Source organism: Halarchaeum rubridurum (assembly GCF_014647115.1).
GTDB lineage: Archaea > Halobacteriota > Halobacteria > Halobacteriales > Halobacteriaceae > Halarchaeum > Halarchaeum rubridurum.
This window is the reverse complement of sequence record NZ_BMOO01000003.1, coordinates 49,959-104,928: the sequence shown is the minus strand read 5'-3', so window position 1 is coordinate 104,928 and position 54,970 is coordinate 49,959. Positions and strand designations below refer to the sequence as shown.

At 68.8% G+C, this 54,970-nt stretch carries 60 protein-coding genes and 2 tRNA genes (2 of these 62 only partly in view); 46 read left to right on the top strand and 16 right to left on the bottom strand.

Going from position 1 to position 54,970, the window contains the following annotated elements:
* Positions 1–263: the 5' portion of a DUF5796 family protein gene (locus tag IEX84_RS06775; protein WP_188871191.1), read on the bottom strand. It extends 196 nt beyond the left edge of the window; the window shows 263 of its 459 coding nt (coding positions 1–263); its start codon is at positions 261–263; the stop codon falls past the left edge of the window.
* Between the two features lie 122 nt (positions 264–385).
* Between IEX84_RS06775 and IEX84_RS06770 the strand changes: the two genes are divergently transcribed.
* Positions 386–1,240, top strand: coding sequence for a shikimate kinase (locus tag IEX84_RS06770; RefSeq protein ID WP_188871190.1), 855 nt, complete (start codon positions 386–388; stop codon positions 1,238–1,240).
* A complete protein-coding gene (locus IEX84_RS06765) occupies positions 1,237–1,512 on the top strand; it encodes a chorismate mutase (RefSeq protein WP_209590253.1) in 276 nt (91 codons plus the stop codon). The genes IEX84_RS06770 and IEX84_RS06765 overlap by 4 nt, the downstream gene beginning before the upstream one ends.
* 148 nt (positions 1,513–1,660) lie before the next feature.
* On the opposite strand, the gene IEX84_RS14565 is transcribed toward IEX84_RS06765, so the two are convergent.
* Entirely contained in the window at positions 1,661–3,067 is a 1,407-nt protein-coding gene (locus IEX84_RS14565; protein WP_209590255.1) for a hypothetical protein, read from the bottom strand.
* Positions 3,068–3,285: 218 nt separating this feature from the next.
* Between IEX84_RS14565 and IEX84_RS06755 the strand changes: the two genes are divergently transcribed.
* On the top strand, positions 3,286–5,415 hold the full coding sequence (locus IEX84_RS06755; RefSeq protein WP_188871186.1) for a hypothetical protein: 2,130 nt from the start codon (positions 3,286–3,288) through the stop codon (positions 5,413–5,415).
* Positions 5,412–8,918, top strand: coding sequence for a UvrD-helicase domain-containing protein (locus IEX84_RS06750; RefSeq protein ID WP_188871184.1), 3,507 nt, complete (start codon positions 5,412–5,414; stop codon positions 8,916–8,918). Before IEX84_RS06755 ends, IEX84_RS06750 begins: the two co-directional genes overlap by 4 nt.
* On the opposite strand, the gene IEX84_RS06745 is transcribed toward IEX84_RS06750, so the two are convergent.
* The 3 genes from IEX84_RS06745 to IEX84_RS06735 all read right to left on the bottom strand — a co-directional run bounded on the left by IEX84_RS06745 (position 8,915) and on the right by IEX84_RS06735 (position 13,505).
* Entirely contained in the window at positions 8,915–11,395 is a 2,481-nt protein-coding gene (locus IEX84_RS06745) for a DUF2309 domain-containing protein (RefSeq protein ID WP_407647601.1), read from the bottom strand. The genes IEX84_RS06750 and IEX84_RS06745 overlap by 4 nt on opposite strands.
* 19 nt (positions 11,396–11,414) lie before the next feature.
* Positions 11,415–12,905, bottom strand: coding sequence for a proton-conducting transporter transmembrane domain-containing protein (locus tag IEX84_RS06740; protein WP_188871180.1), 1,491 nt, complete (start codon positions 12,903–12,905; stop codon positions 11,415–11,417).
* Between the two features lie 135 nt (positions 12,906–13,040).
* Entirely contained in the window at positions 13,041–13,505 is a 465-nt protein-coding gene (locus IEX84_RS06735) for an Lrp/AsnC family transcriptional regulator (RefSeq protein WP_188871178.1), read from the bottom strand.
* Positions 13,506–13,723: 218 nt separating this feature from the next.
* On the opposite strand from IEX84_RS06735, the gene IEX84_RS06730 reads away from it, so the two are divergent.
* The 3 genes from IEX84_RS06730 to IEX84_RS06720 all read left to right on the top strand — a co-directional run bounded on the left by IEX84_RS06730 (position 13,724) and on the right by IEX84_RS06720 (position 15,694).
* Complete coding sequence (locus IEX84_RS06730) at positions 13,724–14,125, top strand: ArsR/SmtB family transcription factor (protein WP_188871176.1); 402 nt, start codon at positions 13,724–13,726, stop codon at positions 14,123–14,125.
* The gene (arsB, locus tag IEX84_RS06725; RefSeq protein WP_188871174.1) at positions 14,122–15,177 is read left to right on the top strand and encodes an ACR3 family arsenite efflux transporter; all 1,056 of its coding nucleotides are present in this window, start codon (positions 14,122–14,124) and stop codon (positions 15,175–15,177) included. The genes IEX84_RS06730 and arsB overlap by 4 nt, the downstream gene beginning before the upstream one ends.
* Before the next feature lie 100 nt (positions 15,178–15,277).
* Complete coding sequence (locus tag IEX84_RS06720; RefSeq protein WP_188871172.1) at positions 15,278–15,694, top strand: arsenate-mycothiol transferase ArsC; 417 nt, start codon at positions 15,278–15,280, stop codon at positions 15,692–15,694.
* A gap of 27 nt (positions 15,695–15,721) precedes the next feature.
* Here the strand turns inward: IEX84_RS06720 and surE are convergent, their stop codons facing one another.
* The 6 genes from surE to IEX84_RS06690 form a co-directional block, all read right to left on the bottom strand.
* Entirely contained in the window at positions 15,722–16,486 is a 765-nt protein-coding gene (gene surE / locus IEX84_RS06715) for a 5'/3'-nucleotidase SurE (RefSeq protein WP_188871170.1), read from the bottom strand.
* 48 nt (positions 16,487–16,534) lie between these two features.
* Positions 16,535–17,077 (bottom strand): DUF7342 family protein, encoded by a 543-nt coding sequence (locus IEX84_RS06710; RefSeq protein WP_188871168.1) that lies wholly within the window; start codon positions 17,075–17,077, stop codon positions 16,535–16,537.
* 70 nt (positions 17,078–17,147) lie between these two features.
* On the bottom strand, positions 17,148–17,639 hold the full coding sequence (locus tag IEX84_RS06705) for a hypothetical protein (RefSeq protein WP_188871166.1): 492 nt from the start codon (positions 17,637–17,639) through the stop codon (positions 17,148–17,150).
* Position 17,640: 1 nt separating this feature from the next.
* The gene (locus tag IEX84_RS06700; RefSeq protein WP_188871164.1) at positions 17,641–18,402 is read right to left on the bottom strand and encodes a hypothetical protein; all 762 of its coding nucleotides are present in this window, start codon (positions 18,400–18,402) and stop codon (positions 17,641–17,643) included.
* Positions 18,403–18,638: 236 nt separating this feature from the next.
* Positions 18,639–20,045 carry a small ribosomal subunit Rsm22 family protein gene (locus IEX84_RS06695; RefSeq protein WP_188871161.1) on the bottom strand — a complete coding sequence of 469 codons (1,407 nt, stop codon included), beginning with the start codon at positions 20,043–20,045 and terminating at the stop codon, positions 18,639–18,641.
* Positions 20,032–20,775: a prephenate dehydrogenase/arogenate dehydrogenase family protein gene (locus tag IEX84_RS06690; protein WP_188871159.1), complete on the bottom strand. Its 744-nt coding sequence runs from the start codon at positions 20,773–20,775 to the stop codon at positions 20,032–20,034. Before IEX84_RS06690 ends, IEX84_RS06695 begins: the two co-directional genes overlap by 14 nt.
* Positions 20,776–20,868: 93 nt before the next feature.
* Between IEX84_RS06690 and IEX84_RS06685 the strand changes: the two genes are divergently transcribed.
* Together IEX84_RS06685 and IEX84_RS06680 are read left to right on the top strand one after the other, a co-directional pair.
* On the top strand, positions 20,869–21,444 hold the full coding sequence (locus tag IEX84_RS06685) for a HalX domain-containing protein (RefSeq protein ID WP_188871157.1): 576 nt from the start codon (positions 20,869–20,871) through the stop codon (positions 21,442–21,444).
* A 47-nt stretch (positions 21,445–21,491) separates the two neighbouring features.
* A complete protein-coding gene (locus tag IEX84_RS06680) occupies positions 21,492–22,445 on the top strand; it encodes a PAS domain-containing protein (RefSeq protein WP_188871155.1) in 954 nt (317 codons plus the stop codon).
* On the opposite strand, the gene IEX84_RS06675 is transcribed toward IEX84_RS06680, so the two are convergent.
* Positions 22,418–23,602, bottom strand: coding sequence for a M24 family metallopeptidase (locus IEX84_RS06675; RefSeq protein WP_188871153.1), 1,185 nt, complete (start codon positions 23,600–23,602; stop codon positions 22,418–22,420). The two genes, IEX84_RS06680 and IEX84_RS06675, sit on opposite strands and share 28 nt — an antisense overlap.
* 93 nt (positions 23,603–23,695) lie before the next feature.
* Between IEX84_RS06675 and aroA the strand changes: the two genes are divergently transcribed.
* The 35 genes from aroA (at position 23,696) to IEX84_RS06500 (ending at position 51,928) form a co-directional block, all read left to right on the top strand.
* Positions 23,696–24,982, top strand: a complete 1,287-nt coding sequence (gene aroA, locus IEX84_RS06670) for a 3-phosphoshikimate 1-carboxyvinyltransferase (protein ID WP_188871150.1) — start codon at positions 23,696–23,698, stop codon at positions 24,980–24,982.
* A gap of 258 nt (positions 24,983–25,240) precedes the next feature.
* Positions 25,241–26,419, top strand: a complete 1,179-nt coding sequence (gene aroC, locus IEX84_RS06665; RefSeq protein WP_188871148.1) for a chorismate synthase — start codon at positions 25,241–25,243, stop codon at positions 26,417–26,419.
* A 52-nt stretch (positions 26,420–26,471) separates the two neighbouring features.
* Positions 26,472–27,104, top strand: coding sequence for a uracil-DNA glycosylase (locus IEX84_RS06660; RefSeq protein WP_188871146.1), 633 nt, complete (start codon positions 26,472–26,474; stop codon positions 27,102–27,104).
* An 81-nt stretch (positions 27,105–27,185) separates the two neighbouring features.
* Positions 27,186–27,947: a glycosyltransferase family protein gene (locus IEX84_RS06655; RefSeq protein WP_188871144.1), complete on the top strand. Its 762-nt coding sequence runs from the start codon at positions 27,186–27,188 to the stop codon at positions 27,945–27,947.
* A 45-nt stretch (positions 27,948–27,992) separates the two neighbouring features.
* Positions 27,993–28,133 carry a rubrerythrin-like domain-containing protein gene (locus tag IEX84_RS06650; protein ID WP_188871142.1) on the top strand — a complete coding sequence of 47 codons (141 nt, stop codon included), beginning with the start codon at positions 27,993–27,995 and terminating at the stop codon, positions 28,131–28,133.
* A gap of 128 nt (positions 28,134–28,261) precedes the next feature.
* Complete coding sequence (locus tag IEX84_RS06645) at positions 28,262–28,786, top strand: response regulator (RefSeq protein ID WP_188871140.1); 525 nt, start codon at positions 28,262–28,264, stop codon at positions 28,784–28,786.
* A gap of 71 nt (positions 28,787–28,857) precedes the next feature.
* Positions 28,858–28,940, top strand: a tRNA-Ser gene (locus IEX84_RS06640).
* A gap of 226 nt (positions 28,941–29,166) precedes the next feature.
* On the top strand, positions 29,167–29,493 hold the full coding sequence (locus IEX84_RS06635; protein WP_188871138.1) for a DUF5785 family protein: 327 nt from the start codon (positions 29,167–29,169) through the stop codon (positions 29,491–29,493).
* A gap of 42 nt (positions 29,494–29,535) precedes the next feature.
* A complete protein-coding gene (locus IEX84_RS06630) occupies positions 29,536–30,054 on the top strand; it encodes a GNAT family N-acetyltransferase (protein WP_209590257.1) in 519 nt (172 codons plus the stop codon).
* A gap of 5 nt (positions 30,055–30,059) precedes the next feature.
* Positions 30,060–30,133, top strand: a tRNA-Thr gene (locus tag IEX84_RS06625).
* Positions 30,134–30,223: 90 nt separating this feature from the next.
* Complete coding sequence (locus tag IEX84_RS06620; RefSeq protein WP_188871136.1) at positions 30,224–35,107, top strand: hypothetical protein; 4,884 nt, start codon at positions 30,224–30,226, stop codon at positions 35,105–35,107.
* Positions 35,108–35,191: 84 nt separating this feature from the next.
* Positions 35,192–35,419 (top strand): MarR family transcriptional regulator, encoded by a 228-nt coding sequence (locus tag IEX84_RS06615; protein ID WP_188871134.1) that lies wholly within the window; start codon positions 35,192–35,194, stop codon positions 35,417–35,419.
* 124 nt (positions 35,420–35,543) lie between these two features.
* Positions 35,544–36,233: a hypothetical protein gene (locus IEX84_RS06610; RefSeq protein WP_188871132.1), complete on the top strand. Its 690-nt coding sequence runs from the start codon at positions 35,544–35,546 to the stop codon at positions 36,231–36,233.
* Positions 36,230–36,406 carry a hypothetical protein gene (locus tag IEX84_RS06605; protein ID WP_188871130.1) on the top strand — a complete coding sequence of 59 codons (177 nt, stop codon included), beginning with the start codon at positions 36,230–36,232 and terminating at the stop codon, positions 36,404–36,406. Before IEX84_RS06610 ends, IEX84_RS06605 begins: the two co-directional genes overlap by 4 nt.
* 144 nt (positions 36,407–36,550) lie before the next feature.
* Positions 36,551–36,976, top strand: coding sequence for a hypothetical protein (locus tag IEX84_RS06600; protein WP_188871128.1), 426 nt, complete (start codon positions 36,551–36,553; stop codon positions 36,974–36,976).
* The gene (locus IEX84_RS06595) at positions 36,969–37,337 is read left to right on the top strand and encodes a hypothetical protein (RefSeq protein WP_188871126.1); all 369 of its coding nucleotides are present in this window, start codon (positions 36,969–36,971) and stop codon (positions 37,335–37,337) included. The genes IEX84_RS06600 and IEX84_RS06595 overlap by 8 nt, the downstream gene beginning before the upstream one ends.
* A gap of 2 nt (positions 37,338–37,339) precedes the next feature.
* Complete coding sequence (locus IEX84_RS06590; RefSeq protein ID WP_188871125.1) at positions 37,340–37,738, top strand: hypothetical protein; 399 nt, start codon at positions 37,340–37,342, stop codon at positions 37,736–37,738.
* Positions 37,739–37,837: 99 nt separating this feature from the next.
* Positions 37,838–38,029, top strand: coding sequence for a hypothetical protein (locus IEX84_RS06585; protein WP_188871123.1), 192 nt, complete (start codon positions 37,838–37,840; stop codon positions 38,027–38,029).
* On the top strand, positions 38,022–38,318 hold the full coding sequence (locus IEX84_RS06580; protein WP_188871121.1) for an HNH endonuclease signature motif containing protein: 297 nt from the start codon (positions 38,022–38,024) through the stop codon (positions 38,316–38,318). Before IEX84_RS06585 ends, IEX84_RS06580 begins: the two co-directional genes overlap by 8 nt.
* A gap of 9 nt (positions 38,319–38,327) precedes the next feature.
* The gene (locus IEX84_RS06575) at positions 38,328–38,876 is read left to right on the top strand and encodes a hypothetical protein (RefSeq protein WP_188871118.1); all 549 of its coding nucleotides are present in this window, start codon (positions 38,328–38,330) and stop codon (positions 38,874–38,876) included.
* The gene (locus IEX84_RS06570; RefSeq protein WP_188871116.1) at positions 38,869–40,449 is read left to right on the top strand and encodes a hypothetical protein; all 1,581 of its coding nucleotides are present in this window, start codon (positions 38,869–38,871) and stop codon (positions 40,447–40,449) included. The genes IEX84_RS06575 and IEX84_RS06570 overlap by 8 nt, the downstream gene beginning before the upstream one ends.
* The gene (locus IEX84_RS06565; protein WP_188871114.1) at positions 40,449–41,873 is read left to right on the top strand and encodes an anti-CBASS protein Acb1 family protein; all 1,425 of its coding nucleotides are present in this window, start codon (positions 40,449–40,451) and stop codon (positions 41,871–41,873) included. Before IEX84_RS06570 ends, IEX84_RS06565 begins: the two co-directional genes overlap by 1 nt.
* Positions 41,873–42,706 carry a structural protein gene (locus IEX84_RS06560; protein WP_188871112.1) on the top strand — a complete coding sequence of 278 codons (834 nt, stop codon included), beginning with the start codon at positions 41,873–41,875 and terminating at the stop codon, positions 42,704–42,706. Before IEX84_RS06565 ends, IEX84_RS06560 begins: the two co-directional genes overlap by 1 nt.
* 205 nt (positions 42,707–42,911) lie before the next feature.
* Positions 42,912–44,024 carry a hypothetical protein gene (locus tag IEX84_RS06555; RefSeq protein ID WP_188871110.1) on the top strand — a complete coding sequence of 371 codons (1,113 nt, stop codon included), beginning with the start codon at positions 42,912–42,914 and terminating at the stop codon, positions 44,022–44,024.
* Positions 44,024–44,524 (top strand): hypothetical protein, encoded by a 501-nt coding sequence (locus tag IEX84_RS06550; RefSeq protein ID WP_188871107.1) that lies wholly within the window; start codon positions 44,024–44,026, stop codon positions 44,522–44,524. Before IEX84_RS06555 ends, IEX84_RS06550 begins: the two co-directional genes overlap by 1 nt.
* Before the next feature lie 3 nt (positions 44,525–44,527).
* Complete coding sequence (locus tag IEX84_RS06545; RefSeq protein ID WP_188871105.1) at positions 44,528–45,568, top strand: hypothetical protein; 1,041 nt, start codon at positions 44,528–44,530, stop codon at positions 45,566–45,568.
* Between the two features lie 6 nt (positions 45,569–45,574).
* On the top strand, positions 45,575–45,916 hold the full coding sequence (locus tag IEX84_RS06540) for a hypothetical protein (RefSeq protein ID WP_188871103.1): 342 nt from the start codon (positions 45,575–45,577) through the stop codon (positions 45,914–45,916).
* A 3-nt stretch (positions 45,917–45,919) separates the two neighbouring features.
* A complete protein-coding gene (locus IEX84_RS06535) occupies positions 45,920–46,321 on the top strand; it encodes a hypothetical protein (RefSeq protein WP_188871101.1) in 402 nt (133 codons plus the stop codon).
* A 3-nt stretch (positions 46,322–46,324) separates the two neighbouring features.
* Entirely contained in the window at positions 46,325–46,789 is a 465-nt protein-coding gene (locus IEX84_RS06530) for an HK97 gp10 family phage protein (protein ID WP_188871099.1), read from the top strand.
* Positions 46,786–47,391 (top strand): hypothetical protein, encoded by a 606-nt coding sequence (locus IEX84_RS06525; RefSeq protein ID WP_188871097.1) that lies wholly within the window; start codon positions 46,786–46,788, stop codon positions 47,389–47,391. The genes IEX84_RS06530 and IEX84_RS06525 overlap by 4 nt, the downstream gene beginning before the upstream one ends.
* 17 nt (positions 47,392–47,408) lie before the next feature.
* Positions 47,409–48,749: a hypothetical protein gene (locus IEX84_RS06520; RefSeq protein WP_188871095.1), complete on the top strand. Its 1,341-nt coding sequence runs from the start codon at positions 47,409–47,411 to the stop codon at positions 48,747–48,749.
* A gap of 6 nt (positions 48,750–48,755) precedes the next feature.
* Positions 48,756–49,130 (top strand): hypothetical protein, encoded by a 375-nt coding sequence (locus tag IEX84_RS06515; RefSeq protein WP_188871093.1) that lies wholly within the window; start codon positions 48,756–48,758, stop codon positions 49,128–49,130.
* Between the two features lie 10 nt (positions 49,131–49,140).
* Complete coding sequence (locus IEX84_RS06510; RefSeq protein WP_188871091.1) at positions 49,141–49,572, top strand: hypothetical protein; 432 nt, start codon at positions 49,141–49,143, stop codon at positions 49,570–49,572.
* Positions 49,573–49,711: 139 nt separating this feature from the next.
* A complete protein-coding gene (locus tag IEX84_RS06505) occupies positions 49,712–51,526 on the top strand; it encodes a hypothetical protein (protein WP_188871089.1) in 1,815 nt (604 codons plus the stop codon).
* A 36-nt stretch (positions 51,527–51,562) separates the two neighbouring features.
* The gene (locus tag IEX84_RS06500) at positions 51,563–51,928 is read left to right on the top strand and encodes a hypothetical protein (RefSeq protein ID WP_188871087.1); all 366 of its coding nucleotides are present in this window, start codon (positions 51,563–51,565) and stop codon (positions 51,926–51,928) included.
* Between the two features lie 581 nt (positions 51,929–52,509).
* Here IEX84_RS06500 and IEX84_RS06495 read toward each other — a convergent pair.
* The 4 genes from IEX84_RS06495 to IEX84_RS06485 all read right to left on the bottom strand — a co-directional run bounded on the left by IEX84_RS06495 (position 52,510) and on the right by IEX84_RS06485 (position 53,542).
* Positions 52,510–52,779 carry a hypothetical protein gene (locus IEX84_RS06495; RefSeq protein ID WP_188871085.1) on the bottom strand — a complete coding sequence of 90 codons (270 nt, stop codon included), beginning with the start codon at positions 52,777–52,779 and terminating at the stop codon, positions 52,510–52,512.
* Positions 52,772–53,149 carry a hypothetical protein gene (locus tag IEX84_RS06490; RefSeq protein ID WP_188871083.1) on the bottom strand — a complete coding sequence of 126 codons (378 nt, stop codon included), beginning with the start codon at positions 53,147–53,149 and terminating at the stop codon, positions 52,772–52,774. Before IEX84_RS06490 ends, IEX84_RS06495 begins: the two co-directional genes overlap by 8 nt.
* Positions 53,146–53,271, bottom strand: coding sequence for a hypothetical protein (locus tag IEX84_RS14705; RefSeq protein ID WP_268237636.1), 126 nt, complete (start codon positions 53,269–53,271; stop codon positions 53,146–53,148). Before IEX84_RS14705 ends, IEX84_RS06490 begins: the two co-directional genes overlap by 4 nt.
* A gap of 76 nt (positions 53,272–53,347) precedes the next feature.
* Entirely contained in the window at positions 53,348–53,542 is a 195-nt protein-coding gene (locus tag IEX84_RS06485; protein WP_188871082.1) for a hypothetical protein, read from the bottom strand.
* A 212-nt stretch (positions 53,543–53,754) separates the two neighbouring features.
* Between IEX84_RS06485 and IEX84_RS06480 the strand changes: the two genes are divergently transcribed.
* Both IEX84_RS06480 and IEX84_RS14885 read left to right on the top strand, forming a co-directional pair.
* A complete protein-coding gene (locus IEX84_RS06480; protein ID WP_188871938.1) occupies positions 53,755–53,973 on the top strand; it encodes a hypothetical protein in 219 nt (72 codons plus the stop codon).
* A protein-coding gene (locus IEX84_RS14885) for an HNH endonuclease (protein WP_188871080.1) crosses the window boundary here: on the top strand, positions 53,960–54,970 show its 5' portion. Its footprint extends 36 nt past the window's final position; the window shows 1,011 of its 1,047 coding nt (coding positions 1–1,011); its start codon is at positions 53,960–53,962; its stop codon lies off the right edge, out of view. Before IEX84_RS06480 ends, IEX84_RS14885 begins: the two co-directional genes overlap by 14 nt.

Genomic DNA, 54,970 nt, shown 5'->3' with positions numbered 1-54,970 from the left:
ATGACGCGCCCGACGCCGGTCGTCTCCAGCACCTCGTCGTGCGTGTCCCGGTCGTTCACGTAGCACATCACGCCCTCCGTCTCCGTCGGCGCGAGGACGAGCACCTGCACGTGCATCCCGGGGTTCGTCCGCAGCGTCCCCTCGTGGCGCTCCGGGACGCCGTTGTAGAACGTCTCGCGGCCGTCAGCGTACGTGAGCACGACGCCGTCCGACGTGAGTTCGACGGGGAGGGTTTCCGGGGCGACGTCGTTCCGGTAGCTCATGTCCCACCCTACGTCTCCGCGCGCAAAAGCGCCGCGTTCGACGCGCTCGGGCTCGCCCGCGCTCGCGCTCGTCCGCTCGCGCGGACCGCCACCGCTAAGTGGTGCGTCGGCAACCCTCAGGCATGGACGGCAGCGCCGAGGCCCCCGCGGCCGGCACCGTGTTGAACGCGCTCGCGACCGGCCACGGCGCGGCCTTCGCCATCGACCGCTACACCCGCGCCGACGTCGAAGTCGGCGGCGGCGGGCCGGTCACGGGTGCCGTCGCCGGCGAGCCGGACGCGGACACCCGCCTCGTCGAGCGCTGCGTCGAACTCGCCTGCGAGGCCTACGGCGACGGCGTGACGGGCGGGCACGTCGAGACCGACTCGGAGGTGTCGATGGCCGCGGGCCTCAAGTCGTCGAGCGCGGCCGCGAACGCGACCGTGCTCGCCACGCTCGACGCGCTCGGCGTCGCGGACGACGTCCCGCGCGAGGACGCGGCGCTCCTCGGGGTGCGCGCGGCCCGCGACGTCGGCGTCACCGTCACCGGCGCGTACGACGACGCGAGCGCGAGCATGCTCGGCGGCCTCACCGTCACGGACAACGACCGCGACGTCCTGCTCGCCCGGGACGACCCGGACTGGGACGTCCTCGTCTGGACGCCCGACGAGAAGGCGTTCAGCGCGGACGCGGACGCAGAGCGCTGCGCGCGGATCGCGCCGCTCGCGGAGCACGTCGAAGAACTGACGTTCGCGGGGCGCTACGGCCTCGCGATGACCATCAACGGCTTCGCGTTCTGCGGGGCGCTCGACTTTCCGATCACCCCGCTCGTCGAGGCCATGCCCGCCGTCGACGGCGTCTCGCTCTCCGGGACCGGCCCGAGCTACGTCGCCGTCGGCGAGGCGGACAATCTGGAGGATTTACAGGACACATGGGAGACGAAACCGGGAACGACGTTCCGCACGACGACGCAGCACGACGGCGCACGGACGAGATGAGCCTCGACGAGCTCCGCGCGGAGATCGAAGGGATCGACCGCGACATCGTGGAGCTCATCGCGCGACGCACCTACGTCGCGGACGCCGTCGCCGACGTCAAAGCACAGCAGGGCCTCTCGACCACCGACGAGGCCCAGGAGGAGGCCGTGATGAAGCGCGCCGGCGCGAACGCCGAGGCCTTCGACCTCGACTCGAACCTCGTCAAGGCCGTCTTCCGGCTCCTCATCGAGTTGAACAAGATTCAACAGCGCACCGAGCGCGAGGAGAACTGACGCCTCGCCGTCGGTCGTTCGGCCGGTTCGAGCGGGCGGGCGACGTCGACGTCTGCGTCGGCATCGTCGTCAGCGTCGTCGTCAGCGTCGTGTCCGACCACGGAACGACGCGGTGCTCGTGGTCGAGCGACGGGGGTCACCGAGCGCGTCAGTTCACGGCCTTCGACAGCTCGGCCCCGGCTTTGAACTTCACCGACGCCGAGGCGGCCCCGGCGTTCACCAGGTGGAGCACCGGCGCGTCCACCGCCAGATGCAGGACGGAGAACCCACTCCCGCTATCGCCACCGTCGGCCGACCGCCTGCCCGGTTTCTTCCGGACGAGGACGTCGTTCCCCGCTTTCGACAGCACGCCGCGCGCCACCAGTGTCTCGGCATCCCCGACGTCGAGCCGCGCGCCCCGGCCGGCACGCCCGCCGGAGAGCGACCGTGCCACCCCGTCACCGAGTCCATCGCCGTCCGCATTCACGTCTAAATCGTCGAGACCGACGCCGACCACGCGCGACGCCCCCGCCATCGACAGCACCGTAACCGAATCCCCGTAGAGCGCGGCGTCGTCGATCACCCACCCGCCCGTGTAGATGAGCTGGCCGTCGCTCTCACAGCGCTGGACGTACAGCAGCGCCGGGAACGGACGTGGACACGCGGGCGGCTGGACCAGCACCTGATAGACCGACACGCCGGTCGACGGGCTCGACCCCGTCGTCCGCGCCCACACCCCCGGGCCACACGGGTCGTCGTCGACGGTCGCACAGACCGCCTCGGAGCCGCCGTCCGTCGTCGAGGCCGAGCTCACGACCAGCACCGACCCGTCCGCCACCCGCACGACCTCCAAGCCCGTATCCGTCGCCGTCGGTCCCGTGACGTCGGCCACGAGGTGCGGCGACGTCCCGCATACCGCACCCGGGTACACGCTCGGGTCGCCATCGTCACAGTCGCCCGACGTATCGGGGTCTCCCGGGCCGCCCTCCGGCGTCCCCCACGAGTACACCCGCCCCTCGCCGTCGAGACGGCCCGTCATGTAGTCGACGAGTCGCTGGGGCGTCACCGCCTCCCGGATGCTCCCGTTCCCGCCCGGAACCGCCGCGTCGGGCAGACAGACCGCGAACCGCTCGGCGACGACCGCGTCACCGTCCAGATACGCGAGAACCGCTGCGGTGTCCTCGGTCGCGTCGTCCACCCCGTCCCCATCGGCGTCCCCGTCGGCGTCCGCATCGACCGCCCGCGTCCGCGGCCGGTTGCTCCGCGACGAGTTGTAGTCGGTCGCCGTCACCGCGGACGACGTGACCCACCCCTCCAACTCGACGGCACCGGACAGCGCCCCCGATCCAGCGGACACCGTCGGCGTCAACCGACTCACGTGCGGCCCGCCGCGAGCCATCTCGAACGGGGCGTCCGTCCCGTCGTCCCGGTTCGTGCCCGCGAACACCGCCGCGGGCGACGCGCCCGTGTTCGTCACCGACGACGCGGCGCGATTCAGACACCCCGCGAGCGACCCGACTGCGACGGCGCCGCCGAGCGCCAGGAAGCGACGGCGACTGACGGTCCCGGGTGCCACAGCGCGCGGAGTACCGGCAGGTGTTCGTACGTCCATGTTAAATACTGACGGTCGAGACGACGATAAGCATAGCCGTCCCTCGAAGGGGATTTCCCACCGGATATCGGCTCTCGACGGGAAAAACGGAGTCACCACGCGTCGCCCGCTCGCCGGTCCCGCCGCCTCGCCGTCGAACCGCCGTCGTTTAGGTCGCCCGCGGCGAACCGGCGGGGCGTTCGATGACGGACGCCGACTCGGGGTTTCCGGGGTCCCGCGACGACCGCACGGCGTCGCTGACCGTCCACGTCGGGGAGCCCGAAGAACTCCTCGACCGGGCGACGCGACGCGCGGGCGCGACGGACCTCGTTCTCACGCCCGAACGCCTCCACCGACGCAACCTGAAGCGCGCGCTCGCCGAGCGGTCGCGACCGCGGAGTTCGCTCCGCCTCGTCTCGCCGGGCGACGTGGCGGGCGCCGTCGCGCCGCGCGCGGCCGACCGGGGCGCGCTCGACCGCGCGGACCGCCTCCGACTCCTCGAACGGGTTCTCGACGACGAGAGCGTGGCGAGCGACCCGCTCCGGACGATCTTCGGCGGGGAGCTCGCCGCCCACGTCGAGCGGGTCGAGGCCGCGCGCGAGGAGCTGACGACCGTGGCGGGCGGGACGAGCGCGCGACGCGACGCGCTGGAGGCCGTCGCCGACGCGCTCCCGCCGACGGCGGCGCGCGAGACGCGGGCGTTGCTGGACGGACTCGACGGAATCGACGCGGCGCTCGCCGAACGGGCGAGTCGGGCCGTCTCGACGGCGGCGGCGCTGCACGCGGCGCGTGAGGCGGTCACGCGGAGCGACGGGGCGGCGTGGACGGACGCGTATTCCGGCATCGAGCGCGTCTCGCTCGCGGGCGTGAGCACGGTCGGGAGCCCGCTCCTCGACCTCCTCGGCGCCGTCGCGGCGCACACCGACACCGACGTTCGACTCTTCTTGCGCGCGGGGACGGGCCCGCGGGTCGCGGAGCGGCTCGCGTCCCGGCTCACGGCGGGGCCGGCCGTCGACGCCGCGGACGTGACCGTCGCGGAGACGACCACTGGTAGACTGGAGCCGGACGTTCCCGTCGCCGAGATCGTCGCGCCAACGCGCCGCGAGGAGGCGCGCGCGGCGATGGCGGCCGTGGACGCGCTCCTCGAACGCGGCGTCGCGCTCGCCGACGTCGCGGTCGTCGCCCGGGACGTGGACCGCTACGAGCGCGCCCTGACGCGGGCGGCGGGGGAGTACGGTCGTCACCTCTCCGTCTGGACGCAGCTCGCGGTCGGGGAGACGCGGCCGTACCGGGTGCTCGATGCGTGCGCGACGCTCCTCGCCGCCGCCGAGAACGGGGATGATGGCGAGCGCGGAACGGCTGGCGACATCGCGCCGGCGGCGCTGTTCGCGCCGTTCGACGCCGAGTGGGTGCCGCCGGACGCCGACCCGGGCGGCGTCTGGCCGCTGGACCACGGCGACGTCGCGGCGGTGCGCCGCGCGCTCGCGGACGAGGCGGGCACCGTCGAGGCGTGGCGGCGGCGACTCGACGCGTTCGAGCCGGGCGGCGACGGCGAGGCGGTGGCGCGCGCCGGCGTCAGGCGGCTGCTCGCGTGGGTCGAGACGCACGCGAGTACGCCGCGGCCCGCGGACGTCGAGGCGACGCTCCGACCGTTGCTCGACGCGCACGAGCGCGTCGTCCTCCCGGCCGTGCTCGACGCCGACGGCCCCGGTCTGGGTGCGACGTCGCGGAACGCGCGGGCGCTCTCGCGCTCGCGCAAACTGCTCGACGAGGCCCCCGCGAAGTACGGCGACTGGCGCGAGCGCGGGCACGTCGAGGCGTCGTGGGAGGCCGTGGCGGACGTCCTCGACGCGGTCGTGACGACCCGACCGGGGCGACGCGAGCACGACAACGCGGAGCGGATCGACGTCTTGGACGCGACGGACGCGTGGCTGCGCTCGATGCCGTACGTCGTCGCGGTGGGGTTCGTCGACGGCGAGTGGCCCGAGCGACCGCGGGGCGCGTTCCCGCCGGCGTTCCGCGACGCGGTCGTGGCGGGCGACGGCGGCCCCCGCGGCGGCGCGGCGCTCGGGGTTCGGGGAGCGTGGACGGAGGCCCGGGAGCGCGACCACCTCGCGGACGCCGTCGGCGCGGCGAGCGCGGGGCTCGTCTGCACGCGCTTCACGACGGACGCGGGCGGGGTCACCGCACACCGGTCGCCGTTCCTCGACGCGGTCGCGCCCGACGCGCCGACTATCGAGGGGGACGACCTCGCGGCGCTGCTCGCGGCCGACCGTCGCGTGCCGGACGCGCTCGCGGACGTGCTCGGCGGGAGTGCGGAGGGCGAGCGATGACCGCGTCAGGGGTGGACGAGGTCCCCGAGCTCCGGGGCGCACAGCGTCGCCTCCGCGACGCCTTCCTCGCGCACGACGCCGGGCTGTTCGTCCTCGACTGCAACCCCGGGGCGGGGAAGTCGACGGTCGCGGACCGGCTCGCCGCCGCGGTACTCGCCCGGGGCCGCGCGGCGGGGGAGCGCGCGCCCGAGCGCGGCCTCTGCGTCACCTCGTTCGCGCGCGACGACGCCGCGGCGGTCGGGCCCGGCGTCGCGGCCGCGCTCGACTCGCTCGCCGCGCGCGAGGACGTCGGCATCGACGCCGAGGACGCGAGCGACCTCGCCCGTCGCCTCCGGCGGAGCGACACGCTCGGCACGGTCGACAGCGTGTTGCACACGGTCTTCGCGGACGTCGCCCACGAAGTTGGGTTCGACGGCGTGCCGACGGTCGGCGACGCGACGCGGCTCGCGGCGCTCGAATCGGACTGCCTCGACGCCCTCCGCGACGACCCCGAGCACGCGGCGCGCGTCGAGCGCCTCGAGGCCGCCTATCCGGGCGGGGAGCACACCGCGGGGCTCGACGACCTCCTCCCGGCGATGCTCCGGGCCGCCCGCCAGCGCCGCCTCTCCGTCGACGCCTTCGCGGACCGCCTCCGCGACGCCGTCGACGGCGCGTATCCCGAGGGGGCGCCCGAGGACTTCGCGGACGTCCTGCGCGACGTCGAACGCTTCGTGGACCGGCGGACGGCCGACGAGACGGCGGCGGGCTTCGACGCCGACGCGCGCGCGGCGTTCGTCGCGGCGGACCGGGCGTGTCACGAGTCGTGGCGCGACGCCGTCGACGACCTTCAGACGTTCCTCGCGGCCTACGAAGAGGCGTACGACGCGCTGACGCGCGAGCGCGGGCTCCTCACGCACCTCGACGTCGCTCACTGGACTGCGGCGTACTTCGAGGCGGAGCGGTACGCGAGCGATTACCGCGCGCACGTCCGCGAGCGGTACACGGCCCGCCTCGACACGGTGATCGTGGACGAGGCGCAGGACGTCTCCGTCGTCCAGCACGACGCGCTCGCGCCGTTCGTGGATAGCGACACGCGCGTCCTGCTCGTCGGCGACCGCAAGCAGTGCATCTACACGTGGCGGAACGCCAGCCCGGAGCGCTTCGCGCGCGCCGCCGCCGACGGCGACTACTTCGGCGTCGATTGGGACGTGCACGTCCGCGAGCGTGCCGCGCGCACCTACCGCTCGCGGCCGGACGTCGCGGCGGCCGTGGACGCCGTGTTCGCCGACGCCTTCGCCGACCCCGCGCGCGCCGGCGGGGGCGCCGTCGGCGTCGACTACCCGCACCTCGTCGCGGACCGCGAGGCGACGGCCGAGCCGAGCGTCCACGTCGCCGCGCACGGCGCGAGCGCGTCCCCGGGGTCGCGCGACTGGGCGGCGAAGGAGGCGCGCGCGCTCGCCAGCTACCTGGCGGGCGCGTTCGCGGGTGGGACGTTCGACGACGAAAACGACGGCGACGACGGCGACGAGCGCCCGAGCGTGACCGTCCTCTTCCCGCGGCGGACGCGGATGGGGACGTTCGCCGAGGCGCTGACGGCGCGGGGGTTCGCGGTCGCGGACGCGAGCGAGCGACTCTTCGCCCGGCTGCTCGTTCGTCTCGCCGCGGCGGTCGCCCGGTGGCTCGTCGACCCGTCGGATACGGCGCGGACGCGCGCGCTCCTCGACGCCGACCTCGACGGCGACGGCACGACGCTCCCGACGGCGCTCCGCGACGCCGTCGCCGACGCCGACTGGTCGGTCCGCGCGGCCGCGTCAGGGGACGAATCGGGGCTCGACGACCCTCTGGAGCGCGTCCTCGACGCGCTCGCGGCGCTCGCGGGGCGGCGCGCGCGCCACGTCGGTGCACCCGTCGCCACCGTCGACGACGTGCTCGATACGCTCGACCTCGCGGCCGACCCCCTCGACCTCGCGGGGGACGACCCGTCGCGGCGCGTGGCGGCGCTCGACGCGCTCCGCGACGGCGCGGCGGAGTGGGCGGGCGAGGACGGCACCCTCGACGACCTCGCGGCCGCGCTCGGGCGCTTCCTCGCGTCCCCCGGCGGCGGCCCGGAGGTCCCCGTCCCCGATACCGAATCCCACGACGTCGTCTTCCGCACCGTCCACGGCATGAAGGGCGACGAGGCCGACGTCGTCGCGCTCGCGGACCTCGGGGCGTGGCTGGGCTTCCACGGGCCACACGGCGACGCGTTCGTCGCGCGCGGCGAGCACCTCGCGCTCGCGCCGCCGGCGGACGCGGGCGACGACGCCCCGCCGCTCGCCGGCTTCGACGCCGGCGTCTACGCGCACCCGTCGCGCGATCCCGCGGGGGACGACCCGGACGACACGCGCCGCGACGCGGGCCTGCGGTGGGCGAGCGAGCGGTGGGTCCCCGGGGAGGCCCGACTCGCCGGGCCGCCGCCGCTGGCCGCCGCCGCGGGCGCGCAGCGCGCGGAGCGCTGGCGGGTCCTCTACGTCGCCATGACGCGCGCCCGCGACCACCTCGTCGTCCCGCTCCCCGGCGACCGCGACCCCGCGCGCCGCCGACCGCGGGAGAACTGGGCGGACGCGCTCGCCGACGCGTTCGAGGTGGAGCGCGCGACGCGCGGCGGGACGCACACCGTGGCGTCGCCGCGTCCCGACGACCCGGAGCGGACGTTCGCGGTCGGCGTCAACGACGTCCCGCTCGTCGACCGCGTCCCGTCGCGGGCGCCGCCACCGACGCCGGCCGCGGCGACGCCCACCCCGCGCGCGAAGACCGGGTGGACCCCGCGGCACGTCAACGCGAGCACGCTCTACCCGCTCGTGAGCGACCCCGAGAAGCACGTGCTCGCGCACCTCCAGCGGACCGCCCTCCACACGGCGCGGGCGGCGCCGCCCGACGAACTCGGCCTCCCGTTCGACGCGCTCGGCCCGGACGCGGTCGGCACCGTTGCACACGCGGTGCTCACGCGCGCCGTCTCGCTCGGCGTCGAGACGACGGTCTTGGCGGAGTGCGCGGGCCCGCTACGCAGACGGCTCGACGAGGCGCTCGCCGGTCGCGGCGCGGGCGACGCGGAGCGCGCGGCCGTCCGGGCGTTCGTCGCCGAGCGGGTGTGTCCGCAGTTCGCGGCGAGCGAGACGTGGGCGCGCCTGCGCGAGAGCGAGTCGGTGTTCGTCGAGGAGTCGGTGGACGCGGTCGTCCGCGTCAGCGAGCGCGCGGTGGCCGTCGAGATGCAGAACGTCGCGGACGTCGTCTCGCGCGCCCCGGACGGGACGTGGCGCGTCGACGACCTGAAGGTCGCACTCGCGCCCTCTGACGGGGAGACGCGGCGGCGCTACGACCTGCAGGCGGCGACGTACGCGTGGCTGCTCGAACGACAGGTGGGGGGGTCGGTGTCGGCGACGGTGACGCGCCTCGGCGTCGACCCGACGGTGCGGCGGGCGACGCCGCCGGACGGGCCGGTCGGGTCGTGGTTCGCGTCGCTCGCGGGGCTCCTGGGGGATTAGTCGTCGGCGACGGCGACGGTCGCCTCGGGTTCCGTCTCGGCTTCGGCTTCCGTCTCGGACGCTGTCTCGCGTTCCGCCGCGTCGCCGATTGCGAAGCCGCCCTCGTAGGCGTAGGCGTCGTGGCCGCGCGTCGGGTCGACGACGGTGAGCGAGAGCCAGCCGTTCTCGCAGAGCGTGCGGACGCCCTCGTGGTCGGCGAGGACGTCACGGACGCGTTCGACGGGGGCGTGGACGACGACGGAGAGGCGCAGGGGCTGGTGGTGGGGGTCGTCGTCGGCGGCCATGAGCGACTGGAGGGGGAGGCCGGCCGCGAGGTCGCCGCCGTTGCCCTGGTAGACGCCGACGTTCCCGACGGGGTTGTGCGTGACCTTCGAGCCGCTGCCGTAGGCGGCGTTGTCGACGGTCGCGCAGTAGTACTGGGCGTTGATCCACTGGGTGACGATGACGGGACCGGCGAATATCGCGTCGAGCGCGTCGCCCTCGTCGTCGCGCTGCCAGTCGTAGGAGTGGAGGAACGCGCGCCCGTCGAGGTCGAGATCGGCGGTGAGGTCGCGCGGACCGACGACGAACGAGGCGTTGCCGGCGAGCCCCCACTCGGGGCGGGTCTCGGCCCAGTCGGCGGCGCGGCGCTCGGCGTCGCGGACGGCGTCCGCGGGGTCGGGGTCGCCGCCCATGGACTCGGCGCGTTCGGCGGCCGCGCCGGAGCGCGCGCGGTCGAGGTCCGCGCGGAGGCGCTCGACGTCGCGTTCGTGGCTCTCGGGGACGTCGCCGTCGTAGAGCGTCACCTCGTCCGTCGTCGTGTTGTGCTCGGCGGCGAGGAAGACGGTGTCGTCGGGAATCTCGTGGCCACGCTCGCGGAGCGCGTCGCGGACGGCGTCGTCGTTGCAGATCGCGGCGAGCACGCGCGCGTTCGGGCCGCCGGGGTTGCCGGCGCACGCGCCACAATCGAGGCTCGCCTCGAAGGGGTTGTTCGCCGTCTCGCTCGCGTGACCCGTGAAGACGACGAGGCGCGCGAAGTCGTCCCACCCCATCGTCTCGAAGGCCGCGCCGGCGTACGCGACGCGCTCCTCGTGGGTCATGCCGACGGGGAGGCCGTGTTCGTGCGCGCCGTCGTGTTCGACGCTCGGCGCGCAGAAGTCCGGGACGCTCGGGAAGCGCGCGTCGAAGGCGTCGGCGAGGTCGTGGACGCGCTCGGGGACGAGCGTGCGCGCGGCGAGCGCCGCGCCGTAGGCGCTCCCGGCGCTCTCGACGAAGCTGAACGCGGTCGCGGCGTTCGACTTCACGGCCTTCAGGACCTTCTCGCCCGCGTGGAGGCGGCCCGTCCAGCGGTCGTAGGCAGCGCGCTCGTCGGCGCGCTCGTCGTCCGGGCGCTCGCGGACGTGGTGTTCGGCGTCGACGATGGGCGGGCAGGCGGCCGCGCTCGCCTCGTCGTCGTAGCCCTGATAGCGCATCGGGACGCCGAAGAAGCCTGCGTAGCCGTGCGTCTCGTAGTCGCCCGTGGCTTCGAGGTGGCGGCGGAAGACCTCCGAGCGCGTGTCGATGCAGAAGACGAGCTGGGCGTCCGCGCGCCCGTCGTCGTCCGCGTCGCTCGCGTGGCGCGCCGCGCTCGCGTCCGCGACGGCGTCCACGACTTCGCCGCGGTAGGACGCCTCCCACGCGCGGAGCCACGGTTCCTCGATGGGGACGTCGGCGTCGTCGGCACCGGACGCGTCGCCCGCGGTGTCAGTCTCCTCGCCGTCCGCGTCCGCAAGCGGGTCGAGCGGTGCGTCGAAGCGCTCGACGAGGAGGAGGCGCGCGGCGAGGTAGCCGACGAGCGTGACCGGATAGGCGTCCTGCCACTCGTCGCCCCGCTCGGCGCGGTACGTGAGGAGGCCGGTCCAGCCGGGGAGGGCGTTCAGGTGCGCCTCGAAAATCGCGGTCCAGCGCTCGCGCGGGCGGTCGGCGAGGGCGTCGCGGACGGCGGCCGCGGGGTCGTCGGGCGCGTCGGCGAGCGAGGCCGCATCGGGGATCGCCGAGTCGTGGCGCGCGACGGCACGGAAGGCGTCGTAGAAGCCCGCCTCGCGGTTCGGCATCGGCCACGACGCCTCGCCCTCGTCGCAGAAGGCCGCGAGCCACGACGCGAGGACGCGATCGACGCGCGCCGTCGCGTCGTCGCGGACGGCGCGGGTATCGTCGCCGGCCTCGGCGAGCAGTTCGAGGGCCGCCTCGGGGTCGCACTCGTAGCCGTGGGCGTCAAGTTCGGCGCGGAGGCGGTCGGGGTCGACGTCGCCGCGCTCCCACGCGGCGCGGAACGTCTCGGGGTCGGGGTAGGCCCGGCCGCCCCGCAGGATGCTCGCGCGCTCGACGGCCTCGTGGAAGGGCCGGTCCTCGTAGCCCGAGAGGGGGTTCGCGGTCACGAAGGAGTGGACCGGCCAGTTCGTGCCGACCGTCTCGGCGGCGGCGGCGATGCGCTCGCGGACGTCGGAGCTGTCGTCGATGTCGGTGTCGGTGTGTGTCTCAGTACTCATCGTAGGCCTCCGTGTTCGTCAGGACGGTGCGACCGTCCGGCCGGCCGGCGGTGCGAAGCGCGACGTAGAGCCGCGTGCTGCGGCGATAGACGCCGGTCTCGATGGCGAGGTAGACGGCGGCGAACGCGGCCGCGACGGCGACGTGAACGGCGGTGAGGTCGGTGGGGGCGGCGGCGATCACCGACCCGGCCAGCAGCCCCTCGATGGCGCCGTAGACGAGCCCGTAGACGGCGATGGCGGGGAGGAAGACGAGCGCGACCGCGCCGTAGCGGACGGCGGGCGAGACGCCGGCGCGCCCGATGGCCTGCCGGGCGGCGTGGAGCGTCGTCAGCACGACGAGGCCGGCGAGGAGGAGGCCGCTGTCGGCGTGGAGGCCCTCGCCGGTGAGGACGGCGAAGAGGACGCCGCCCGCGACGGCGGTGACGCCGGTGGCGAGCGCGCCCACGGCGGTGAGCGACGGCGTCGCGCCGTGCCCCTCGCCGGGCGCCGTGCGCGAGACACCGCTGCCGTTCGAGAGGAACTCGTAGGCCTTGTAGAAGCCGTGGAGGATGAGGTGGGTGATGGCGGCGGCGAAGAAGCCGAGGCCGGCCTGCATGAGCATGAAGCTCATCTGGCCGGTCGTCGAGCAGCCGAGGCGGCCCTTGACGTCCGTCTGCACGGTGCGGAGGAGTTTGCCGAGGAGCGCGCTCGCGGCACCGACGGCGACGATGAGGAGCATGAAGCCCGCCTCGGCGGTGACGACGGGGGCGAAGCGGACGAGGAGGATGCCGCCGGCGTTGACGAAGCCGGCGTGCATGAGCGCGGAGGCGGGCGTCGGCGCGGTCATCGAGGAGAGGAGCCAGCCCTGGAAGGGGACGAGGGCGGACTGGATCATCGCGGCGAGGAGCAGGCTCGCGGCGACGACGAGCCAGACGGTCGGGGAGAGGGTGTCGGCGACGGCGGCGACGCCCGCGAAGGTGGACGCGCCCGTGGTCGCCCAGAGGGTCGCGGCGGCGACGCCGACGAGCGCGCTACTGGCGAGGAAGTACTTGCGGGAGAGGGAGGCGGCGGTCTGCGCCTGGGGCCACCCCTCGGCGTAGCCGACGAGGTCGGCCATGAGGAGGCCCATGGCGAGCCACGCGAGAGTGAAGAGCGCGGTGTTCGCGGCGGCGACGAGCGCCAGCACGACGAGCGTGAAGGCGAAGATGCGCACGAAGAACGCGGTGATGCGCTCGCTGCCGGCCATGTAGCGCCGCGAGTAGCTGTGCACGATGCCGCTGAAGAACGTGACGGCGACCCACATGACGGCGCTCAGGCCGTCGAACGCGACGACACCGGGGACGCCCCACGTCGCGCCGGTGAACGCGTGCGCGCCGAGGAGACCGACGCTCGCGGCCCACAGCGTCCAGACGAGTCGGGTGAGCCACACGGGAGCGCGGGGCGTTTCCGACGTCGCGTCGGGGAGTGCGCCGACCGTCCGGGTGGGGTGTGTGTCCGACATCGTGTGCGTATCGTGACGCGGGGGAACGTCCCCGGTCACACCTACCCCACAGTACGAACAGATTGGGCAATAAAACCTTCGTCTGTTCCCAGATTGTTCGATAGACTGTGTTATTGTTCGTGAACGACTCGTCGGTCACTCCTCCTCGAAGCGACCAAACGGCGTCGTGACGTGGCTCTTGACGAGTACCTCGTCGGAGACGGTGATGCCCATGTCGAGGAGTTCCTCCGCGACGGGCGTGATGTCGCTGTCCGAGCGCCCGACGGCGGTCACGAGCAGGTTCTCCTCGCCCGTGATGAGCTCCTGGACGGAGACGACGCCGTCGAGGGCCAACACGTCGGGGATGAGGTCGCCGCGCTCGTGGATGGACGCCGTACAGAAGAGGAGCATCCGTATCGGGTAGCCCGAACGCTCGTAGTCCACCTCGGCGCTGTACCCCTTGACGACGCCCGCCTCCTCCAAGCGCCGGATGCGCTTTCTGACCGTGCTCCCCGACGTCCCGGTTCGTTCGGCGATGTCGCTCGACGAGAGGTTCCGCGCGTCCTCCTGGAGCGCGTACAGAATCTCCCGGTCGACCGCGTCGACGTCTTCGGCAGGCATACCGGGTCGTTACCCCGACACGGGGAAAGGGACTTCGCCTCCGCGGACCCCACGCTCGCGCGTCAGCGCACCCACCGACGACGCACGACCGGCGACGACGCACGACCGGCGACGACCGACGACGCACGCCCCGCGACGGCCGGCGGTCCGTACCCGAGTTATCTGAACTCGCATTCAGACCGCAACCCCTATCTGCAGCGTCGTGCAGATAGCTGGTGATGGCAGAGTCAGCGACACGACTGGAGCGACTCCTCGCGGACGAGCTCGGCGACTGCTGCGACGCCGACGTGACGGCGCGACGGGCCGAACTCGACGCGCTCGCGGACGAGGCGTTCGCGGACGACGACACCCGCGCGCCGTTCGCCGTCCTCGGGAACGAGACGCGGTATCGGCTCGCCCGCGCGCTCGCCGTCGACGGGACCGAGCGCTGCGTCTGCGAGCTCGAAGCCCTCGTCGACGTCAGCGAGAGCGCCGTCAGCCACGCGCTCGCCGACCTCGTCGACGCCGGCCTCGTCGACCGACGCAAGGACGGCAACTGGCGCTACTACGAGAGCACCGCGCTCGCGAACGGGCTGTTCGCCGCCGCGGAAAGCGAGGACGAGACGGGGGCCGCCGAGTGAGCGACTCCCTCGGCGTCCTCGACCGCTACCTCACCGTCTGGATCGGCCTCGCCATGCTCTGTGGCGTCGCGCTCGGACGCTTCGCGCCCGGCGTCGTCGACGTCCTGAACGCCGTCACGTGGCACGGCACTAGCCTCCCCATCGCCGTCGGGCTCTTCGTGATGATCTTCCCCATCATGGCCGAGATAGAGTACGACCGCATCCCGCGCGTCACCCGCACCAATCGAGCCGAGATCGGTCTCACGCTCGCGTTCAACTGGCTCGTCGCGCCCGCGCTCATGTACGGCCTCGCCGTCCTCTTCCTCGGTGGATATCCCGACCTCGTCACCGGCCTCATCATCGTCGGCATCGCGCCCTGCATCGCCATGGTGCTCGTCTGGAACGAGCTCGCCGCCGGCAACCAGGAGCTATGCGCGGTCTGCGTCGGCGTCAACAGCCTGTTGCAGATCGCCCTCTTCGTCCCCTACGCGTTCTTCTTCCTCACCGTCCTCCGCGGGACCGCCGTCGACGTCTCGATGGCCCTCGTCGCGCAGATGGTCGGCGTCTTCCTCGGCCTCCCGCTCGTCCTCGGCTACCTCACCCAGCGCGTCGCCTTCCGCACCGTCGGCCGCGAGGCCTACTACGGCCGCTTCATCCCGCGCATCGGCCCGCTCGGCCTCCTCGGGTTGCTCTTCACCGTCGTCGTCATGTTCGCGCTGAAGGGCGACGTCATCGTCGCCGACCCCCTCCGTATCGTTCGCATCGCCGTCCCGCTCTTCGTCTTCTTCGTCGCGCTCTGGGTGGTCGCCTACGGCGTCAGCGCCGCGGTCGGCTTCGACTACACGGAGGGCGTCAGCCTCGCGTTCACCGCCGCCTCCAACAACTTCGAGCTCGCCATCGCCGTCGCCGTCGCCGTCTTCGGCATCGGGAGCGACGTCGCGCTCGCCACCGTCGTCGGCCCGCTCATCGAGGTCCCCGTGATGCTCGCGCTCGTCCGCGTCGCGCTCGCCACCAAGGACTCGCTGTTCGACGACGCCCCGACCGGCACCGCCTTCACGCCCACCGACGACTGACACCCATGCCCCACACAGCCACGACCGAGACCACAGGAACCACCGCACCGCACGCGACAGCCACCACGACAGCCGACACCGTGAACGGGATGATGGTCCGATGACGACCACCCTCGCCTTCGTCTGCGTGCAGAACGCGGGCCGCTCGCAGATGGCGACCACGTTCGCCGAGCGCGAGGTCGCCGCACGCGGCCTCGACGACGAGATCGAGATCGTCACGGGCGGCACCGACCCCGCCGAACACGTCCACGCGGAGGTCGTCGAGGCGATGCGCGCGGTCGACATCGACCTCACCGGGCGCGAACCGCGCGAGGTGACGTTCGAGGAGGTCCAGCGCGCCGACTACGTGGTCACGATGGGCTGTTCGGCCGACGACGTCTGCCCCGCGGGGTGGGCGGGCGAGAACCGCGATTGGGACCTCGACGACCCGGACGGCCGGGACCCCGCAGCCGTCGCCGCGATACGCGACGAGATCGAGGCGCGCGTGCGCGACGTGCTCGACGAAGTGACGGCGTAATCCGCGAAGTGGCGGCGAGCCGGTAGCTCAGTAGTCCGCGGCGAGGGTGTCGAGGACCTCGTGGTGTTCGGTCGTGTGGGGGGCGGTGAGCGGCGAGACGCTCGTCGACCCCTCGACGACGGCGCGAAGGTCGCTGTCGTCGGGTTCGCCCGCGACGATGCCCCGGTCGATTCGGTCCCACATCTCGTCGTGGAGTCGGAGGTGGTCGCCGTCGCGCTCGACGCGCATCTCGTAGCCGTGCGTCGGTCGCGTCACCGCGAGGTCGCCCGTCCCCGTCCCGGGACGGGGCGCGTTCACGTTCAGGTAGTCCGCGCGCTCGAAGACGCCCGAGTCGAGCGTGTGCGCGACGAGGTAGCGCGTGACGGCCGCGGCCTCCGCGTAGTCCGCCTTCGGCGTCTCGCCGGACTCGAAGTCCTCGCTCGTCAACGCGAGCGACACGGAGATCGCGGGGACGTCGAAGAACGCGGACTCGACGGCGGCGCTCACGGTCCCCGACCGGCCGAGGACGTACATCCCGAGGTTCCCCCCGCGGTTACAGCCGGAGACGACGAGGTCCGCGTCCGGGACGAGCGACTCCAGCGCCGCGACCACGCAGTCGGAGGGCGTCCCGCGGACCGCGTAGCCGTACTCGTGCTCGTCGACGACGACCTCACGGGAGAGCGCGCGGCCCGTCGCGCTCATGTCCACCGCGGGCGCGACCGCGGTGACGTCCCCGACGGCCGAGAGCGACTCGTAGAGCGCGGCGAGGCCGGGGCTCTCGATCCCGTCGTCGTTGGTGAGAACGATCTTCATACCGAGCGGTCGGGGAGACGTCCCTTCGATGTTGTCATTCGGACCGCATCAGGGGCCGACGCTCGACGACGCCCCGCGACCGCCCTCGAAGCGGAGCTTCGCCAGCCGGACCTCGCGGAGGCGGCGCTCGACCGTCCGCCACTCGCCGAGTTTGTCCGCGGCGTCCTCGAACTCCGCGTCCGGAACGTCGTCGAGCACGACCGCGTCCGGGGTCGCGGCGTCGAAGTGCTCGGAGAGGGCGTCGGCGCGCTCGCGGTAGGCGTCCAACCGTTCGTCGAGCGCATCTGCCGAGCCGGCGTCACGGGCGAGCTCGGTCACCCGTCGGAACTCGAAGTACGGCTCGTGTCGGGTGAAGAGCGCGGGATTGTCGGCGACCTTTTCCAGCACGCCGAGGTCGACGAGCCATTCGAGGTGCGTCCGCGCGCCCTCCTTGCCGCAGTCGGCGCGCTCCGCGACGTCACCGACTGCGGTCGGTTCGGTGAGCGTGGTGGCAACCTCGTAGACCCGCTCGCGGACGGTCCGGTTCGCCTCGACGTCCTCCCACTCGTCGGCCAAGGAGAAGTCGGTCGGAGGGGCACTCCCGTCGGTCATGCTACCCTCTCGGGCGTACACGTACATTAATCTGCGGATGGACGGATATATGTGCGCCTGGCCGGTCGCGTCAGTCGCGGAGAAACGGCCAGTCGCCGTCGCCGGGGTCGAACCCGTATTCGGATGGGTAAGTCGGTTCGTCAGGGTTCTCCCAGAGGGCGGTGTATCGTTCACGGAGTGCGTCGAAGACGACACCGACGACCGCGCTCTGGCTAGCGGGATACACGGCGGCGAGCGCCTCCCGCGACGTGTTGTTCGGGTCCGGTGGCGGGTGGAAATGATCGCGGTCGCTATGTGGGTTCTCGTGACGGTCCCACCGACACGACCACGTTTCGCCGGACCAATGTTCCACGTACACAACGTTGAACTCGCCCGCTCGTCCGAACCGAAAGTCGACCGTGACGGCCTCGACGACCGACGGGTAATGGTCGGACTCCAGACGTGCGACGACTCTGTCGGGTTTCGCCGGCGGGAACGGCCGTACGCTTCGGACCATCGACAGGCCGGCCACCCGCCGCGCGACGAGGCGCGAGAGTTCCTCGTTGACGTCGGTCCCCGGCACGTTACTCGTCCGTCACGTGGCGGATTTCGTCGACTATCGTGGCGATCTCCTCGCTCGTGCGGTCGCCGACGTCGAATTCGACCGTGATGGTCACGTCGGACGAATCTGACGAACCTCCGGGCACCTCATCTTCCGTCTCAGCCACTGTCTCCCGTTCCCCGTCAGTCGTCCCGCCGGTGGCCGCTGCCGGCGACGGGTGCTTTCGGGTGAGGGACTCCACGAAGGGCGCGTAGTCGTCTGAGAGTATGAGGCGTGTCTCGTATCCCCGCTTTCCTGTTCGGTATTCGCCGAGGCCGGCCGCCTGAGCGGTTTTTATCAGGAGGTTCACCTCTCGGTCCTTCACTTCGTCGTCGATCACGGAATCCGCGGCCTCTCGAAACGCGCTCTGCGTGACACAAGCGTCTCCCATCACTTCGGACGTCGCGTTCCCCTCGTGCGCCTGAACCAGAACCTCTCGGTACGGCCGGAACTCCTCGATAGCCTCACGGAACAGCTCTTCGACGGTCTCGTTGCCGTCGTAGGACGACTGATAGCCGAGCCCGGTCCCCCGCGTCGTGAGCCGAAACACGTCGTCCGTACCGCTATCGACCTCGCGCAAGAACCCGAGACGGCGGGCGAGCGTGAGTCCACGCCGGAGATCACGCGTCTTCCCCGAAACCTCCTCGTACACCTCGTTCCGGGTGAACTGGTCGACGCCCTTCATCGCTCGGCAGATGTCATACACTACCTCTGGGTTCGCCCGCTGTGGGAGAGCAGTATCCATAAGCGTAACACGAAACCAACCCACATAAACCCTCGCACATGACGCACCAGATAGCCTATACCTCGTCTGTAGCACCGAATCGGCCATACTTTGCATGAATATCCGGACCGCCAGTTCTGATTCGCGTTACTCATTCGCCATCTATTCCACCACATATCGATGTGAAGCCGGCCAAGCCGGATATGTGGGTCACCGAGCGGAATGATGACGCGTCGAGCGGAGAACGAGGGTCGGTCTCAGCCGAGGCGGTCGACGACGACCTCGTCGTCGACGACGAAGTTGTACGCGCCCTCGTCGTTGTTCCAGAGGCAGAGGACGGACTCGAAGGAGAGGAGGTCGCCGTAGTCGGCGCCGAGGAGGTCGCGGTTGAGCGCGCTCCGGTCGACGAGGACGGCGTAACAGTCGGTGTCCTCGCTCCCGTCGCTGATCTTGAACAGCGGGTTGCCGGCCTCGGAGAGGTCGCCGGAGAGTTTGGCGGCGACGAGGTCGACGCGGTTCGAGACGTGGCGTTCGGCCTCGCCGAGTTTCGCGTAGCGCGAGGCGGGGAGCGAGACGTCGTGTTTCCGCCGGCCGTCCGTCCGCAGGAAGGCGTAGCTGTACTGCACCGTCTCGTTCAGGAACTCCGTGGGGCGCTCGGCGGCCTCGGCGAGGCGACGCTGGAAGCCCGGGGCCGCCACGTCCGGTTTCGCGACGAACGACCAACCGCGGTCCGTCGGGCGTTCGTCGTCCCAGAGCCGAACGGTCGGCGCGTAGACGGTGACGCCGCGCGTCTCCAGTTCGCGTTCGACCTCGCGGAGGCCGATGCTCGTGTTGCGGTCCGCGGGCGCGACGAGGACGAGCGTGCCGTCGTCCGCGAGCACGTCGAGGTAGGTCTCGGCGACAGCGACGGGGTCGTCGAGTTCGCTGAGGACGCTGAAGGCCGTCACGAGGTCGAAGTCGCCGCCCTCCGCGAGAGCGGCGGTGTCGAGGGCCTCGGCGGTCTCGGGGTGGAGCGTCGCGTGGACGTTCGAGTCGGCGGCGTCGAAGAAGGCCGTGAGGAGGTCGGCGGCGGGGCTCGGCTCGACGGCGTGGTAGTCGAGGAGCGCGTCGTCGGGGAGCGCGTCCGCGAGGCCGAGGAAGGGGCCGCCGACGCCCGCGCCGAGGTCGAGGACGCGCGCGTCGCGCGGGAGGAGGCCGTCGGCGGCGAGGTCCGCGGCGACGTACCGCCCGACCGCGTAGTAGTCGGGGAGGTGGTAGACGGCGTAGCCGAGCGCGGCCGTCGCGTCGTACGTGACGTCGTTCTCGTGGTAGTAGTCGGCCTTCAGCCGGCGGATCGCCTCGCGGAGGGCGTCGCCGCTCTCGCCGCGGTGCCAGTCCGGGCCGTACGTCTCGACGAGGCGGTCCTCCAGCACGCGGGCGTGCTCGTCGGGGAACGCCGTGACGGTCTCGCGCTCGACGCGCGCCGGCCCCGGCTCTACGGGAACGAAGGTTCCGTCCTCGCGCTCGACGAGGCCGAGCGACGCCGCCTCCTCGCGGAGGGCCTGCCGGACGACCGCGGGGTGGCGCGGCGTGCTGAGATACTCACAGACCTCCTCGGGATCGATGGGGCGGACTCCCCGGAGGTACTTCGCGTTCGACCGGAGTTCGTCTCTATTTACGGACATCGTCGTAGAGGGCGTCGTACTCGTCGGGGTCGGTGTCGGCGAGGCGCGCGGCGGCCGCGGCGACGTCGTCCGCGCCGTCGAAGGTCGCCTGGATGTCGGCGTAGACGCGCGGCGTCCCGTCGAGGACGCGCTCGGCGAGCGCGGCGAGGCGCTCGTAGACCGGCGTCGTCAGCTCGTCGGGGACGTCGTCGTCCGCGTCCGACGCGGCGAGCGCGAACGCGAGTATCGCGGCGTGGGTTCGGCCCTGCACCGTCCGCATCGCGTCGTCGTGCTCCTCGGGGGCGACGTCGACGAGGTCGTTGCCCGCGGCCTCGATGTCTCGTCTGAGCGCGTCTGTCGCGGGGCCGCTCGCGGCCGTCGAGACGGCGACCGTCCCGGGCGCGGCGTCGCCGCCGAAGAGCGGGTGGAAGCTCACGCGTTCGCGCGCGGGGGCCGCGGCGGCCATCGCGTCGAGCGGCGCGCGCATCGACCCCGTGACGTCCACGACGGCCTGCTGGGCCTTCCCGGCGTGTTCGGCGATGGCCTCGCTCGCCACGCGCATCGGCACCGCGAGACAGACGACGCCGAACGACTCCGTCGTGTCGAGGGGGACGGCGCGCGCACGGGGGCCGAGCGCGTCCGCCGCGGCCTCGGCGCGCGCGGGGTCCGCGTCCGCGAACGCGACGTCGGGCGTGACGGCGGCCGCGAACCAGCGGCCCATCTCGCCCGCGCCGACGACGAGTGCGTCCATGCCGACCCGATAGCCCGCGCGCGGCCAAAAGGGGTTCGTTCCCGTCGGTCCGTCGGGAGGTTTTAAGCGTCGCGGTGACGAACCCAAAATCGAATGACCGACCGGCCGACCGTACTCGTCGTCGAAGACGACCGGGACCTCGCGGACCTCTACGCCGCGTGGCTCGACGGCGACCACGCCGTCCGCACCGCAAACTCGGCGGAGGAAGCCCTCGAGCGGTTCGACGACGAGGTCGACGTCGTGCTACTGGACCGACGACTCCCGGAGTCATCCGGTGACGACGTCCTCGCCGAACTCCGCGGTATCGGGAGCGACGTGCAAATCGCGATGGTGAGCGCCGTCGACCCCGACTTCGACATCATCGAGATGGGGTTCGACGCGTACCTCGTCAAGCCGGTCGCACGTGACGACCTCACCGACCTCGTCAGCCGACTGCTCGCCCGTCGGCTGTACACGGTCGAGGTCCGCGAGTACTTCTCGCTCGCCGCCAAGCGCGCCGCCCTCGAAGCCCAGAAGGACGCCGACCAGCTCGCCGACAACGAGGAGTACCAGCGCCTCCTCGCCGACATCGAGGCGCTTGAGGGCGAACTCGACGAGGAGCTCGGCAACCTCGACGACGAGGACGTCGCCGCCGTCTTCCGGTCGCTGCGCGAACACGGCGACGAGTGATCCGCCAACGCGCTTTTGACGGTTCGCCCGCTACCTCCCCGTAGTGTATGGACGACGGTGTCCGCGTACTCTACGTCGGTGACCACGCCGACGGGAAACGCGCACGTGCCCTCGACGCGACCGCGGCGGTAGCCGGGGTCGTCACCGCACCCGACGGTGCGTCCGTCGTCGACGCCCTCTCCGAGCACGACGTCGACTGCATCGCCTGCGAGGACGGCCTCGCCGGCATCGACGCGCTCGGCGTGCTGCGCCTCGTCCGCGACGCCGACCCCGCGATTCCCTTCGTCCTCTACGCGACCGACGGCGACGAGAAACTCGCCGCCGACGCGATTTCCGCGGGCGTCACCGACTACGTCCGCGCCGACGAGGAGGAGAGCCTCGACCGGCTCGCCGACACGCTCGTCTCCGCCGCGCGGCGCTATCAGGCAGAGCAGGACGTCGCGCTCCTGAACGACCTCGCGCGGAACGTCTACGAGCGCATCACGGACGCCTTCTTCGCGCTCGACCGGGACTGGCGCTTCACGTACATCAACCAGGAAGCCGAGAACCTCCTCGAAGTCACCGCCGAGCGAATCGTCGGCGAGAACGTCTGGGAGGTCTTCCCCGAATCCGTCGGCTCGACGTTCTACACGGAGTTCCACCGCGCCATCGCCACCCAAAACCCCGTGACCTTCGAGGAATCCTTCGGCCCGCTCGACAAACAGTTCGAGGTCCGAGCCTACCCCTCGGAGGACGGCCTCTCCATCCACTTCCGGCAGACCGTCGCGGGCGAGTCCACGCGCGGCGACCACCTGATGGAGCTCACGAGCGTCCTCTCCTACGACCTCGCCGACTCCATCGACAACGCGCGCGCCGCCCTCGACTCGGCCCAGTCCTCGAACCCGGACATCGACGACCTCGACGACGTGGAGGCCGCCCTCGACCGGATGGACGACCTCGTCAACCACTCCATCACGCTCGCCAACGAGGGGGATTACTCGACGACGAACTCCACGGGGTAATCCGTCAAATCCTCGTAGCCGTCCTCGGTGACGACCGCGATGTCCTCGATGCGGACGCCGCCGACCGCCGAATCGTAGAGCCCCGGCTCTATCGTGACGACGTGGCCCGGCTCCAGCGCCTCGTCCGCACCCTCGCTCAGCCGCGGCCCCTCGTGGACGTCGAGGCCGACGCCGTGGCCCGTCGAGTGGATGAACCCCGTCTCGGTGTCGGGGTCCGAGCGCAGCGTCGGATAGCCCGCGTCCTCGTAGACGTCGCAGACCGCCGCGTGGACGTCCGCGCCCGTCGCGCCGGGTTCGAGCGCGTCGAACGCCGCCTCGAACGCTCGTTCCGTCACGTCGTAGAACTCGCGGGCCGCCTCGGTGGGTTCGCCCTTCACGAACGTCCGGGTCATGTCCGCGTGGTACTTCGAGGCCTTCTCGCGCGGGAAGATGTCGATTACGACCGGCTCGTTCACCCGCAGCGGGCCGCGCCCGCGGTTGTGCGGTTCGGCGGCGTCCGCGCCGCAGGCGACGATGGTCTCGTCGAGGCTACAGCCGTGTCGGAGGAGCGTCACCTCGATTTCCTCCTTCACGCGCTCGGCGGTGAGCGGGTCGTCCCGGTAGAGGAGCACGCCGTCGACGACGTCCGCCTCCGCGAGGAGGTCCTCCGCGGCCGCCATCGCCGCCTCGTTGGCCTGCTGCGCGGACCGGACGTGCTCGATCTCCGTCTCGGTCTTCACCGCGCGGGCGTCGCCGACGACGTCGTCGCGGTCGGCCGTCACCGCCACGCCGCGCTCGCGGAGGTCGTCCGCGACGCCGAGCGGGAAGCGCTCGTTCGTCGCCACGTCCGTGGCACCGAACTCGTCGAGGAAGGCGGCGAGGACGCGCCGCGACGCCTCCTCGCGGCCGTGCTCGGCGACGAGCGCGTGGTAGTCGTAGTCCGCGTAGCGGCGCACAACGTCCGCGCGGGCCTCGTTCGTCGCGCGGCCGTACTCCAGGCCGGAGACGAGGAGGGCCGTCCGCTCGGGCGTGTAGAGCGTCACGAAGGGGCCGGGCGCGTCGAAGCCCGAGAGGTAGTACTGGTCGGCGAGGTCGGCGCTCGCGTGCAGGAGGTAGCCGTCGCGGCCCGCCTCGCGGAGGAACGCGTCGAGCGCGCCGTAGTCGCGTTCGTCGTCCATGCGCGTGGGTCCGCCCGCCGCGACAAAAGGGTTTGCCGTCGCTCTCCGGCGGCCCCGGAACGCTTACGGACGCCTCACGCGTCCGATTCGCGTATGCAGGTCACGGTCCCGCAGTCGCGCGTCCACGGCGACGCGCAGGTACCGCCGTCGAAGAGCTACACGCACCGCGCGATCCTCGCCGCGGGCTACGCGGACGGCGCGCTCGTCCGGCACGCGCTGAAGTCCGCCGACACCCGCGAGACGATGGGCGCGGTGGAGGCCTTCGGCGGCGACGTCGTCGAGGTGGAGGGCGTCCTCGAAATCGACGGGTTCGACGGGAACCCCGAGGCCCCGCCGGACGTCGTCGATTGCGGGAACTCGGGGACGACGATGCGCCTCGCCACCGGCGCGGCCGCGCTCGTCGACGGCGGCACCGTCCTCACCGGCGACGTGTCGCTGCGCTCGCGCCCGCAGGCGCCGCTCCTCGACGCCGTCGAACAACTCGGCGGACGGGCGCGCTCGACGCGCGGGAACGGACAGGCACCGCTCGTCGTCGAGGGCCCCATCGGGGGCGGGTCGGTGACGATTCCCGGCGACGTCTCCTCGCAGTTCATCTCCGCGCTCCTGATGGCGGGCGCGGTGACCGACGACGGGCTCGAAATCGAGCTCTCGACGGAGCTGAAGTCGGCGCCGTACGTCGACATTACGGTCGAGCTACTCGACGACTTCGGCGTCCACGCCGAGCGGACCGAGGCGGGCTACCGGGTCGACGGCGGGCAGACGTACGAGCCCACGGAGGGCGAGTACGCCGTCCCGGGCGACTTCTCCTCTTCGTCCTACCTGCTCGCGGCGGGCGCGCTCGCCGGCGACCCCGAGGTGGAGGTGCGCGGCGTCTACCCGAGCGCGCAGGGCGACAGCGCGATTCTCGGAATCCTCGAGGAGATGGGCGCGGACCTCGACTGGCACCGCGACGACGGCCGCGCGGTCGTGCGGCGCTCCGAGCTGACGGGGACGACCGTGGACGTCGGAGACACGCCCGACCTCCTGCCGACACTCGCGGTGCTCGGCGCGGCCGCCGACGGCACCACGGAGCTAGTGAACGCGGAGCACGTCCGCTACAAGGAGACGGACCGTGTGAGCGCGATGGCGGAGGAGTTGGCGAAGATGGGCGCGGAAATCGAGGAGGAGCGCGACGCCCTGATCGTCCACGGGAGCGAGAGCGAGCTCGTCGGCGCGGACGTCGAGGGGCTCGGCGACCACCGCGTCGTGATGTCGCTCGCCGTCGCGGCGCTCGTCGCGGAGGGCGAGACGACGATCACGGGCGCGGAGGACGTCGACGTCTCCTTCCCGGGGTTCTTCGACACGCTCTACGATCTCGGCGTGAGCGTCTCGCGGGAGTAGCGAGCGGCGCCGCGGGCCACGGCGCGCGGGAGTGGGGGCTGACACGCCGGCGTTCGTCTCCCGGGGGGTCGCCGGCGGGTTTCGCTCACCCACCCCGGGCGCCTCGGTTAGTGCACGACCCGGGGTGGTCGCGTCACGGGACAAGAAGCCGCGGGTCCGGGTTCGAGGCGAGCCCGGGTTCGGACCCGGTCCGCGGTCCGGGTCCGATTTTGCGCGTTGTGCAAGGCCTTTAACCACGCGCGGTCGAACCCCGTAGTAATGAACGGGAACCGTTTCGGACGGCTCTTTCAGGTGACGACGTACGGCGAGAGCCACGGGAAGGGGATGGGCGCGACGGTCTCGGGCGTCCCCGCGGGCCTCGAACTCGACGAGGAGGACATCCAGTACGAACTCGACCGGCGCAAGCCCGGCCAGTCGATGATTTCGACGTCGCGGGGCGAACCGGACGCGGTGACGATCCAGTCCGGCGTGCAGGACGGCTACACGACGGGGACGCCCATCGGGCTGACCATCGAGAACAAGGACGCGCGTTCGGGCAAGTACGAGCCGTTCATCACGGCGCCGCGCCCCTCGCACGGCGACTTCACGTACTCGGCGAAGTTCGGCACGCGCAACTGGGGCGGCGGCGGGCGCTCCTCGGCGCGCGAGACGGTGAACTGGGTCGCGGCGGGCGCGATTGCGAAGAAGGTCCTCCGCGAGAACGGCGTGCGCGTGAAGGCGCACGTGAACCAGATCGACGACATCGAGGCGGGCGAGGTGTCGTGGGAGGAGATGCTCGAGAACACCGAGGAGAACGACGTGCGGTGTGCGGACCCCGAGGCAGCGGCGGCGATGCAGGAGCGCATCGAGGAGTACCAGGAGCGCGGGGACTCCATCGGCGGCTCGATCTACTTCGAGATTCGCGGGGCACCGCGAGGACTCGGCGCGCCGCGCTTCGACAGCGTCGAGGCGCGTCTCGGGCAGGCGCTCATGTCGGTGCCGGCGACGACGGCGTTCGAGTTCGGCCTCGGACGCGAGGCGCGCGCGTACAGCGGAAGCGAGCGCAACGAGGACTGGACGTTCGACGAGAACGGCGACCCGGTCCCCGTCGGGAACGACCACGGCGGCCTCCAGGGCGGTATCACGACCGGCCAGCCGATCTACGGCGAGCTGACGCTGCACGCGCCGACGTCCATCCCCTCGGAGCAGACGACGGTGGACTGGGAGACGGGCAAGGAGAAGACCGCGCAGGTCATCGGCCGCCACGACCCCGTGCTACCGCCCCGCGGCGTCCCCGTCGTCGAGGCGATGTGTCGGCTGACGATTCTCGACTTCATGCTGCTCGGCGGTCGAATCAACCCCGACCGGATGGACGACGAGCCCGGCGAGTACGACACCGACTACCACCCCGCCAGCCCGGAGAACGACCCGGACGACGCGGAGACGCACGTCGAGTAGGTGGACACGGAGAGTCGGCACGCCTTTGCGGGGCGCGCGCCTCGGGGGCGCCATGGACGCCCACCAGGAGACGCGGTACAACCCGTTCGGGATGGACGAGGGGTGTCGCAATTGCGAGGGCCTCTGCGACGTCCGCGAGCGCGTCGTCCACGGCTACGGCGACGCGGGCGCGGACTTCGTCTTCGTCGGCGAGCGACCCAGCGCGGGCGCGGAGCGGACGGGCGTGCCGTTCACGGGCGACGCGGCCGGCGAGCGCTTCCAGGACGTGCTCGGGCAGGTCGGGCTGAACAACTCGCTCCCGTCGAGCGAGGAGCCGGAGGTCGAGAACGCCTATCTGACCTACCTGACGCGGTGTCGCCATCCGGAGCGCGAGCCGACTGACGCGGAGGTGGCGACGTGCGAACCCTTCTTGAACGCGGACCTGCGGATGATAAACCCGGAGATAATCGTGCCCGTCGGCGAGCGCGCGCTCGCGGAGATCGGCACGGAGTACACGACGACGCCGGCGGACGAACTCGACGTCGTCGAGCACCACGCGGAGCGGATTCGCGGCCGGGGCTTCGAGCTGATGCCGATGGTCCACCCGGGGGCGATGACGGACGAGCAGGCGGACGCGTTCGTGACGGCTTTCCTCGACCTCCTCGACACGGACTACCGGCAGACGAAGGGGCGGCGGGGACGGTAGGGCACGACGCTCGCTGACGGCGACGACGCGGCCGCCGACGAACGCGGGGGGTTGAAGGGCGGCGCACGCGGACGAGGGCCTATGACACTTCTCGTCGCTATGGTCGAGCCGCCCCGCGAGGGCCTCGTGCTCCCGCGGTTGGCGGACACGTCGCCGTTGACGCCCGCGGAGACCGTCGGACTCTACCGCGAGATGACGAAGGACCTCCTGCGCGCCGGGATGGAGAGCGGCGGCGACGTGCTCGTGAACTACCGGCCGGACGACCTCCTGCCGGAGCCGCACGTCCGCGAGCGCTCGAGCGAGGACGCGGTGCGCGAGCTCGTTGCCGAGGTACTCGACGACGACGAACTGGACGGGACGCGCTTCGAGGTGCAGGTGGGGTCGAACTACGAGGCGCGGGTGGGGAACACGGTGACGCACCTCCTCGAGGCGGAGGACGAGTCGTCGGTCGCGGTGGCGGAGCCGGTCGCGCCGCTGTTGGACCGGTCGGCGCTCGACGCGGCGGCGATGAAGCTCCGGCGGCGCGACGTCGTGCTCGGGCCGGCGGGTGACGGACGCGTCCACTACGCGGCGTTCGGCGACCCCATCGACTTCGCGGGCGCGTACGCCGTTCCCGAAGTGGAGACGCTGACGGCGCGGGCGCGCGACGCCGACCTCGACGTGGACTTCGTCCCGCCGTCGACGGCGGTGCGGACGGGTGCGGACCTGCGCACGCTCATCCCGCGCGTCGCGTCGCGTCGGCGCGCCGGTCGGTCGACCCCGGCGCATACGGCCGCGTTCCTCGCCGACCTCCCGGTGCACGTCACCGAGGAGGCGGGCGAGCGGACGCTCGTTCGAAAGTGAGGGGGGCGGGAAACGCTTATATCGAGTGGCGTGCTATCAGTAAACATGCGTCCGTCGGTAGAGACGAAAGACAGCGAAACGTACGAGTGCGTGCACTGTGGTGCGCGCGTCGTCGCGCCGGAGACGCGCGTCTGTGAGTCGTGTGGCGGCTCGCTCCAGAGCCTCTCGCGCTCGCGTGACCTCTAGGCGTGCCCGCGTCCGCCGGCCGGCGAATCGGCGTGACCGAAACGGTTAGGGGGGCGTCCACCACTCTGTGAGTACGCGCGTATGTCCCGAACCGTGGGTACCCGAGGGGTACCCGGAGGAACGACCCGATGGCGTTGATGATCTGTGAGGCGTGTTCGACAGCGCAGAATTTCTCCATCCTGCGCTCGGACGCGACCTGTCACGTGTGCGGCGCCGGCGAGGAGTTCCTCGCGCCGGTCTCGGAGGCCGACTCGGACGTTGGAGCCGACCGGACGGACACCGTACTGCTCGCCGACGACAACGACGAGCTCCGCGAGACGTTCCGGCTCTGGCTCGCCGCCGACCGCTGGGAGTGCTGGATGGCCGCGGACGGCGAGGAGACGCTGAACGCCCTCGGCGACGACGTCGACGTGCTCGTCCTCGACCGCCGGATGCCCGACCTCACGGGCCCGGAGGTCGTCGAGCGCCTCGGCGAGACGGACTTCGACGGCCAGGTTCTCGTCGTGAGCGCGTACGAGCAGGACACGCTCTTGAGCGAGGACGACGTCGCGGGGTACCTCACGAAGCCCATCCGCCGGCAGACGTTCGTCGAGACGCTCGAACGCGTCGTGCCGGCGGGCGAGGACACCGACGTGGACGACGGCGACGCGTAGCGCGACGCCGACCGTCGGGCGACCCGAGGCCGAAAGCCGCATACGGGACCGGTGAGTACGATACGCTGCGCGGCGAGGTGGCGGAGCGGCCTATCGCGCCGGTCTTGAAAACCGGTGGCATTCAGCCTCCTGGGTTCGAATCCCAGCCTCGCCGTTTCTGCCGAGCGAAGCGAGGCGTACGGCGTGCTGGATGCGAGCACACGAGACGAACGGAGAGAGTCTCGTCCAGTTCGAATCCCAGCCTCGCCGTTTCTGCCGAGCGAAGCGAGGCGTACGGCGTGCTGGACGCCGACACGGGAGACGAGCGTGCGAACGCGTGAGCGACGCCGGCGCGTGCGTGGAGGGTAACCGTTTTGGGTACCCCTACCGCACGTCCGTGTATGGAGGACATGTACGACGAGTCGGGCCGCGACTGGCCCCACGACCCCGACGGCGAGGAGGGGAGCGAGGGCGGGCGCAAGTACGGGATGGCCGTCCTCTCGAAGAAGGTCGACGAGGACGAGGACTTCCCGCTGCAGAAGGAGGCGTTCGTCGCGGAGTACGGCGACGACCCCGTCCGAATCAACTACCGGAAGGTCGTCTCCGTCGCGGACATCTTCGAGCACGTCGAGGCCGAGGAGTACTCCGATAAGGTCGACTTCTGGAAGCAGGTCGGTCAGGGGATGCGCGACGGCGACCTCTGGGACTACCGGCCGACGGGCGAGTGAGTAGGCGACGGCCCTAAGGTCGACGCGCCCGTCGTTGACACGATGGCGCGACGCGCACCCGACGGCGTGCGAATCGAGGCGGCGACGATGGACGACCTCGACGCCCTCGTCGACCGCTGGGTCGCGCTCGTCGCCGATCAGCGCGACTACGGCACGCACCTCCTCGCGGCCGAGAACCGAACGACCGCCCGCGACGTCCTCTCGCAGTACGTGGCGACCGACCGGGTGTTCGTCGCGCGGCCCGCCGGAACCGAGACGCCGGTCGGATTCGTCATGTTCCACCCGGAGAGCGGGCTCTACGACGAGGACGTCACGCGCGGCGTCGTCGACAACGTCTACGTCGACCCCGCGTACCGCGAGCGCGGCATCGGCAGCGCCCTCCTCGACGCGGCGGAGGACGCCCTCTCCGAGGCCGACGTCGACGTTCTCTCCATCGCCGTGATGGCCGACAACGAACGCGCCCGCGCCCTCTACGAGGAACGCGGGTATCGACCGCAGCGACACGTCTTGGAGAAGCCGCGGGAAAGCGACACGCACACAAAGGAGGGCGACGAACGCTGAGACGCGCCAAGGGAGCTTGGGCGGTTCAAGCACTCGATTTGTAATCGAGAATTCGGGGGTTCAAATCCCTCCCTTGGCTTCCGACCAAATGTTTAGAATCCAAGCCTGAAACGGCTGGATTGGACGCTTCCGCCCCAGCAGATTCTCTCGGTAAAACGGGGTGTTCGGCATGAGCGGTCTCTCCGACGCGCAGTGGGAGACCATCCTCGACGAGGCCGACCCCCAGACGTACGGCGAGGTCCTCGAGACGCTCCGCGAGCGCGACGAGTTCTTCGACGGCGACGCGCGCGATGTCCTCGACGCCGCCCTCGACGATGTCCTCGTCGAAACCGACGACTGGACCATTGGCTTCGCCGACGAGGATGACGTCGGCGAAGACGGGCCAGAGGGGGATGACGAGGTCTGTATAGCATCATCGAGTTCATCAACCGAATCGGATGCCAGGTCGTGGGCAGACGCTGATTTCGCGACCCCTGAGAGCGGACGATGGGCCACCGACCACGTCGAGCGCGGGCAGTGGATGGGCCACAAGGCCGGCGATAAACAGCCGTTCGCCCCCTGGGCTGACGCCGACGCCCCGGTCTCGTGCGACCACCACGAGGAGCCAACGACCTGCGCAGAGTGCGGGCACAGCGCCCGGTACAAGTGGGGGTACGAGGGGAACTACACGGACCACGACGAAGCCCTCCTGTGGGCCGACCGCGACCCACGCCTCGCCGGACTAGCGTTCATCCAGCGCGCCGACGACCCACTCGCCTTCGTCGACGGCGACGACGTCCGCGACCCCGAGACCGGGGGCATCCACCCCGTCTTCGAGACCTTCCTCGAACACCTCGGTGTTACGTACGGCGACATCTCGGTGAGCGGCGCCGGCGTGCACGCAGTCTACCTCGGAGCACTCCCCGAGGGCGTGAAGGAGGCCAAGTGGGAGATCGACGACGAACCGTGGGGGGCGAACGACGAGCTCCCCGCCATCGAGATCTACGACGGCAAGCACGTTTGCGTCGCCACCGGCGAACACATCCCCGGCACCCCGGAGAGCGCCACCGAGTGGGACGACGACGCACTCGAAGCGATCCTCCGGGCAAACGACCAACTCAACACGCGCGACGCGTCCGCCGACGACTACAGCGACTTCGACATTGAGGACTACGACGCCGGTGCGACATCGAGCGACGAGACGGCCAACGACGTGCGCGACATCTACGCCGCGCTCGACCGCCTCAACGCCCAAGAAGTCGCCGAGCGGACCATCGTCGATGAGTGGATCGACCCGAGCCACGCCGACTACCGTGCGTTCGTCCCCACATGGGCCAACCCAGGATACGAGGGAACTGCGAACTTTGTCACGGCTGACGTCTGGAAGGACTCGGGAACGCGCGGCGGGAAAGGCGGTCCTGCCTGCATGGCGGCGATCGACGCCGGGCTCGTTTCCGATCGTGACTGCCCGAGTCGCGTTAACGGCGGAACGTGGTGGGAAGCCGTCGACCACCTCCGCGACCTCGGATTCCCCATCCCCGAATACCAGCCCGAAAACGACGAGGACGACGCAGACGACCCCCGCGACCTCCTCGGCCTCGACGTCGTGGTGGAGCCCGCGAACGCTCTCGCAGCCGCGAGCGCCGTCACACCCGAGGACCTCACCGACCCCGACGCCCTTCCCGAGCTCGCACGCGACGACGTCGACGACGTCGCGATCGCCGTCGCCCTGCAGGAAGGCTGGATCACGACGCCCGACCAGTTCCCCGCGGATGGCCGCTACACCGAGGCGTACTACCTCGCACGCGACCGCTACGGCGCCCCCCTCCCGAAGTACCTCGACAACACCACGCTCGAGGAGCGTGCAGACCTCGCGATGGCCGCCGTCGATCGCATCACGCCCGAACACATCCTCGACACCTGCGAGTCCACCGTCACTGTCGACGACCCCAGCGGGACGGCAACCGCGAAACTCGACCCGACTTGGGAAGACAGCGAGAGCGGCGAACGGATCATCGCCGGCTACGGCCGCGGGTTCTGGTGCGCGAAGCATAGCCCCGGCCAGCCCGAAGGCAACCGCACGTTCGACGCCCTCCAACTCGTCGCCCTCGAGCACGACCTCGTCGAGAACGAATTTGTGCGGCCGCGTGGCGAGGCCTACAAACAAGCGTACCGCCTCCTCCGCGAGGAGTACGGCGCCCCGCTCCCGAAGTGGCGTGCAACCATCCTCGAGCATCGCGCCGTCCTCCCGCCCGCTGTCCGCCTCCTCGACGACGACCACCGCGCCACGCCCGCCGAATCGCTCGCCGATGCCCGTGCCGAGACGGAGGCGCTCGTTCGCGACGCCGTCACTGTGCGCGACCGCGCCCAACTCCTCACCGTCGTCCCCGGCGGTGGGAAAACGTACAGTGCGGCCGTCGTCGCCGACGAGAAGCCCATCCTCTACGTCGCCTCCCGGAACGAGCTGAAAGACCAGATGGAGGCCTACGTCCACGAAATCCACGCCGACGACGACACACACCCGGACGCCGAGCCGACGTGTATGCACCTCCCGATCCTCGCCGAGAACCAACTCGGCGACGCCGCGATCGAGGCCGGCGTCGGCGCCGTTCGCGAACACGGCCGCGACCTCCTCCGCGACCGCGATGCACTCCTCGAGCACGTCACTGAATACATCGAGGATGCCGAGGACGCCGAGGAGACCGACGCCGACAGTGAAGACATCGACCTCGACCGGTCGACGTGCGCGACCGCTGAAGGCGACTACAGCCTGGCGTGGCGTGTCGCCGTCCAAGTGGCGCGTGCGCTCGGGCATCGACCTGCGGACCTCCACACGAACGCGGAGGCTCTCTTCGGCGAGGAACTCCCCTGCCGCCACGAGATCGGCGAGTGCGAGTACACAGCCGCATGGGAGGCCGCTCGCGACCCGGACAACCCGAAGGACGTCCTGATCGGCTCGCCCGGCCACGCGTTCGTCGACAGCGCGACAACCTACTTCGAGCGGCGTGGGAACGAACGCGTCGAACGCCCACGTGCCGTTGTCGTCGACGAGTTCCCCGGCGAGACATTCGCGACGGACTACGGCGACCGCTTCATGGATCACGCCGTCTGGCTCGCGGACGCTCTCCGTGGCGTGCAGACTCGCGAGGACCTCGGCGCTGCCGACCTCGCCGACGACACCTGGATCAACGCCTGGCTCAACGGCGAAGGGGCCGACTACGCCCCCGCCGCAGACGCCAAGGAGGTGTTCACCGCACTCGCGTCGATCGCCGACGCTACCACCGAAGCACACGCGCTCCTGGACGGCCAGCTCCTCGCCGACGTCGACGCCGACACGAACGTCGACATCGAGCGGCTCCGTGGCCTTCTTCAGGATCTCGTCGACGCGACTCCCGGAGGCGACGTCCTCCACGACGTCCAGGACGGCGTCCGTGACATCCTCGACGACGTCGAAGGACGTGCCCACCACCGCTACACGAACGGGCGGGGTGCTGGCGCGCTCTACGCGCTCCGCGACCGACTCGAAGACATCCTCGGCAGTCTCGCCGAGGGACATGCCGGGTTCGACGATCGCGACCCGCTCGCCGCGGCCAGCGCGGCCGTCGACGACCTCCCCGCGAGTGGCGACCTCGAACACCTCCTCCGGAATGCCATCGACGCCGTCGGCACACGCGCCGCCAAACCCCTCCTCGAGGCCGCCCTCACTGCACTCGATGGAGGACGAGACGGCTGTCGCGCGCTCGCAATCCACGCAACCGACGGCTACGCTCACCCCACCGCGTGGGCGCTCCTCGCCGGCGCCATCGCCGACACTGAGCACGGCAACGCCACCGACGTCGCCCTCGACACCTTCTCCCTCGACGAGGAACGCGACGGCGGACACTTCAAGCGTCTCACGAAGAACGACGCCACCATCGCCGTCGACAAGAACCACCACGGCGCCATCGTCGTCGACACACCCGCGTTCACCGACATCACTGGCGCGAAGTGCGCCGTCCTCGGCCTCGACGCAACCGGGCGTACCGACCTCTGGCGGCTCGCCATCGGCCGCGACACCCAGCGCCGCGACATCCACGACACAGACGCCGAACGCCGACGCTTCCTTCGCGAAACGATGAACCTCACCGTCGTCCAGACCACCGACCGCCCCCTCCCCTACCACGGGAAGCCAGACGGGAAGAACTTCCAGGAGGACCTCGAGCTCATCCGCACCGTCGCCAACGAGTACACCGGCACACACCCCGAGGCGTTCGACGACAAGGGCCCTGCCGTCATCTCCACCCTCAAAGTCCTCAACCACCTCGAGGACGACCTCGCCGATCACGCCGGCGACACCGTCAACTACGAGAACATGAAGGGCAGCGACGCACTCGGCGACCACCAAGTCGCCGTGATCCTCGGCTCCCAGCACTACGGTGACGCCGCCCCCGAGAAATGGGCGCTCCTCGCCGGACAGGACGCCGGCCGTGGCGACACCCGCGGCCCCACTCTCGACTACGGCAGCGACATCGCGAACGCCTACCTCCACCACATGCGCGAAGACCACACCATGCAGGCGATCCTTCGCGCCGGCCGAAACGCCGACGCGAGCGTCGTCTTCGCCCACACGTCCGCCCTCCGCGACGACCTCCCCGTCGACGACCAAGGCGCCGTCGTCTCCGCACACTCCCGTGGCACCCTCGCCGTCGTCGACGCCGCACGCGACCTCCGTGGCCGAACGTTCACCGCCCGCGACATCGCGACCGCGATCGACGACGTCGGCCTGCGGCAGGTCCAGAACGTCCTCGCAGACCTCCGCGATGGCGGCTACCTCCGCGTCGACACCCAGGGCTCGCGTGGCCGTGCCTACGAGTACGAGCTCGGCGACGCCGATCCCGGCCTTGCCGACGTCGACCTCCCCGAACTCGAGGACGCCACCGGCAGCGGCGAAAACGAAATCTCGGGTAGTAGTACCGAATATACGTGGAATTTCGTTTTCGAAGGTGGCGACCAGCCTGATGCAGGGGTGACGCCCCCGTCGCGAGCGACGATCCCGGTGAGCGACACCGTCGACGCGGCTGCACCACCGACCTAACCCTCGGTCGCGGCGTCCACGAACAGGCCATGACACCCCGGTGTGTCATGGGTCGATCAGCCAGCGGTATCCCCAAATCAGTCTATGAGCACACAACAGAACCCCGTGGAAGATCTCCCCCCGGCGTCGAAACTCGTCTACCTGACGCTCGAGGACGCCGCGCCGGCAACACAACGTGAGCTGGCGGAGGCGACGATGCTCCCGCGGCGGACGATCCGCGACGCGCTCCGCCGGCTGCGTGACGTCGACGTCGTTGAGGCCCGTCCGAATCCTCGCGATGGCCGGATGCGGCTCTACGACGTCGTGGAGTAGCGACATTCGACGACGCGACCCTCTTCGTTCATCACCCTCCAGCGGCATCTGTCAATAACCAGAGCGCCCCCTCTGTGGGCGTGTTCCTATGCCCCCGCGTTGAGAGCGTGGGTGGTTCCCAGCTATGTCTCTCGCCAAATCACCACTTTCAGAGTCGGACGTCCAGACTGACGAGTGCGCTCGCGACGACTGCGACGTCGAGTTCGACGTCCACCGGGGGGCCGTCGCGGGCTCCTACTGCAGTCGGGACTGCGCGTGGCGCGACCAGGGTGGCGTCCTCAAGACGATCGTGCACGACCACCGGTTCTGCGCGACGTGCTTCGCGCGGATCAAGGAGACTGTCTCTCCGGACGACGACTGGCGCGAACGCCATGCATCCGCGCTTGAGTCCGCGCTTGACCAAGGCGGCGAGTTCGTCGCCGGTGAGGGTGGGCAGATGGTGCTCGACGCTACCGACTGCGACCACCACCGCGTTACGAGCGTCGACGCCGTCATCGGTGTTCAGTATCTCACCGATCAGGCCGATCACGGCCTCCGCTCCCTCCCCAGTCCGGACGCAAGCGATCGTGCAACCTGGGCGCCGATCTGCCAGTGTGGCAACACCGATCACTCGCATCACGAGCCCGAGTTCGATGGGGAGGACACCGTTGCGCGCGCCTACAACCTCATCGCCCTCCTCGAGTTCCTCCGCGACGAGGACAAAGCCCCACGCTCACCAGATGGGGCCGCGTTGATGCGGAACGTCCGCGTCGACGGCGAGGTGTCGTGGCGGCGCGCGATCGGTGCCGCCCTCCAGGAGGATCCGCGGCGATGACCACGCCGGATCGCGTCGCCTTCGAGATTTTCGACGTCGTCCTCGAGGGTGACGTCGTCGACGACGAGCTCGACGCCGAGTACGGGCGGCCGCCCGAGCGCATCCTCCGCGTCGACGTCCCCGACCGCGGTGTCTATCGCGTTCGCGAAGGCGACGTCGTCGCGCCGGCGTAACCCGGGTGTCCCGATGACCCAACGTGGCGAGGGATCACCGGCGAATCGCCCAGGTAACATCCTCAGCCGAGGCCGCACGCGTCTCGCTCAGTTGCGCGCCGTCGGCAGCCACCGTCTACCCCCGCGGGCAACGTGGGGATGACCGTGGCCGACGTCGCGCCCTCCTCCTCCTACCAGCCAGCTCACTCCGCCAGGCGGACGCACGCGTTCGAGTCGCGTGGTGAGCTCTTCCGACTCCTGACCGATCGATGCATCCTGACCATGTCCACCCACCATACCTGGCCGGCCGATGTCCGCGAGCATAACCTCCGGCTTGCCCGGCTCCTCAAAGCCCACTTCGACATGTCGCTTAAAACGTACAAGCTCCTCAAGGCCGGCGCCCTGTCTGTCGCAACCGTCGCACTCGCAACATACGCCATCCAGAACGGCGCTGCCCCCGGCCTCACCGCCTGGATCGCGTTCTTCGTTCTACTCGTCCTCAACGGCGTTGAGGTGAGCGAACTCGCCGCCGTCTGGCTCGAACTCCAAGACCTCTCCGGCGACGACACGGAGGACGCCACCGATGAGTAACGAACAGACCAGCTCCGACGTCTCCCCGAGCGTCCTTGATCGCGTCGTCGCGTGGATCAAGGCCGCCGGCGCAGCCAGCGAGACAGACTCCGCCCGCGACGGCTTCCTCAGCTATCACGCAGAATCACACGCGCTCGGGCTCGGCCTTGCGGCCGGCTGGTTCTTCGTCGCGACCGGGCAGACGCAACTGCTCTCGATCATCTACGCGGCCGCCGTCTACGGCCGCGCCCGAACGGTCAACGGCGGCGCGCGACGCCGCGTCCTCGCCGACGTCACGCAAGAGTGGCACTACGCCCTCGGGGGCGTCGTCGCCGGCGCAGTCCTCGCCACACTCCTCGCGCTCGTCCGCACGCTCCTCTGACCATGACCACACCTGATCACGGCCTTGATGCGCTCGCCGACGTCGTCCGGATCGTCGACGGCGACACCTGGGTCGGCTACCGAATGCCCGAACCCCGAACCGTCGTCGGCCCATCGACACATCGCCTCCGCGGCATCGACACCCACGAAACCGACGCCGACGGCCCCGCCATCCGCGACCGAGCACAGCAGGAGGAAGCGTTCACGCGCGAGTGGATCCACCAGGGCCAGCAGATGTGGGGGCCGCGACACTGGCCGTTCCGCGTCACCTACGCCGCGGACGTCGAGTCTGGCGAAGGGGCATTCGGCCGCGAGCTCGTCGATCTTGTTCGGCGGGCCGACGGCCAACGCCTCTCCGACGCCCTCCGCGGAGAGTTCACCGACATCCAAGCCGATGAGTGACGACAGCCCGTTCACGAACACGACGCCATCACAGTGCTACTTCGGCGGACGTCTCCCCCGCGCTCTCGACGTCGCCGAGAATCCGGAGGAAGCGGACGGATGACGTACCAAGCACAGTGTGAAGAGTGCGGGGAGCGCGTTGACGACGCGTTCCTCATGGGACAGTTCCACGAGGACGAATACCTCTCCCATCCACTCGGCGACAAGCTGAAAGAAGCGGGCTACGAGCTCCAGGACACGATCACGTTCTGCGCCGACTGCACAGCCGGGTTCCTCCTCGACGATGACTGACGACCAAGACGCCCGCGACCAAGCACGCCGACAGTACTGGCAGGGGCGCTCCCGGCGGAGCTGGCGATGCCCACGCTGCGGGCGCTCCTACGGCGAGGTTGATCGCGTCGACGTCCATCATCGCGACGGGAACCCCCACAACAACAGCCCAGAGAACCTCGTCGCGCTCTGCAAGCGCTGCCATATCGGCGGCGAGCATAACCGCGAAGTCGACGACGACCACCTCACCCCACCCTCACCGGGCTACCTCGGCCCGCCACGGCCGCGGAACCTCGGCCCCGGCCCCTGACTCGAACTGATGAAGATTCATCCAGACGCGCCGACCGACGCCGACGGAAACCCCGTCCACCCGGACGACGCGGACCGCTATATCTGCGGCCGGCCGAAGAGTGAGTCGACAACTCCCTCCGAGCATGGTCGTGAGCGCGACGATGTCGACTTCTGCATGCTCACCGCCGGTCACGGCACCACGGACCCGAAGCGGACGGGCGAGCCCGGCGTCGCGTGCAAGCATCACGGCGGGAACGCCCCCAAAGGCCGCGCGAACGGCAACTACCAGACGGGAGCGTTCTCCGAGCACCTCCAGTCCGATCTCTCTGATCGTGAACGCGAGGCATTCGGCGGCCTCGTCGAGGCCTTCGGCGACCAGGATCGAGCGCAGGACGCCGTCCGTGAACTCGCTGCCGAGGCGCTGATCAAGTACAAGCGCTCGGGAGATCACCGCTTCCTCCGCGAGGCCCGCCAGCTCCTCTCCGAGTTCAACATCGCCGACGCGACGGACCATCTCGAAGTCGACGGCGTCGACGACCTCCTGATGCAGGACCTCCGCGAGGCTCACGATGAGTAGCACGACCTCCGCATCGTCGACAGCGCGACCGAAGCGGCCAAGCCACTACGCCGAACGCGCGCGCGCCGGCGACGAAACGTGGCTCGAGGACTGTATTGAGGACGTCCTCGGGCTCCGCGTCTCCGACGCGCAACGCGAGATCTGCCGGTCGGTCGCCTCGAACCAGAAGACGCTCGTCGTCACTGCGAACGGCCTCGGGAAGTCCTACATCCTCGCCGCGATCGCCAACGCGTGGCTGTACGTCCTCTACCCGGCAACGGTCCTCGCAACTTCGGGGACGGAGAAGAAGATGAAGCGGACGTTCTGCAAGCCGGTCGAGGCACTCCACGACTCCGCGCTCGACGGCGCCGGCCTCCCCGGCGAGTTCAAGCATCGTCCCGAGCGGATCGACTTCCCCGACGATCCCGAGCACTGGTTCGAGGCCACCAGCCCCCAGGACGCCGGCGAGCTCGAGGGCGTCCACTCCGCCTACCACCTCTCGATCATCGAGGAGGCCGACAAGGACGACGTCGACGCCGAGACCGTCGACGCGATGGACTCCCTCGTCACTGACGAACGCGACCGGATGATCGCCATCGCGAACCCACCGGTCGACGAGACGAACATCGTCGCCGACCTCCTCGACAAGCCGACCTGGAACGACGTCTCCTTCTCAAGTTTCGCCTCCCACAACGTCCAAGTCGAACTCGGCGAGGCCGAGGGCCCCCAGATCGACGGGCTCGCCACCCTCTGGAAGATCAAGGAGGACTGGCGCGAGTTCAACGAAGAGGACTGGCCGGGCGTCGAGGAAGCCCGCACGGTCTCCGACCCCACCTCGCCCGAGTTCCGCGACAACCTCGACCAACGCTGGTATCGGCGCCGCGCTGGCGTCATCCCGCCAGCCGGCGCGAGCGCGAACCGCCCCTGGACGGTCGACGACGTCAAGGCCGCCTGGGAGCGCGCCCCATCGTCGACGCGCGTCACGCCCTATGGGACCGGGATCGACTTCGCGCGCGCTGGCGACGAGACGGTCGTCGCGAGCATCCACGCGGATCGCTGCGTCGTCCACTACGCCGAATCTGGCACGAACCACACCCAGCAGGAGTCCCGCATTCGCCACGGCCATGGCGAGTTCGGCGGCCTTGACGATTACCCAGCGCATCCAGGGGCACTTGACGCCGTCGGTGAGGGCTCTGGCATCGCCGATCGGCTCTGCCAAGCCTACCCGGACTTCCACCGGTTCAACGCCGGCCAAACGGCCGACGACGACGTCGAGTATAAGGACTGCTGGACGGAGGCGCTCGCAGTCTTCGGCCGCTGGCTGAAAGAAGGCGGCTGCATCCAAGATCGCGACCTCTACGAGCAAGCGCTCGTCGCGGCGCGTGTCGTCGAGTACGAGGAGAAGTTCTACGCAAGCCACGGCGACGACGGCGCTGAAGTCTTGGTCGCAACGTCGAAGCAAGCGATCAAGGATCAGCTCGACGGGAGCCGATCACCGGACTATCTCGACGCGGCGATCATGGCGGCATTCGCGGCCGAAGGCAAACGCGCCGGCGGTGGCACGTCCGGCACCGGCGTGTGGGGGTCTAACTGATGACTGACACAACTACTACTGACAGCGACGATGCCGAGACGTACGAGCTGACCGCGGACGAGCTCGCGGGCATCCAGATGCGGACGATGCTCGCGGCGAACCTCGGGAAACAGTACGACGGCGACCGCGACCTCTACGAGGCGTTCGGCTGGGACGAGCAGCCCGGAGTGGAGGACTTCTACGCGATGTACCTCCGCCACCCCTACGCGCGCGCCGTCGTCGACATCCCCGCAACGACGACGTGGCGCGATCCGCCAACCATCACTGACAGCGTAGAAATGGGAGCTGGTGAGACGACCGCCTTCGAGGACGACCTCGCGACGCTCGAGGACGACGAGCGCCTCTGGCACTACGCGAGGCGCGCCGACAAACTCGCCGGGATCGGCGAGTATGGCGTGCTCGTCATCGGGTTCGCCGACAACCGTGATCTCGCCGCCCCCGTCGATGGCGGAGAGATCGACGGGCCTGCGGACGTCCGCTGGCTTCGCCCGTTCAGCCAGCTCTCCGTTGAGGACCTCCGCCTCGACGACGACCCCCAGAGCGACCGCTGGGGGTATCCCGAATACTACCGGCTTGACCTTGGCGACGAAGACGACGCCACACCGGAGACCTCGACGACCGCATGGGTGCATCACTCGCGCGTCATCCATATCGCCGAGAACCTCCTCGACGACGACATCCGCGGCACCCCCCGGATGGAGCCCGTCTATAACGCACTCTTCGACATCGAGAAGACGCTCGGTGCCGCCGCCGAAATGGCCTATCGCGGCGCCGACTACGGGCTCGCGGTCAACGTCGACTCCGGCTACCAGCTCGAAGACGGCGGCGACCGAATGGAGCAAGAGCTCCAAGAGTTCATGCACGGCTTCTCGAAGACGATGCAGTTGGAGGGCGCCGACGTCGAGCAGATCGGTGGGAACGATATCGACCCAACGCCGATCATCAATCCCGAGATCGAAGCGATCAGCGCCTACACCGGCATGCCCCAATCAATGCTGAAAGGCAACGAGACAGGGGAGCGCGCCACAACTGAAGACCGGAAGGAATGGTACGGGTCGATCGCCGAGCGTCGCGAACAGACCACCACGCCGATCATCGTCCGCGACCTCATCGATCGACTCACAGAGTACGGTGCAGTCTCCCAGCCCAACGGTGGCGGCTATGACGTTGCGTGGCCGCCGCTTGCCGAGCAGTCCGAGTCGGATGAAGCCGATGTCCAAGCCACTCGTGCGGAGGTTCTCCAGCAGGTGCAGGCACTCCTCGCCGGCATGACGACTGCAGATGTCGTTGAGTTCATCGAAACCGGCGAGTTCCCGGACCTTGGAGCTGAGTCAACCGCGGACGTCCCACCCATCGACGAGGCCGACGAGAACGTCCAAGACTACTACGGGAGTGCGTTCCCGGAGGCGGAGGCCGATGACTGATGGCCCACACCCACCAACGGCATACACTCACCGCCGAGGCCCAAGATCTGACGCGGACGACGACGCTCCACAAGCGCGAGTTCGCGCCAGCGATGACCAAACGCTTCCGCCGCCTGAAGGGACTGCTTCGGACGACGGTCGGCTACGAGAACGACGCACTCGAACTCGCAGCCGCTCAGCCCCGCGACCACTTCACGTTCGACACGCGGGCCGACGCTGTCGACGCGTTCACCGAGTGGCTCCAAGAGGCTCTCGACGAGGACGTCCTAGAGCAGATCACACCCAGCCGTATCGCACAGGGCGGACACTATACGGGCCCGTATCTCCGGACGGCCTACCTGCGCGGGCTTCGCGGCGCCGAGCGCCGACTCGAGGAGGCTGGCATCCACGCCGGCGAGGCGAGTGTCGGTGCCACCTTCCGCATGCCTGTCCACCAGCGCACCGTTCAAGAAATCTACACGCGAGCGTACGACAATCTCGCCGGCATCACCGACGCCATCCAAGAGACGGTTCGCGATGATCTTGCGACCGCGCTTACAGAAGGGTGGAATCCACGGAAAGCCGCCGCCCGTCTCACTCAGGACATCGACGATATCGGCATCACACGAGCGCGAACGCTCTCTCGAACGGAGATCTCCAACGCGTATAATACCGCGAGCGCCCGTCGATACGACGGCGCTGGTGTCGACGAGGTCCGCATCCTCACCTCCGACCCGTGCCCGGTTTGCGAGGCGCTCGCCACCAACGGCCCATATCCGGTTTCTGAGGCGGACGGGCTGATCCCGGGACGCACGCATCCAAACTGCGTGTGCTGTATCGCGCCTGTCGTATAGACCTCCGACCCCTGGCCCGATGACGGCGTCGACGAGTGTCGAGTGATGCTCCGAGCTCGAGGTCCCGGACCCTCTCTTACTGATGACCACTACAGAACTCCGAGTCCCCGTCCGCTATCTCCAAGCGGACACGAACGACCCGACCGAGACTGACCCGCCGTGGCGTTTCTCCGGAATCGCCGTCGCACCCGGAGACGTCCTCCACATGGACGACGGCACACCCGTCCTCTTCACCGAGGAGGCGCTCCGCGCCGCGGCAGAAACTCAAACTGACGAACCGCTTACCGCCGACCATCCCGCCGATGACTTCGGCCGCCCCGAGTACCCACCCAGTACTGACGACACGTACGGGAAGGTCACAAAAGCGCGCTATCTCGACGGGAAAGGCGTCGGCTACGAGGCAAACGTCCACGACCCCGATCTCGCCCGCGGGATCCACGCCGGGAGCTACGAGGTCTCCATCCATCCCTCGTTCCGCGCGGATCACGTCGACGAAGAGAGCGGTCTCCTCGTCGCCGAGGACATCGACTTCCTTGATCTCTCGGTCGTCTCCAAGGGCGACTCCCCCTCGAACACCGTCAACTGGGGGCCCTCCGAGGAACTCGCCGCATGGGTTCACGACAACGACATCGCGGCCGAGCTAACCGCAGCAGCGGACGACGACAACGGCGGTGATGCTCCCACACCACCCGATGCGGATCGCCCCGCAGCCCGCGGACTTGTCGACTCCTTCGCCGAGTTCCTCGGCGTCGACACCGCCCGCGGCGGCGCGGCCTCTGCCCAGACCGACGACGAACCGGCGGAATCCGGCCCGGACCCCTTGACTCAGATGGACGACAAATACCAGACGCTCATCAACGACCACGACTTCAGCGAAGAGTCGCTTGAGGCGATGGACGAGGACGACCTCGACCGCCTCTACGACTCCGTTACCACCACCGACGGCAGTGGTGACCCTGAGAACAGCACACAGAACACCGTCGAAGTCGATCTCGGTGACCACGACTCCCTCGAGGACTACGTCGCCGACATCGCCGACAACCAGGTCGCAGCAGCGAAGGCCCAGACCGAGAAGGCGGATCGCGTCGACGAGATCATCGCACACTCGGACGACTTCAGCGAGGAGGACCGCGAGGACCTCATGGCCTCAACCGAGAGCGTCCTCAACTCCCTCCATGAACAGGCAACGGCGTCGGCGACGGCGCGCCTCCCGGGCGCGACCGGCCGACAGCAGGCGACCGCTGGCGCCGAGGATGCCGGCGAGTACGAGGATCTCGTCGCCCAACTCAACGGCCACGGCGACAGAGGTGATGACTAATGTCGAGTAACAAGATCGTCATGGGCGGCCCCACCGCCACCGAAAAGGAGGGAGAGGCCGCCGAGTCGATCACGCCCGGGCACCTCGTCGAGTACGTCAGCGGGAACCTCGAACAGTTCCAGAAGCACTCCACCGCGGGTGGTGTCGCGGAACCGCTCGTCGCGACGAAAGCCCCCTACTCTGGCGACCCGACCACCGACATCGAATCCGTCGAGGATGCCTACGCTGGTGGCGACTACGTCTTCGTCGCCGGTCTCAAGCGATTCATTCGCGTGCTCGGCCTCCTCTTCGGCGGCTCCAACGCCGCCGGTGCAGCGCCCGACGTCGCAGCGAACGCGGACATCACCGCCGGTGATTTCCTCGTCTCCTACGGCAACGGCGCGGTCCGCAAGTACGACTCGAGCAACGACTCGCCCGGCGCCGTCATCGGCGTCGCTCGCGAAGACGTCGACAATTCTGGGTCGGCCAGTCAGGCCCGGCTCGTCTACGAGGTGCTCTAATCAATGTCTACCCAACCCCCGAACACGAAGGTGCAGAGCGCGAAACAGCTATTCGCAGACGCCGGTGGTGATCGTGGGTTCCAATACCTCATGGCCGCCAGCGACGACGAACGCGCAGAACTCATCGCCGACGGCGCGCTCGAGTACGAGGAGTGGAAGGACCTCTCCGACGTCGTCGTCGAAAACCGCAACCAGCAGCTCAACCTCGTCAACGATCTCCGCGGCGCCGGTCTGACGACCAGTGAGGATCTCGCGACGTGGGTCTCGCGCTGGCAGACGATGGGGGACATCAGCGAGGACGCCGAGATCGGGATGAACCCCGAGGGCGACTCCAACGAGGAGGACCCCGGGTACGGCCTTGACGGCGTCCCGCTCCCCTGCGTCTGGAAGGACTGGCGGATCGACCGCCGCATCCTCATGTCCAGCCGCCAGGGGCCGGGGAATGCCCTTGACACGAAGGTCCCCAGTCAGGCTACTCGGAGCGTCTCCTCGACGTTCGAGAAGTACTTCATCAACGGCTGGAAGCGCCCGATCGACGGCTACGAGATGTACGGCTTCGCCAATCACCCCGACCGGAACACGGTCACTGGGTCGAACTGGTACGACGACACGGCCGACGCCGAGGACATCCGCGCCGACTTCCTCTCGGCGGTCGAAGCCCTCGAGAACGACGAGTTCGACGACGGCGGCTACTGGACGTACGTCAACCGTGGCGAGTACCAGCGCCTCCGCCGAATCATCGCCGACTTCGGCGGTGGGAGCCCTGGGGACACGAACATGCGCGAGCGGATTCTCGGCGAGCTCGGCGACGAGATCGCACGCATCCGCCCGACCAAGCACGTCCCCGCCGGGGAGGCGATCCTCTTCCAGCCGACTCGCGACGTCGTCGAGCTCGGTGTCGCCGAGGAAATCCAGCCGATCGAATGGGAGAGCCCGTCCGGGTGGACGCTCCACATGAAGATCTTCGGCGGGATGAACCTCCAGCTCGCCTCCACGGAAGCCGGCCAGATGGGCGTCGCGCACCTTACCGGCCTTCAGGGGTGATGAGTGATGGCGACCTATCGATTCACGGGGACACGCCTCGTCCGTGACAGCGGCCAAACAACCCTCACCGAAGGGGATCTCGTCGAGGATCCGACCGACGCCGAACTTGATGCGTTCGGCGATCTCCTCACACCCGTCGACACCACAGGCGGGGGGAGCGATGTGGATGGCGCGGGCGGGATCGAACCGCCGTTCGACCCGACCGGGGTGACGGTCGCGACGCTCCGCAGCAACCTCGACGACAACGACTACTCGCCTGCTGAACTCGACGCACTTCACGCGGCTGAGGAGGCCGGCGAATCGCGAGAAACCGCGCTCGACGCAATCGACGCTGAACGCGAGGGATGACCGATGCCCTACGAGAGCGAGTCGGACCTGAAGTACATCTCGGGCCTGGACGCAATCCCGCTGACCGGCCCAGACGCGTGGAGTGACACCCCGCAGGAGAAACTCAAGGCGGCCGACGCCGCGGAGGGACTGCTCGAAGCGCGCGTAAACAGCGGCCTCCCACTCGACGACGTCGAGTCCATCCACCGCACCGCAGCGACCGCCTACGCAAGCTACATCCTCCTCTCCGGCGTCGAACATCCCAACTCCGCCCGATCCGGCGACTTCTACTCCGGCTCGAACGAGGATGTCGCCGAAGTCGCCAGCGAGATGAAGACCATCTGGGAGGACGCGGTCCAAGGCATCATCAACGCCAGCGCGGACGAAGGCACGAACACGGCGACACTCAACGTCCCCGACTTCTAGCTCATGACCCAGTTCAACGGCTTCGAGGATCTGGCCGAGGAGTTCTCTGAACTCGCGCAGGAGTTCGAGGCTGTCGCTGATCGATTCGATAGCGCGGTTGACACTGGGGTTCGAGACACCACGCTCCAAATCGAAGCAACCGCCAAAGAAAACGTATCCGTCGACAGTGGAACGCTTCGCTCAAGCCTCGCCCACTTACGTGCGGGGCAGGCCGACTATCGTGTCGGCACGAATGTCCCGTACGCGGAGGACGTCGAGAAGGGGACGAGCCCGCACGTTATCACGCCCGATGACGCGGACGCACTCCACTTCACCGTCAACGGCCAGGAAGTCTTCGCCGCCCGCGTGGAACACCCGGGGACGCCAGCACAACCCTATCTCGGGCCGGCGCTCCACGAACACGAGGACGCGCTCGTCGAGAACATCCAGGACGAGATCGCGCGCCTCCTCCGGGCGGTGTTCCGATGACGCCCGACGCCGTCCTTGCCGCGATCAAACGCGCGCTCGAAGCCTCCGAGATGGACACGGGCGACGTGATCACCGAGGAGCCGAGCTACGAAGGCGCGAACAACCGCCTCCGCCAACCCTGGGTCACGCTCCAGGTGACGAGCATGCCTCGGGGGACGGTGCACGATACCGACCGTGTCGCCTACGTCACCGACGATGCGGGGAACCGCGTCGGCCGCGTCTTCGAACTGGACTGGGAGATGGATGTTCAGGTGGACATCCACATCGCTGGGGGTAACGTTCCGTGGGACGCCACCCAACTCGGGTTCGACTGCCAGCAGGCACTCCGGCCGTTCGATTCGCACAACGAGGGGCGCGCACTCCCTGACGGCGACGGCGGCACGGTCTCGGATGTCTCCTACCTCCGGATCGACGAGGGCCGCCGAGAGGACGACCTCGGCGGCCCGGATATCCGCCGCTGGCGACAGGACCTCCGCGTCCACTTCTTCGACCGCACCAGTACTGACGGACAGCCGATCACGACCGTCCACACGCCAACGACCGACGAGACGACGACATCGTCGGCAGACGGCGAGACGCTGGTCTGGGAGTACCAGCCCTAAACCCTCCCGCCTGACACATGACTATCACGTATGGCAGCACGCCCGGGACCGAGGTGATCCTCAAGGGGCAGTCCATTACCGGCGTCGAAGTCGGGATGGAAGAGCTCCTCGTCATCTTCGGTCGGGGCGACCCAAGCAGTGGCACCGCCGCAACGAACACCCCGACGCAGATCACGTCCGCCGACGACGCCGAGACCAAATTCGGCGCCGACACCGAACTCGCAAACGGCTGCCGCGACGCGCTCAACAACGGCGCGAACAACGGCTACCTCTACGGCGTCATGCCGTCGACGACCGCGGTCACCGGCGAGTCGCACGCCGGCACCCAGTCCTTCACACTCGGGAACGCCCCGATCATCGAAGACACCGCCGAGATCACGGTCACCGACACGACCGCCGGGACCGACCTCGACGTCGAGTACCACTACGGGTCGCTCGCGACCCCGTCATCAACCGACACCGCGTACGTCAACCCCTTCACCGGGGACGTAGAGACGGACGCGAGCAGCGACTTCGAGATCGACTACAAGTACCTCGAATGGCGGGGGGCGTTCGACAGCGCGGACATGGTCCTCAACGAGGGCGACTCCGGCGTCTACGTCGCACTCAGCGAGGCGGAATCTGTCGCGTCCGCGCTCGCCGGGAAAGCCCAATCCCTCCGCAACCCCGACTACAAGATGGTGAAGGCATTCGCCGGCGCCGAGCCGAACGCGACCACCTCCGAGTCCCCGCCGACGCCGATGTACGACACGACGACGTACGAGGACGCCGTCGACGCGCTCCCGCAGTGGCTCGCCGCCCCCGTCCGCCAAGACGATACGACCGAGACGCTGCTCGGCGCGCTCGCCGGGATCGGCGCGGGGAACGCCCTCACAAACCCGATCCTCGGCGACGCACTCACCGGCGTCACGCTCGAAACCGGGAAGAACGACGAAGGCCGGCTCACAAAGGCGGACCGAGACAACCTCCGTGATGGGCAGGTCATCCCGATCAAATCCGAGGGCTCGATTACGGTCGACGGCAGTTCGTCGACATCCACCGAAGCCGACTGGCGCCGCACCTATCAGACGGTTCGCGTCGTCGACCGCTGCGTCCTCCTCGTGAAGGCGGTCGGCGACGCCGTCTACGGCCAGCTCGACACGAGTGACCGTGAGCAGATCGCCGCGCAGACCGCCCAGGGAGAACTCGAAGATCTCGCGGCGGACGGACTGCTCGAAGCGAACACCCAGGACGAGACGAACCTCTACGTCCGCCCGGCCGAGACGGACCAAGGCGAGATCGCCCTCGAAATGGGCGTCACGCCGATTCAGGCTGTCAGCACGTTCCGCGCGACAGTGAACATCGACACGCAGGGGTGACAATAGATGGATAAGAACTTCCACGGATCTGACGCGTCGCTCGTGATCGACTCCGAAAAATACCCATGTACGTCAAAGAGCTTCAGCTGGGAGCCACAGACAAGTGACAGCCAGTTCGACGACTCCCCAATTGAGCAGACCGACAAAGGAGTGACCGGCGTCGATATTTCCGGGTCCTTCGAGTATGACGGGAAAAACGCCGAACTCCGCGACGCCTTGATGGCTGCACCAGAGAACAAACATCGACTCATCATCCGAGAAGATGGTGGCGGTGTGCGCTGTAATGGTGTCATCATCACGAGTTTCTCACGCGACTACCCCAGCGACGAGAAGGCGTCCACGTCAATCGATTACGAAGCCGAATCCGCAACGACATTCTAAGGTGACACAAATGGCAGACGGCTCCGAGGTAGTTGACAAAATCCTCGCCGAAACCGCAGATGAATCAATCGTTCTCAAAACGAAGCATGGCGAACTCACATTCACACTTAACCGCCTCCCTCGCCGCCAGCGGGTGGAGACTATGCGCGCTCTCCCAGATGAGTTGCTGCAGAACCTCGGGCAAGTGCAGGACTCGGATGCAGAAACCGCCGCCGAGGTCGCTGACGAGATCGGGGTTACCTCCAGCATGATCCCCTCCGGCGCCGCAATCGATAAACTCGACGACGCAATCGCAACCGGCCTCGACAGCCCAACTCTCATCGGAGACGAAATTGTCGACCTCTTTGAGCACGCCGACGACGAAATCTACATGGGTGTCGCGTTCTGGGTGCTCGGAAAATCCGCTGACGTCGACGGCGTTGAGTCCTTTCGCGAGAAGTAACGCCGGCCTCCACCTATTGTACGAAGTCGAACAATTCGGGTTCGCCAACATCGCTGGTGCCGGCCAACTCACCGATGCACAGCACACCTTCCTCATGTACGCACGAACCGAGCGCGCGCGCCGTAACCAGCCCTAACGCATGTTCAAAGCCCTAAACGCGGTTATCCGAGCGGAGAATCTGGTTTCGCCCGTCCTGCGTAGCATCGCGGGAGCGGCCGAAGACGCCGGCGAAGAAGCAACCGGGGCGGGTATCCGGTTCGGGAACTTCGGGTCCGCACTCAACAACACTTCCGATGACGCCATTGAGTTCGCTATCGGCGTCCACAACGCTCAGGACGCCGTTGATGGTCTCGGCGACGAGGCTACAGAGTCCGCGATTCAACTGCAGGGATTCACCGCTGCGTTGAATCATGCTGACCGGAGGGCTAGCGGATTCGGAGCGGAACTCGGTCCACTGTCCGGCGGGGTGTCCTCGGTAGGAGCTCTCGCTGCTGCGGCCACCCCTGAAGTCCTCGGGCTGTCCTCTGCTCTGATTGGTCTTGGCGGCGCTGGCGGTGCCGCCGCGGCGGGAATTGGCGCGCTCGCGTTCGGTGGCCTGCAGCAGCGTGCTGAGCGGATGGCCGCGACGTCGTCTAAGCTCGCTGATTCGGGCGAGGCGATGCAGCAGATCTGGGAGAACTTCGGCACAGAAGTCCGTGAGGCAACCGCGCCCCTGCAGACGATGGCGAATACGGACTTCGCCATGAGTGGGCTTGAGGGGGCTGTGGAGCTCATCCATAAAGCGTCAACGTCAATCGCTGATCTCCGAGGGACGCTCGTCCCGCTTGCCGAGTCGTTCGGCGCGACAACGCTGCAGACGGCCCCTGCGGCATTCGAGGAGATTGAGACGACGGTCCGTAAGTTAGCACCTGCGCTCGAAGGGTTGAACTCGGTGGTCCGCGCCACTCCAGACGCGATCCGCTATTTCCGTGAGCAGGCAGTTAAACTATCGCCTGCGCTCGGTGACGTGGGGTGGAGTGCGATCAACGCTGCTGGCTCTGTCGGTGAACTCGGCACGACTGTGCTTACGTACGCGCTTCCCGCGTTGTCCCTCGCCCTCGACGGCGTCAACGCGCTCGCGTCCGGATTTAACGCCCTTCCACAGCCACTTCAAGCCGCCTCTGTGGCAATGGTGGCTGCCAGTATCGGCGCGTATACACTCGCCGGAGGTGTCGGGGTTCTGAGCGCCGCGGTTGGCGTGTTGACGGCAGAGGTTACGATTCTCGCTGGCGCGCTCTCAGCCCCGGTCTGGGCCATCGCAGCAGTCGCCGGCGCGGCTGCAGGCCTCATCGAAGTGCTCGGCCTCTGGGATGATATCGCCAATGTCGCGAGCGCAAGTGCACGCGCGCTTGCGAGAGCGTGGAATTGGCTGGTGGAGGCAGGGGAGTTCCTCTTGAATGGGCTTATCGCTCTACAGCCGGCGTTTACGATGCTCGCAGCCTCGGTCGCATTGGTGAATCCGCCACTCGGCGTCGCGATCTGGGCGATAACGCACCTGGGAACCGTTATCGGTTGGGTGCAAGATGGCGTCCGCCTACTCGGCGATCTCTTCGAATGGCTCGGGAAGAAAGCCGAGGACTGGCTCGCCCCTGCCGCAGCCCTCGTCGATGACGCCGCATCAGCAATCGGTGACGCCGCCGATGCGGTCGACCAAGCCGGCGGCGTCCAGCTCGACGCCGCGAAGGTCAACACAGGGGGAAACTCGGGCAGCACGAAGGGGGGTAGCACCCCTCCGCCCGCCGCGTCCACCACCTCCGCCAGCACCACTACCGACAAACCGACCGTTGACAAGAGCACGCACAACTACGACGTGACAGTGAACGCCCAATCGGAGAATGCCGACGCGATAGCGGATCGCGTGGTGAAGCGCCTTGAGAAGAAACGCCGCATGCAGAGCGGACAGGGAACAAACTGACCACAGAACTATAGAGGCGGATGCTGCACAACCGCTATGACCCATTACACTGCCACGGAGGAACTCCCGGACAGGGTAGCAGATGAACTCTCGTCGATGCTTCTTGATGGGGAAACTTTCAACGAGGCATTCGACTGCCGCGACGCTGTCCGTCCCAAAGCACGAACACACCTCATCCTAACAGATAGCCGTCTTCTTACCATTAAATTCACCTTCCTCAGTGGATCAACGCAGTCATTCCGATTCAGCCAGCTGTCGGGAATCAAGACTTTCCGTGGTGGGCAGGATGTCACTCTTCGCGGGAGCGGCATCGAAACGGAGTTCAAACTAAAGGGGGCCGATACCGGAAAAAGGTTCGCGAGAAGTCTCCGTGAGCGGGTTAGTGCTCGTGGAGAAGGATAGAGGAACGAGATGTGTTGGTAGACTGCCTGTGCGGTGGTCTAACGTTGGTTCCGGGGGGTACCGTTATGCTTATCGGCGTGGGGTGATGACTCACTAGTGGTTGCACCCCACCAACGCCAGCAACCACCATCACCGAGCGGGAGCGCATTAACGCCCGTCGCACGCAGTCCGGGTGCGTCAACTAACCATGGCGCTGAGAATCGGGGTGCGTGCGAGCCGGGAGCTATTCCGACCACTTCTCCCGCTTTGAGAAACTGGCCAAGAGTGGCCAGTATGGCATTTTGCGGGCGATACGGCCAGTTCCCGTTGCGTGTTATGCGTTGGGCGCCCTCTGTTGAAGGAGGACGTACACACCCAGGCAGAGGATGATGACCAGTGCCCCTATGGGATTTCCGTGTGCAAGCAGCCACGCACCGGCCATTACACCGGCAGCGGGTGCCTCCACGTTAATTCCGACCACTTGTGCAGTAGCGGGGTTCGCACCCGCGACGATCTAACCAAGACCGCCATCTACGCGGAGACACCGCGGGCATAAAAATGAGTCCTAGTCCCGGGGAGGACGGCGAAAATTGGGTGGGGGTTTAGTCGCGCCGTCGGGGTTGTGCGCCGTAGGGGATGGAGTAGGTGTAGGTGTAGGCCTCGGTGTTGGTGGCGGCGGGGGCGAGGTCGTCCTCGGTGATGGTGATGAGGTAGTCGATGGCGTTGCGGAGCGCGTGGATTTGCTCGGCGGTCGGACGCTCGCCTGCTTCAAGTCGGGCTTCCATCGCTCGGAGTGGTTCTTCGACCTCGAAGCGTGCGGCGCGGACGCCGGTGGTGGCGAGCCGGCGGCACGCGGCGTCTCCGCTAGTCATCGGTGATGGTGTGGCCGTGTGCGCCTTCGTTTGCGGGGCTGGTTGCGCGGAGGGTGACGCTATGCGCGACGAGTTTGGCGTCCTGGGTGTGGTTGTCGCTCATGACGGCGAGGCGGCCGTGTGCGAGGGTTTCGGGGACGCCGAGGATGCGTGTGCGTTTGAGCCCGAAGTCGCGGGGGCGGCAGTCGACGCAGTAGACGTCGGTGATGTGCCAGTCGCCGTGTTCGGCACCCCAGTGGGCGTAGATGCCGACTGGGTCGCCTTCGCGGACGGTCTGGTGGCAGTTGGTGCAGTCGGTGTGGCCGCCAGGGCGGATTGGGAGGCCGGTGAGGATTTGGCCGAGCGCGGGGTTGTTGGCGCGGTTGGTCATTGGCCCCTCCGCGCGAGGAAGCTCTCACAGTCATGCTCGTCAATCCGCTCGGGAAGGCCGACCGCGCCGCAGACAGGGCACTCCGCGAGCTGGTCGTCACCGAGGAAGTCGTCGGCGGTCATGCGTCGTCCTCCGGGCTGCCGCGGCGGCGGTGGTAGACGACGGCGTCGTCGCTGGGGATGTGGAGTTCGTCGTACATCATGCGTCCGCCTCCGTGCAGCCGGGGCGGTGGGTGAGGCGGGCGGGCGTCGCGGGAACGCACTCTGCACCACACGTCTCGCAGCGGACATACCGACAGCCGCCCTGCGTGGCGGGCTCGATATGGTAGGTGTAGGCCGATTCGATGTCGTCGTTGGCCGCGGTCTTAAGTGCGGCCGATGCGTTAGTCGACATGGGTTTTCGGTGCAAGAAGCCCACCACTCGGGTGTTCCAGCACCCGGGTTTCTGCCGGAGCAGATTCCCGATGAGCGGCAGCCTTCTTACTACAGTCTATGGAGGCAACCACCATAAAGGTATGTGTATTTGCGTAGTACGTGAATATGCGCACCTTTACGGTGTTGGAAGCGGTACTACTGAGTACGAGGTAGTCAAATATGCCTACCAACATGGCGCGAACCCGCGCCCTCATGACCGAAACCGAACGCGCACGCATCGCCGGCGAAGAGGACGTCGAGGACCGCAAGGTCTACCAGGCGATCTCCGAAGTCCGCAACCGCATCAACGACGAGCTCGTTGACGACGTCGAAACCCTCGAAGAACACCACCCCGGCCTGCTCGAAGAACTCCGCGACGTCGTCTGTAAGGATCACGATGAGCACGACTGACGACACCACCGACGCCGAGGACACGACCTGTCCGACGTGCGGGCGCGACGACTTCGCCAGCTCCCGGGGGAAGAAACTGCACCACGCAAAGACCCACGACGAAAGCATCGCCGGGGTGGAAACCGAGTGCGCACAGTGCGGAGAGGCATTTCGAGCCAAACCCTCGCGGAGCAACGGTCGACGATTCTGCGACAAGGTATGTTTAGCTGCGTGGCAATCTGAGAACCTTTCCGAGGATAACTCCGTGCACTGGAAGGGGAGTGTGGAACGGGAATGTCAGAACTGCGGCGAGGTATTCGAGGCCCGGGACACAGACTATAACAACCAGATATACTGCAGCCGGCAGTGTGCGGGCGAAGGTAACGCTCCAGATCGCAACCGTGTGACCAGTACGTGCCACGAGTGTGGTAATGAGTACGATGTCGTCCCTGCCCGCGCCGAAAAGACGCGGTACTGCTCACTTGACTGTAAGAACAAACAGGTGCAGCTCACCTGCGACCAATGCAGCGACGAGTTCCACGTGCCGCGAAGTCAGCAGCACAGGCGGTTCTGCTCTAAGACCTGCTCCATCAACTGGCAGTCAGAGAACAAAACCGGCCCCAACCACCCTCATTGGAAGGGGGGAAAGGTGAATGTGCAATGTGAAGTCTGTGGGGCTGCAGTCCAGGTAGACCCTCACGAAGAAGACAGCCGGCGCTTCTGTTCAAACGACTGCAGTGGGCAGTGGATGTCCAACGAGTTCTCCGGTGAGGATAGCTGGAATTGGACCGGGGGTGGCTCCCTGAATTACGGCTCAAACTGGCTCCGTCAACGTGAGCGGGCGCTTCGCCGAGACCAGTACCGCTGCCAAGAGTGTGGTATCACCGCTCCCACGTATCGTGCAGAGGCTGGGCGAGGGCTCGATGTCCATCACCGTACCCCGCTTCGGGAGTTCCGAGCCGGCGACACAATTGACCACGAGGCAGGAAACGACTTATCGAATCTCGTCGCGCTGTGC

Excerpts from the sequence above, each read along its gene's own strand:
- IEX84_RS06770 (WP_188871190.1), top strand. The coding sequence starts at position 386 with ATGGACGGCAGCGCCGAGGCCCCCGCGGCCGGCACCGTGTTGAACGCG.
- IEX84_RS06765 (WP_209590253.1), top strand. The coding sequence starts at position 1,237 with ATGAGCCTCGACGAGCTCCGCGCGGAGATCGAAGGGATCGACCGCGAC.
- IEX84_RS06755 (WP_188871186.1), top strand. The coding sequence starts at position 3,286 with ATGACGGACGCCGACTCGGGGTTTCCGGGGTCCCGCGACGACCGCACG.
- IEX84_RS06750 (WP_188871184.1), top strand. The coding sequence starts at position 5,412 with ATGACCGCGTCAGGGGTGGACGAGGTCCCCGAGCTCCGGGGCGCACAG.
- IEX84_RS06740 (WP_188871180.1), bottom strand. The coding sequence starts at position 12,905 with ATGTCGGACACACACCCCACCCGGACGGTCGGCGCACTCCCCGACGCG.
- IEX84_RS06735 (WP_188871178.1), bottom strand. The coding sequence starts at position 13,505 with ATGCCTGCCGAAGACGTCGACGCGGTCGACCGGGAGATTCTGTACGCG.
- IEX84_RS06730 (WP_188871176.1), top strand. The coding sequence starts at position 13,724 with ATGGCAGAGTCAGCGACACGACTGGAGCGACTCCTCGCGGACGAGCTC.
- IEX84_RS06720 (WP_188871172.1), top strand. The coding sequence starts at position 15,278 with ATGACGACCACCCTCGCCTTCGTCTGCGTGCAGAACGCGGGCCGCTCG.
- surE (WP_188871170.1), bottom strand. The coding sequence starts at position 16,486 with ATGAAGATCGTTCTCACCAACGACGACGGGATCGAGAGCCCCGGCCTC.
- IEX84_RS06710 (WP_188871168.1), bottom strand. The coding sequence starts at position 17,077 with ATGACCGACGGGAGTGCCCCTCCGACCGACTTCTCCTTGGCCGACGAG.
- IEX84_RS06700 (WP_188871164.1), bottom strand. The coding sequence starts at position 18,402 with ATGGATACTGCTCTCCCACAGCGGGCGAACCCAGAGGTAGTGTATGAC.
- IEX84_RS06695 (WP_188871161.1), bottom strand. The coding sequence starts at position 20,045 with ATGTCCGTAAATAGAGACGAACTCCGGTCGAACGCGAAGTACCTCCGG.
- IEX84_RS06690 (WP_188871159.1), bottom strand. The coding sequence starts at position 20,775 with ATGGACGCACTCGTCGTCGGCGCGGGCGAGATGGGCCGCTGGTTCGCG.
- IEX84_RS06685 (WP_188871157.1), top strand. The coding sequence starts at position 20,869 with ATGACCGACCGGCCGACCGTACTCGTCGTCGAAGACGACCGGGACCTC.
- IEX84_RS06680 (WP_188871155.1), top strand. The coding sequence starts at position 21,492 with ATGGACGACGGTGTCCGCGTACTCTACGTCGGTGACCACGCCGACGGG.
- IEX84_RS06675 (WP_188871153.1), bottom strand. The coding sequence starts at position 23,602 with ATGGACGACGAACGCGACTACGGCGCGCTCGACGCGTTCCTCCGCGAG.
- aroA (WP_188871150.1), top strand. The coding sequence starts at position 23,696 with ATGCAGGTCACGGTCCCGCAGTCGCGCGTCCACGGCGACGCGCAGGTA.
- aroC (WP_188871148.1), top strand. The coding sequence starts at position 25,241 with ATGAACGGGAACCGTTTCGGACGGCTCTTTCAGGTGACGACGTACGGC.
- IEX84_RS06660 (WP_188871146.1), top strand. The coding sequence starts at position 26,472 with ATGGACGCCCACCAGGAGACGCGGTACAACCCGTTCGGGATGGACGAG.
- IEX84_RS06655 (WP_188871144.1), top strand. The coding sequence starts at position 27,186 with ATGACACTTCTCGTCGCTATGGTCGAGCCGCCCCGCGAGGGCCTCGTG.
- IEX84_RS06650 (WP_188871142.1), top strand. The coding sequence starts at position 27,993 with ATGCGTCCGTCGGTAGAGACGAAAGACAGCGAAACGTACGAGTGCGTG.
- IEX84_RS06645 (WP_188871140.1), top strand. The coding sequence starts at position 28,262 with ATGGCGTTGATGATCTGTGAGGCGTGTTCGACAGCGCAGAATTTCTCC.
- IEX84_RS06635 (WP_188871138.1), top strand. The coding sequence starts at position 29,167 with ATGGAGGACATGTACGACGAGTCGGGCCGCGACTGGCCCCACGACCCC.
- IEX84_RS06630 (WP_209590257.1), top strand. The coding sequence starts at position 29,536 with ATGGCGCGACGCGCACCCGACGGCGTGCGAATCGAGGCGGCGACGATG.
- IEX84_RS06620 (WP_188871136.1), top strand. The coding sequence starts at position 30,224 with ATGAGCGGTCTCTCCGACGCGCAGTGGGAGACCATCCTCGACGAGGCC.
- IEX84_RS06615 (WP_188871134.1), top strand. The coding sequence starts at position 35,192 with ATGAGCACACAACAGAACCCCGTGGAAGATCTCCCCCCGGCGTCGAAA.
- IEX84_RS06610 (WP_188871132.1), top strand. The coding sequence starts at position 35,544 with ATGTCTCTCGCCAAATCACCACTTTCAGAGTCGGACGTCCAGACTGAC.
- IEX84_RS06605 (WP_188871130.1), top strand. The coding sequence starts at position 36,230 with ATGACCACGCCGGATCGCGTCGCCTTCGAGATTTTCGACGTCGTCCTC.
- IEX84_RS06595 (WP_188871126.1), top strand. The coding sequence starts at position 36,969 with ATGAGTAACGAACAGACCAGCTCCGACGTCTCCCCGAGCGTCCTTGAT.
- IEX84_RS06590 (WP_188871125.1), top strand. The coding sequence starts at position 37,340 with ATGACCACACCTGATCACGGCCTTGATGCGCTCGCCGACGTCGTCCGG.
- IEX84_RS06585 (WP_188871123.1), top strand. The coding sequence starts at position 37,838 with ATGACGTACCAAGCACAGTGTGAAGAGTGCGGGGAGCGCGTTGACGAC.
- IEX84_RS06580 (WP_188871121.1), top strand. The coding sequence starts at position 38,022 with ATGACTGACGACCAAGACGCCCGCGACCAAGCACGCCGACAGTACTGG.
- IEX84_RS06575 (WP_188871118.1), top strand. The coding sequence starts at position 38,328 with ATGAAGATTCATCCAGACGCGCCGACCGACGCCGACGGAAACCCCGTC.
- IEX84_RS06570 (WP_188871116.1), top strand. The coding sequence starts at position 38,869 with ATGAGTAGCACGACCTCCGCATCGTCGACAGCGCGACCGAAGCGGCCA.
- IEX84_RS06565 (WP_188871114.1), top strand. The coding sequence starts at position 40,449 with ATGACTGACACAACTACTACTGACAGCGACGATGCCGAGACGTACGAG.
- IEX84_RS06560 (WP_188871112.1), top strand. The coding sequence starts at position 41,873 with ATGGCCCACACCCACCAACGGCATACACTCACCGCCGAGGCCCAAGAT.
- IEX84_RS06555 (WP_188871110.1), top strand. The coding sequence starts at position 42,912 with ATGGACGACGGCACACCCGTCCTCTTCACCGAGGAGGCGCTCCGCGCC.
- IEX84_RS06550 (WP_188871107.1), top strand. The coding sequence starts at position 44,024 with ATGTCGAGTAACAAGATCGTCATGGGCGGCCCCACCGCCACCGAAAAG.
- IEX84_RS06545 (WP_188871105.1), top strand. The coding sequence starts at position 44,528 with ATGTCTACCCAACCCCCGAACACGAAGGTGCAGAGCGCGAAACAGCTA.
- IEX84_RS06540 (WP_188871103.1), top strand. The coding sequence starts at position 45,575 with ATGGCGACCTATCGATTCACGGGGACACGCCTCGTCCGTGACAGCGGC.
- IEX84_RS06535 (WP_188871101.1), top strand. The coding sequence starts at position 45,920 with ATGCCCTACGAGAGCGAGTCGGACCTGAAGTACATCTCGGGCCTGGAC.
- IEX84_RS06530 (WP_188871099.1), top strand. The coding sequence starts at position 46,325 with ATGACCCAGTTCAACGGCTTCGAGGATCTGGCCGAGGAGTTCTCTGAA.
- IEX84_RS06525 (WP_188871097.1), top strand. The coding sequence starts at position 46,786 with ATGACGCCCGACGCCGTCCTTGCCGCGATCAAACGCGCGCTCGAAGCC.
- IEX84_RS06520 (WP_188871095.1), top strand. The coding sequence starts at position 47,409 with ATGACTATCACGTATGGCAGCACGCCCGGGACCGAGGTGATCCTCAAG.
- IEX84_RS06515 (WP_188871093.1), top strand. The coding sequence starts at position 48,756 with ATGGATAAGAACTTCCACGGATCTGACGCGTCGCTCGTGATCGACTCC.
- IEX84_RS06510 (WP_188871091.1), top strand. The coding sequence starts at position 49,141 with ATGGCAGACGGCTCCGAGGTAGTTGACAAAATCCTCGCCGAAACCGCA.
- IEX84_RS06505 (WP_188871089.1), top strand. The coding sequence starts at position 49,712 with ATGTTCAAAGCCCTAAACGCGGTTATCCGAGCGGAGAATCTGGTTTCG.
- IEX84_RS06500 (WP_188871087.1), top strand. The coding sequence starts at position 51,563 with ATGACCCATTACACTGCCACGGAGGAACTCCCGGACAGGGTAGCAGAT.
- IEX84_RS06495 (WP_188871085.1), bottom strand. The coding sequence starts at position 52,779 with ATGACTAGCGGAGACGCCGCGTGCCGCCGGCTCGCCACCACCGGCGTC.
- IEX84_RS06490 (WP_188871083.1), bottom strand. The coding sequence starts at position 53,149 with ATGACCAACCGCGCCAACAACCCCGCGCTCGGCCAAATCCTCACCGGC.
- IEX84_RS14705 (WP_268237636.1), bottom strand. The coding sequence starts at position 53,271 with ATGACCGCCGACGACTTCCTCGGTGACGACCAGCTCGCGGAGTGCCCT.
- IEX84_RS06485 (WP_188871082.1), bottom strand. The coding sequence starts at position 53,542 with ATGTCGACTAACGCATCGGCCGCACTTAAGACCGCGGCCAACGACGAC.
- IEX84_RS06480 (WP_188871938.1), top strand. The coding sequence starts at position 53,755 with ATGGCGCGAACCCGCGCCCTCATGACCGAAACCGAACGCGCACGCATC.